We start from the raw sequence: 57,671 nt of genomic DNA, 5'->3' as shown, positions 1-57,671 counted from the left end.
CACGGCGTGACTGGCGGCGTCCGCGCTCAGGCCCTGGCGCACCATCAACAGGCGGGCCTGATGCAGACGCGTCGACTTGACGTACTGCATAGGCGATACCTGCGTGATAGCCTTGAAGTGGCTGTGGAAGCTCGGGACGCTCATGCCGGCTTCCTCAGCAAGCTGCGTCACGTCGAGCGACTGCGCATAGCCAGCGTGGATGAGACGCAGGGATCGGGCGATCCGGCCGAACTGCCCGCGCATCGCAAGGGCCTCCCTCATCGAGCGTCCCTGTGCTCCGGTCAGCACACGGAAGTACAGTTCGCGCAGCAGGCCGTGGCCCAATACCGCGGCTTCAAGCGGACGGTGCATCGCTTCGAGGAAGCGCAACACAGACGACTGCATTGCGTCGTCCATCGGCGTCGACATCATGCTCTGAGGCGCCTCTATTCGTTCCGTGACTCCTTCGCGATCGATCTGCGCCGCGAGTTCGGCGGCCATAGTGAAGTCGAGATGCAGGTACAGGGCAAGCAGCGGGCGCGCTGGCGTTGCGTCGGTTTCCATGGTGAATGGCACGGGCACGGACACAGCGAGGTAGTGATGCTCGTCGTAGAGATAGAGCTGATCACCGAAGTAACCTCGCTTGCGGCCCTGACACACGATCACAATGCCGGGGTCATATAGAACCGGCGTGCGCGACAACGCCCGGTTCGAACGCAGGACGCGGACGCTCGGCAGTGCCGTCAAGCTGTAGCCCTCATCGGGCGCCAACCCGCGCAAAAGGGTAACTATGCGGTTCTGGCTTTGACGGGAACGCTCAGGCTGCTCCGTGGAGGCAGGGGTTGCATTCATAGTTTTGTGCAAGAAAATTAGCGAAATCCGCATTCTCGGCCCTTGGCCGTAAGATTAGCATGCACCTTTCAGTTAACGTGACGGAGGGTGCTTCAATGCAATTCAGCAAAACGCTGCTTATCACTGGCGTCAGTAGCGGGTTCGGCCGAGCGCTCGCTCAAGAGGCGCTCGCGATCGGCCACAAGGTTGTCGGTACGGTGAGAAGTTTGCAGGCCAAGCGGGATTTCGAGTCCCTCTCAGTGCGCGGCGCGTTCGGAAGGGTTCTTGACGTGACGGATTTTGACGCCATCGACCACGTAGTGTCGGAAATCGAGACGAGCGTGGGTCCCATCGATGTGTTGGTCAACAATGCTGGCTACGGGCACGAAGGCATCATGGAAGAATCGCCTTTGTCGGAGATGCGTCGACAGTTCGATGTGAATGTCTTTGGCGCAGTCGCCATGATGAAGGCCGTATTGCCTTCTATGCGTACACGCCGACGCGGGCACATTCTGAACATTACGTCGATGGGCGGCTTTATCACGATGCCCGGAATCGCGTATTACTGCGGAAGCAAGTTCGCGCTTGAAGGCATTTCCGAGGCCCTTTCGAAAGAGGTCAAGAATTTTGGTATCGCCGTGACAGCTGTGGCGCCCGGCTCTTTCCGGACCGACTGGGCAGGCCGCTCAATGACGCGAACGCCCCGGTGCATCCCGGATTATGACGACGTCTTTGACCCCGTCCGCCAAGCTCGCGAGGAGAAAAGCGGCAAGCAATTGGGCGATCCTCGGAAAGCAGCACGCGCGATGCTTGCGGCGATCGCTGCAGACAGCCCGCCCGTTCATCTTTTACTCGGCAGCGATGCACTCGGCCTGGTGCGTGGCAAGTTGTCGGCGCTCGAAGACGAGATCCGGCGGTGGGAGACTGTCACGGTCTCGACGGATGGCTGAGTGGCAGAAGGCGGAAGGCATGTCGCCATGCGGCAACGGGACAAAAAACTGCGGGTGACCGTAATGCGGTAGTCCGCACGTCAATGCGCAGCGGACGCTCAAGGACCTCTTGCGACCGTCTGAAACGGTCGGAAGTGCTCCTTCGTCAAACTCAGCAACGGTCGCTCGTCGATGGCCTTCCCGAACGGCTGCTCCCAGCAGTGAACCGTCCTGTCAGCGCGGCGCGCCAACGTCGGCAAAGGCCGATACATGCGCATTCGATGGCGGGTAGCTTTGGGAACGCGCCGTTTAATGCAAATGAGGCGGACAGTTGGTTCATAGCAGGCACGTTGTGGGGCAGTTCGTCGTCACCGGCGCATTGCCAGGGGAAGATGGCTAGCGACACTCGCCATGGCGATCGCGGCGGTAAGCGTCATTGTGCCGGCGTAGAAAGCGCGTTCTGCCTCGACATCACGCCAACTGGCTCCGGCTTCGCCGCACCGGAAGACAACGGTGGCGTCCTTACTTCAACAATCCGAACACCGCCACGCCGTTGGTCGTTCCCACGTAGACGTGCCCGTGCGCGATCATCGGTGTAATGAACTTGTTTCCCGCGCCGAACGTGTCCCTCGTACCGGACTGATTGCTGTTATAGAGTTCCTGGCTGAGGTCGCTGGCGTTGAAGGCATACAAAGCGCCAATGGCACCGTTCCCGGCGGCCCAAACGATCGCATTCCCGGCACCGTTAGCTGAAATGCTCGGCGTCGTGCCCGGGTAAGGAAAGGTGCCAGGGCTGTGTGACGTGGGCGTCGTTGCCAACAGTGCTGAGGTCACCGGGAACGCCTTCAGATTGTCGCCAACGGAACCGAAATAGACCACGTTGTTGTAGTAGGCAGGCATGCCAAAGACGCCCCCTGACAGTTGTCCATCAATCTCCTGCCAGATCAGATTGGCGTTCGTGTTGAATTTGCCCATCGCATCGCGATTGACGACGTAGATTTTTGAATCCTTGCCCGCACCCACGGCAAGGTGCCGGGCGGTGCCGTTTGCATCGGTCATATCCGGCAGGACCAACGCACCTCCGGACCCGAGATCCGCGTCCGCCGACGACTGCGCGACGGTGTCGAACGTCGCGAAATAGTCGGCCACAGAGAGCGCGGGTGACGTCGACAATTTCAGGAAGGCGTTTCCATAGTCGCCGCCAGCCGGAAAGCCCTGCCCGTTCAGCGTTGTGTCGAAAGTGCCATTGGCGTCGAGCAGGTACAGGAACGCGCCATCGGATGCCATGCCCGCACCGCTCATCCAGACGGAGCCCTCGGTTCCGTTTGGCGTGAGGTTCAACGCGCCTGTCTGCGAAAGGGTATCCGCGCTGTAGGCCATCACCCAGCCGCCGTAGGTGCCCTGGTCGCAATGCGACGTCCACGCGAGGTAGACGTTGCCCTTCACCAGCGTCAGCGCCTGGCGCTCCGCATATTGCTGCGGGTCGAACACGGTGACCCCGTTACTGCTATTCGCGCCGGTTCCCGGATAGGTAGCTGCGATCTCAGTCGGACCGCCGAGCATCTCCGCACCCGTGCCTATATCTATCGCATGCAGGCGCTGATGAATGCTTCCGCTCGCGTCCTTGCTCATTGCGACCGCGTACAGAATGCCCGCTGTGCCGCGTGTGCGGTCGATGACTGGCGTCGAAGTGATGCCGATTTCCGGAGTGATTTGACCACAATGACGATCGTCGCTGGTCGTCTCGCCGGAGCCGAGAAGGGAGCGATGCCAAAGTTGTGCATTGGTGTCCGCGTCGAATGCGTACACGCTCGCGTGCTCGGTAACAACATATACGACGTTGTGTGTGGCGCCGCTAATGGAGACGTTGCCGACGTAAAGGGGTTGCGCGTCGACTTTGCCATCTACCGTGAGAAATGCAACCTTGCCAAATCCCGTCGCGTTGACGTTGGCGGGAGTCAGTCTTGTCTCTGCCAGGTACTGTCCTGTGCGCGCCAGATCGTTGTGATACGTCAGAACATCGCTTGCAGTGGGCGTTGCGCCAGAGCCCGTTCCAGCGGGGCCCGTTGTGCCGCCTGTATCACCATTCGCGGAATTGCTGCCGGAGCCGCCGCTTGTATTGCTGGTGGAAGAGGTACCGCCCGAACCGCCGCTGCACGCGGCGCAGAAAATAATGAGCAGGCTCGTCGAAACTAGCCGGCGCCAGGGTATCGCGTTTTGGTCCAGGTACTTTGTGCTGTTCATACACGTCTCCCAAGGCGGTCGCGAAGACTGCCAATGCCAATAGCCGCCGACCCTCTCCTGTAGTCTACCCTTCATTAATCACAGTGGAGCGGGACGCTGCGTCGGGCCGAAGGCCCACGCTGGACCTCGTCATGAGGCGCTGCGCATCGATGGAGAAAAGATCGTTCGCGACGAGGTGAGCGAAGTACGCAATCCGTATGCCCGAACGCTCGTCGGCACGGTGCCGAAGGCGACATTGAAGGGCAGGCTTGCCCCCGCAGATACTGAAGGTCGTGACAGGCCACCCGGTTGTGATCGCTGACGAACTGATCACGAATCCCGCGGTTGATTTAATTACGTTCACGGGCGGCGTGTCGATCGGCAAGTCCATCGCGGCGCGCATGGGGTATTGGCGAGCCGTGCTGGAGCTCGGCGGCAACGATCCGATCATCGTCATGGAAGACGCCGACCTCCACGAAGCAAGCTCGCTCGCTGTTTCGGGTTCCTACAAGAACTCGGCGCAGCGATGCACGGCGATCAAGCGTATGCTGGTTCACGAAGCCGTCGCGGATCGCTTCACCGATCTCGTCGTGGAGAAAACGCGTGCGTGGATATATGGCAATCCGGCCGATAGCACCGTCGACATGGGCACGCTCATCGACGAGGCGGCCGCGCAGTTCTGCGAGCGCCAGGTCAACGACGCTCTCGCGGGCCGCGCGCCTGCTCAGGGGCAACCAGCGCGAAGGTGCGCTGTATGCACCCACCGTCATCGATCGCATTACACCCGACATGCCACTCGTCAAATACGAGATCTTTGGACCCGTATCGCCTATCCTGCGTTTCAGGAACATCGACGAGGCGATCCGTATGTCGATCAGCACCGCCTACGCGCTGTCGTCTTCGGTCTGCACCAACCGTTTCGACTACATCACCCGCTTCATCACCGAACTGGAAGTGGGCAGCGTCAATGTGCGGGAGGCGCCGGGTTACCGGCTCGAACTCACGCCGTTTGACGGCGTGAAAGACTTCGGGCTCGGCTACAAGGAGGGCGTGCAGGAAGCAATGAAGAGCTTCACCAACACCAAGACCTACTCATTGCCCTAGTGACGCAAAGACGACACTGCCGCACTTCGTTGAATAAATCGCTTTTGCGCTTTTGCGCTTTTCCGCAACTGGAGGATGACATGCTTATAGGCATTCCAAAGGAAATAAAGAACCACGAATACCGCGTGGGATTGACTCCGTCGTCAGTCCGCGAAATGGTGGCACACGGTCACGCCGTGACGGTCGAAACCGGCGCAGGCAATGGCATCGGCGCGTCGGATGCCGTCTATGAAAAAGCCGGCGCGCAGATCGCGCTGCGCGCGGAAGATGTCTTTGCCAAGGCCGACATGATCATCAAGGTCAAGGAACCGCAAGCCGGCGAGCGAGCGATGCTGCGCGACGGTCAGATCCTTTTCGCCTATTTGCACCTTGCACCGGATCCCGACCAATGTGCCGACCTCCTGAAGAGCAAGGCCGTGTGCATTGCCTACGAGACTGTCACTCAATCCGGCGGCGGACTGCCGCTGCTTGCACCGATGTCCGAAGTCGCTGGGCGCATGTCCATTCAGGCGGGTGCGTACTGCCTCGAACGCGCGCATGGCGGCAAGGGTATTCTGCTCGGCGGTGTCGCTGGCGTGGCACCGGCGAAGATCGTGATCCTGGGCGCGGGTGTGGTCGGCTCCAATGCGGCGCAAATCGCGGTCGGGACGGGGGCACATGTTGTGGTTATCGACCGCAATCTGGACGCGCTGCGCCGCATGGATCGTTTGCTCGGCGCGCGCGTCACGACCGTGTTTTCGAACCAGGACAATGTCGAAAAACACGTGCTCGAAGCCGACCTCGTAGTCGGCGGCGTGTTGATTCCGGGCGCGGCGGCGCCTAAACTCGTGACCCGCGCGATGATCGATGCGATGCAACCGGGCTCCGCAATCGTGGACGTGGCCATCGACCAGGGCGGCTGCTGCGAGACGGCAAGGCCCACGACTCATGCAGAGCCGACCTACATGGTGGGCGACGTCGTGCACTACTGCGTCGCCAATATGCCGGGCGGCGTGCCGCGCACATCGACCTACGCGCTGAACAACGCGACCCTGCCTTTTGCGCTCCAGATCGCGAACAAAGGCTGGCGCCGCGCGTTGCAGGACGACCCGCACCTGCGCAATGGCCTTAACGTCGCTGCTGGAAAAGTGACTTGCCGCGAGGTGGCCGAAGCACTGGACTATACGTGGGACTCGTCTGACTCCGTCATTACCATGTGATCGCCGCCGAAGGACCGGACAACTCGCCCGCCCACCCCGCTCAGACATATCCCATCACATAACAACGATATCAACCAGGTGAAGAGAGGCAAAAGACATGGCGTATTCCAGGCTGAAACCACAGTTCTAGCGGTTGAAGTTGGGCGGCAATGGAGCAGTTAAACGCCCGCGCGTTTGCTGATCACCGCCGGTCGATGGACCGGATTTGGTTAGTATTTGATGCCAACGTCATAGTCACCGTACTCGCCGCACTGCATCCTCGAAACCGTGGACGCGATGCGCTTGTCGCGGTCCGTAAGTGTGAATAGCGTGGTCATTACGGCTGGCTGGTCAGTTACAGGTTCGCATGCTGCTTATCGCATGAGCGCCTTTGCTGCGATGTAAGCGTTGTGCGGTTTTGCAATGCACTGACGGAAGCTGCTTTAAAAGCCTCAAGCTCGCTGTCTTCCGGGCCGATATACCGGTGAGGCATGCGCCTGCGCTAGCAGATTACGCAAAGCGTAGCGGGCATGCGTCATAACGTTCAACTACACGAGGACCAAAATGCGCCTGTTGGTCGCCCTGATTCTGCCGTGGTTCCAGTTTTTCACGATTGGCCGTCCGTTTGCCGGAATCATTTGCCTGCTGCTTCAGATCACACTCATCGGCTGGATTCCTGCTGCGATCTGGTCTGTCTATGCGCTGAGCCAGTACAAAACCGATAAGAAGATCGAGCGCGCTCTGTCGGCGCGTGGCTGACAACCAGAACGCTGGCCACGCCGGCGCAAGGAAAAAGAGCATGGCGAATTTCAGCATCTGGCACTGGACTATCCTGATCCTTTTGCCAATCGTCTATCTGGTTCCCGCTGCACGCATTCTTCGAAAGGCAGGGTTCTCCGGCTGGCTATCCCTGTTACTACTGGTGCCGCTTCTCAATCTGATCATGTATTGGGTCTTCGCTTTTGTTCGCTGGCCCGTTGAGCGCACCGCGAAAGAGGGAACCGTATAGCCCAGGAAGGGTGCCAGGCGCGATTGCGCCCCGTACACTTGACCGGCAAACGGGTCGAAGCAAATCACTATGGCCTGGAAGAACAGTACGACCGCGGCCCTGACTTGGATCCCGCTAATGCGCGCGACCAGCATTCCCTGGCAACAGACTGCGTAGCCGCATTTCCCTGATCAGCTTGGCGCCCGCTGCCGTTAAATAGATGCGCTTGGCGTGTCGGTCGGACTCGTCTGCGCCGCGGCGGACGAGGCCCGCGGCCTCGAGCCGGTCTGCTCGTATAGCGCCTCCGGCCAGAGTTGCTTGATCAATTCATCACCGAGCAATGCGATAGAGAGTGCACCACTCACCGAATAATGTCTCGCATAAATGGCCGATTTCGTTGATGCCTTTACCGAAAGCGCGGAGACGGAAATCCACCCAGGCAACAGCGTTCCTGTATCCTACTTTCATGAAGAAGCTCATACTCTCGGTTGCTGGCGCTGTAACCTCTTTGTTCCCTTTGAGGCTTCGGCATGCCATGGTGAAATCTCTTCTCGAGGATAGCGCGCTCGTGAAGGAGTACGGCTACATTTACATCTCCAGCCTTTCGCGAAAACTCAATGTCGTACAGATTTCGGCAATGGGACAGTACGGCACGATGGTGAGTAGTTCAAACGATCTGAGCGTCCTGAAGACATACGCGCAGACCGGTCGTTGGGCGCCCGAACTGTCCGAAAGATTAAAGGCATTCTTCCCCGGTTCGGGCGGAACTTACCTCGACATCGGTGCGAACATTGGAATGACGACAATTCCGATTGCGCAGCACAATGACCGCGTGAAGTGTTATGCATTCGAACCGGAACCGGTCAACTATCGCAACCTGTTGCGTAATATTGCCGAAAACTGTCCGTCATGCAATATAGAGACGTACCAACTGGCGCTGCATGAACGCGAGGGAGTGCTGCCCTTCGAGATTGCTGACGGCAATCTGGGCGACCATCGCCTTCACGTTGAAACTAATCTTCCCGCAAAACAGAACGAGGCGAACCGGGAGATCATCGAAGTGCGCTGTGTCAGGCTGGACGATCTCCCCATCCAGTTGACCGGCCCTGTTTTTGCAAAGATCGACACGCAAGGTGCCGAGCCGTACGTCTTCGCCGGCGGCAGAAAAACGCTTGCAAAAGCCGATGCAATCCTCGTGGAATGGTCGCCGTATCACATGGCACGGTTAGGGGGCGATCCCAATGTCGTGCTGCGGTTTCTTGAGGACCACTTCAGTCACGGTCAGATTGAAGAAACCGACGCAAACGCGGGAAAACAAGGCGAAAGCGGACCAATGAAGGCGATCACAACACGGCTACAAAGTACCATTACCAAGTGGCGTGATAACCCGTTCAATTACGTCGATATCGTCGCAACGAAGATGCCACCGGTCGCCCAATGACGGGAGTTCGCGCCGCGCGCTACGTTCAGCGTGCTGGCGTTCCGGATTAAGAACCGATTGCCCGTTCACACCATCATTCGATTATCGGCTTCTCTACACCGTTCGCATGTCCCACGACGGTTTCGAGGAACTGCTCGTACCTCCGGCAACAGGCATTCCAGCCGAATTCGTCGACAGCCTTGCGATTGCTTGCATTGTTGACAGTTGTCTGCCACGACTCATTGACCGAACGCAGGATTGCGGGGAGTTCGCTGACATCGTCGAACAGAATGACATTGGGGAACTTCCTGGCTGCCCAGGCCATAAAAGGCGTCGAGCGCGCGATCATCACCGGAACAAGTCCAATGGCCTCGAAAAAGACGCCACTGACTAGCATTGAGTCAGCCGCGTGCGGGAGAATCAGCACATCGCTATCGGCAATATCTTGCGCAAACTCTGCGTCCGAAAGAAATTTGGCTTCGAGGCGCACGACATCGTGCAGCGATCTCTTATTGATGATTTCATTGAGCGTAGTAAGATAACTTTCGGTGCCGTGCCCAGCGATATTCAGTTTGCAATCGCTTGGCCAAACGTTGAGCACCGCATCGATCTGCTTATACGGACGAATAACACCGAGCATCCTATAGAGCGGCGCCGCGCTATGACGTGCGCTATCAGCTTTCATCACGATTCGCGGCTGGCCCGGCGCATCCCAGTAGAGGGGATGAGGCAAATACTGCGCGCGGTAAGGAGCCTGAAAATCCGGCGCGTGCACAACACGGCGATCCGCAAGGCGGCGCACGAACGCGATAATTCGTATCGATAGGCGCCTGTTGAATCCAACCGTATCGTGGACTGCCTGGTCATGCACGAAGTACACGACCTTGGCTCGCCCGATCAGCATCAACGAACAATAGAATGCGAAAACCAGAGAGCCGATCAAGCTCAACTGCGCACTGCCGTTCCGTCGCCTGAATGCCCGGTATTCAAGCCAATGAAACACGAGTATGTTCTCCGGCTTGAACAGGTCGACGAATCCGCCATTCAGAAGGCCCTTGATTGACAATGGCATAACATCATAACCAACCGATCTGTATAGCTCCTTTTGGAGCTCTATATAGCGGTTCGTCGGGTTAGTAAAAGGACACATCAGCACGCGTGGCCGCAGCCGCTTTCCTTCACCGTTTCCAGGCGAGCTACGAGTTTCATGAACAACTCGCGACATTCGAGAATCTCCGGTCCACCTACATCCCGAACAGACACAGCTCAAGCGCATGTGGCACATTCAAATGCGCGCCACTTCAAACGCTCAAATCAGATGCTGAGCCTTTAAGTTCTTAGTCTTAAGTTCAGCTTAGCATGCACAAAAGCGCTAGTGGGCGGTCCCATCACCATGAAACGCGCCAACCTGGACAAATGCCTTCGTCCGGGTGGCCGATAGTGTGGAGTGTGGGCCGGCGCGGAAGGTGCACCGGAAATTCTGACCTCGACTTTTGGGGTCGAAGTGACAAAAATACAGGGCGTCCAATCCCCAGATCATCAGAAGAAAGCGGGAATCTTTTGTCATACGACGCTAGATGTTGAAGGATCTTGCTTTCTGGCAGAAAAATACTATTTCCAGTTTTGGCCAGCTTCGGTTCCGGGTAAGATCTACTCCGTTCCCACTAGCTATCCGCAACATTTACGCGGCGCGGATTCGCCTCGCTGGGCAAACGTTTGCGAAAGGATGCCTTAGACCTCGGCGACACCCGCGGCGAAAGTCCAGTTGTCTCCCCTGCTGATCCAACCCTCAGACGCGCGAATTAGCCCGCCCATGGTATTGGCTCGCGCGCGTCCGTTGAATTGACGCATTCAATCGTGCGGCGTTTTATCCGTTGATAAACGCACGGGACAGCGCTCGTAAAAGCATTTATGTTTTTCGGGTGTTTAGGAATACGAAGAAAAATAACGATTTTTGTTTTCGATTCACTAGCTAAAAACAGCAAGCAAGATTTTCAAATTTTCTTCGGGTTTTTCTCGACGGTGGAATAAATCAATGTTAAAACGACGGCAATTTATTGGTGCCATGACGGCACTGGGTGGAAGTGTCCTTTTGAGCGCCTGCGGCGGCGGTGGTGCAGAAGACGGTGGGGGCACCTCTGGCGCAGGGGCACAGAATGCAAGTGCTACCGCAAAGAGCGCCTCTGCGAATGGCACGGCAATGCCGCCGGCAACCTCTTTGGTCGATGGCAAGGGCGCTACCTGGACCGTTTCGGGTGGCGTGGCTTATCGAAACGGAGCGAAAGCCGGGAATAACTACGACGTGATTCTCACACTGTGCTTCAACGGCAATATCTATGTCGAAAACACGAGCGGACAGTTCTACCAATGGAACGGGTCGACGTGGCAGGCTTCGAGCGATCCGCGCCTCGGCACGACTTCTCCGGACGGCACGACGATCCCATCCGCATCAAGCATTATCGACAAGACGGGCGCGGTGTGGACCCTGACCAATGGCGTCATCTCTAGAAATGGCGTTGCCGCGGGCAACAACTATAACGTGTCGCTCGTGCTCTGGTACGGCGGCAAGATCTATTGCCGCAACACCAGCGGACAGTTCTACGCGAATGCAGAGGTCGCCGCTCAATGGTTGCCGTGCACGGATCCACGCATTGCCGTCGCCGCCACCGCAGGTAGCTTCTTCGGTATCAACGGTCACTTCGACTACACGTACACGCCCGCACAGCTCGTCTCCATTTTGAAGGGCTTGGGTTGCACGAGTTACCGCGTCGGCTGCACGGCCGACGCGAATCAACTGAATGCCGTGGTCAAACTGGCGCAGGCGTTTCAGTCGTCTGGCATGACGCTGCTCGTGTTGCTCAACCTGGATTTCTACGATAACAGCGGCAAACTTCTCGCGGGCGAACCGGCCGCCTACAGCGCCGCATATGGGCCCGCGGCGACGATCGCCAATGCGCTGAAACCGTATGGCGTGACCCTCTATGAATGCGGAAACGAGCTGACGCGCGACAACGCGATCATCATTGATTCGACCAACGCAGGGACGAAGGCGCTAGATTTCAACAACGCGAACTGGCCCATCATGCGTGGCGCTATGCGCGGCATGATCGACGGGGTGAAGTCGGCTCAGCCTACCGCAAAATGCGGGATCAACTTCTGCGTCGCCGATGTCGGCGCGTCTGACGCCCTATGGGACGGCATGCAACCCGACGGCAGCGGTGGGCATCCCAAGGTGCGCTGGGATATCACGACCTGGCACAACTATGAGGTGTACGGCAACATTTTCAACATCGGGACGGACGGCGCGGGCCCGGGCATCGATCTGCCGACGTACTGCAAAGCCAGATACGGTGTGCCGTTCATCATCACAGAGTGGAACACGGGTCCGGAACAAACCCAGACGTATCGCGCAAATTACATTACGTCGCAATTGGGTTCAATGTATGCAGCGCGAAAGACGCACAACCTTCAGTCGGTCATGTATTACGTGCTTGATAGCGGCAACAACACGTTTGGCATTATGACTAACGGTACCGCGCTGAATCCGCCATACGGTGCGTTTACGAACTTCACCTCGACCCACGCGGACAATTGATTCCGGCGAACGCTCGCGTCTGACGTGCAGATCTGGCCTCCCGCTGTTTCGTGGTGAGGCCTTTTTTTCGTGTCATAGCGGCCTCCCCTGAGCGTAGAGTTTCCGGTTGGGAACTCGATCACACCATCTGCGAACTCACATTAGAGATGGCTAAAAAAGCGAGGCTTACGGTGTTCCGTAACGTCGTTTCCCTAAAGGAAGACGGTATGCCCTGGTCGAGCGCAAGAGCCGCTTCGTGATCCTGTGCCAGGACGCTCTCGATTACTTCATGGCGGCAAATGAAGAACCTGCCAGCCTTCTTGCGCGAGAGCCTGCAGTCAAAGTCTTTCAGCGTACTTATTGCGGGCTGGTGCTCGTTAAAAAGCCTGGGGCAACGCACCGCCCCCCTCCGATTTGCAAGAGAGCCGCCGCGATTAAATTCAGAAAATCCGAATTGTCCTGCGTCGTTGCACAATAACGAGCTACGCGTATGTTCAATCAACATTCCTCGTTACGGTGAGCTTTCTCCGGAACAAGCGCGCCACAACCTGGCGAATGGTCCGGTCCGGCACCCGATCGAGCAGCCGCCGGAGCGCGGTCTGCCGGACTTGCGGCAGCGGCGCTCGCAACAGGTCGCCGCGCTATTTGCCAAAATATGAACATCGTTTATCATGGCGAATGATCGGCCGCAGTCTGGCGACGATCTAACGCCAGTCCTATGCGGGCGCTCTGCCAGCTCACCGGTGTCCGGCTCGGCTTTAACCTTTAAGCCGAGCGTTGTGGCTGGTTACGAGGTGTGAGCCGCACTACAGGAGGAGCTCGCCGTGCCACGGGAAGCCATCACTGCCTGCCGCATCTGCGCCGGCAACTGTTCACTGCGCTTGACCATAGACGACGCCGGACGCGTCGTTGCTGCGCGCGGCGACCGCGACAATCCGCTCACGCGCGGCTACGCCTGCATCAAGGGCGCGTATCTGCATGAGGCGCATAACAGCGCCGAGCGGCTCCTGCACCCGCTGAAACGGCAGCGCGATGGCAGTTTCGTGCAAATGCCGCTTGACGTGGTGCTGGCCGAGATCGCGGCGCAACTCCAGGCACTGATCGAGCGCCATGGCGCTGAAGCGGTCGCAGCGTTCCGCGGCACCATGAACTACTCTAATCTCGCCGCCAATCATATGTTGCCCGCCTTCCTTGCGGCGCTGGGTTCGAGTTCGCTTTTCTCTACAATGACCATCGACCAGTCGGCCAAATGGGTGACATTTGAGCGACTGGGCGGCTGGGCTGCCGGCAAAGATCCCTACGCGCTCGCCGACGCGCTATTGTTCGTCGGCACCAATCCGCTGGTGTCGCTATCCACGTTCAACTTTGCATTGCAGAATCCCGTCAAGCAGCTCCACGAAGCGAAGGAGCGGGGCTTGAAGCTGGTGGTGATTGATCCACGAGAGACTGAGACCGCCCGTCATGCCGATGTGTTTCTGCAGGTGCTGCCAGGCGAGGACCCGACCGTCCTGGCTGGCCTGCTGCGCATCATTCTGTGTCGCGGCTGGCACGATGCTGAATTCTGCGCGCGCTACGTCAAGGACCTGCGACGACTGGCGCGCGCGGTGGAGCCGTTCACGCCCGAATACGTCGCCCGGCGCGCCGGCGTAAGCGTCGAAGGGCTCGAGGCTGCCGCTGCGGCCTTCGCGGAACCCATCCGGGAGGCCCGCGGCTTGCGCCGCAAGCGTGGCTCGGCCGCGTCGGGAACGGGGCCCAACATGGCGCCGCACTCCAATCTGGCCGAGCATCTGGTCGAATGCCTCAACGTCGTGTGTGGCCGCTTCGCTCGTCCCGGCGACCCTGTACCTAATCCCGGCGTGGTCGCCCCGCGTTACCAGCGCCGCGCCCAAGTGATTTCGCCACGCCGTTCCTGGGAATCCGGCTGGAAGAGCCGTGTCGGCGGCTATGGCATGCTGTTCGGCCAGAAGATGAGCGGCACGCTGGCGCAGGAAATCACTACGCCTGGCGCCGGCCAGATCCGCGCGCTGTTCGTCGACGGGGGCAATCCAGTCGATGCCGTGCCCGACCAGCGCCGCATCGCCGATGCGCTGCGCGAACTGCAACTGCTGGTATGCATCGAGCCATTCATGACCAACACTGCACGGCTCGCGCACTATGTGATCCCGCCGAAGCTTATGTTCGAGCGCGCCGACCTGCATTCGCGCGACTACGAGTCCTACATCATGTTCCAGCCTTATGCACAATACTCGGCCGCCGTGGCGACGCCGCCGCAGGGGTCCGAAGTCGTGGACGACTGGTTCGTGTTGTGGGATCTGGCGCGGCGCCTGGGCAAGACCATCCTGTTCGACGGCGTTCCGCTCGATATGCGCGCAGCTCCGACCACCGACGATCTGCTCGCGATTCTGGTTCGCGATGGTTCGATCTCATTTGACGAACTGAAGTTGCACCCACAAGGGAAAATCTACGAGATCGAGCCGATGGTCGTGCAGCCCGGCGAGCCAGCGAATACCGCGCGCTTCGACGTGATGCCGGACGACATCGAGCGCGAACTGGCGGACGTACTCAACGAAGCGGGGGCGCCTCCGGCGTTCACGCATCGCCTGGCGGTGCGGCGCGTGCGCGACGTGCAGAACACCATGTACCATCACCTGCCCGCGGTCCGCCGGCGCATGCCGTTCAATCCGGCCTTTGTGCATCCCGACGACCTGGCTGCGCAAGGACTGACCGAAGGCCAGTGCGTGGCCATTATTTCGCCGCACGGCCGCATTCGAGCTATCGTCAAAGCGGACGCCACACTGCGCCGAGGCGTCGTGTCAATCTCGCATGGCTGGGGACCGATGCCCGACGAGGAGCCCGAAACCTACGCCGGCGCCAATCCAAACCAGTTGCTCAGCACGACAGTTGGCCTTGATCCGATCAACGCCATGCCGGTAATGAGCGCCGTGCCTGTACGCATCGAAGCTGAAGACTGAAAGCAGAGAAACCCACCGTTCGGATTGAACGGTTCATTTTCGCGCACGGCGATGTCGCTACCCGACCGTCCTGCCGCGACCAGAATCTGGCGAACCAGAGGCACGCAATGACACGACTCACTAACACGTCTGGCGGTGCGCCCTTGCTTGATTCGCGACGCCGCATGACAGTGCTGTATCGATGAACGCCCTCACGCAAGGAGAATGCTCGCGCACGCGATACGAACCAATCGGTGCTCATCTCGTCGAAGCGTTCGACAAGCATTTCGCTCCCGCTTCGGCCGTCGCATTGCAATAGAACGAGCAAGCGTGCAGCCTCGCCACGCAATGACGGTCTCGCCGGGAACCGGTGTCTGGACAAGCTACGCGATATCTTTCGCACGGGAACGCCGGCTGCATGACGGCGCGTGCGGCGTTTGAAGGCAACGTCCACTTCAAGCCAGCCGGGGCGATCCCTTTACCGGAAGGCTCCGATCGCCCCGCCTGGACTCACATGCGCTCGAAAATGGCGGCAACGCCCTGTCCACCGCCAATGCATATTGTGGCAAGCGCATAGCGCCCATCCACGCGCTGCAATTCATGGATTGACTTGACGGCGACGAGCAAGCCCTTCAGTCGCGTGAAGTCATCAGGCGTGGCACCCAGGCGTACGTGCTCGTCGGTGTCGAAAACCGTCGCGCCGCCCTTTGCATTCAAGGTGACCGGCAGAATCTGCTCCTTGAAATAGCCCTGCGCGATAGGTGCGCAGCCCGACGATGCGATTCGAGTGCCAACGCGTCCTGCTGCTCCCGGGTGATACCGAACTGCCGCGCAACGTTCTCCGCAGTCACACGCAAGTAGCGGCGAAATCGATCCGTCAACGAGCCGAGCAATGTGTCGACGAACCTCGCGTCGCCCATATGCGCGCCAAAATGCGCCTGGGGCGGAATGTCGAGCACCACTTACAACCACGACTTCCCGTTTCATGTTCGCCCCGCCTTCGCTAATCCGATCCGATCTCGCTTTCAAGCAACAGAGGTTAAAAAAATTGCATCGATGTCACACGAGATTTGTCACCCGCGCGCGGAAGCGATTTCGTTCAAGCGTTCCGCCGGCAGCGACACGCTCAACCGCGTCGCGCTTCAGCCAGATGAAACCAACGGCCGAGCATGTACGCCGCAAAAGGCAGGATTGCCGCGCAAGGAAGCCAGCGCAACGCGACCTGAAGACCAACCGAGTCCGCAATCACGCCGGTAAGAAACGGACCGGCCGCGAGTCCCAATATGTTGTTGAACAGCGTCATCGTGGCGAACGCCGAGCTGTGGATAGAAGGCGCCGTTGCCCCCGCGACAATCGCGCTACATGTACCGAACGAACTGGCCAGAAAGAACACGGCAGGCGCGAGGAGCGCGAGTTGAAGATTGCCCTGCGGCAAGCGGAACGCGACCTCCAGCAAGGTGCCGAGAACGAGGCAATAGCAAATGGCCATGTTCCATCTTCTGACCGACGAATTGCCGCTAATGCGATCCGTTATGACGCCGCACAGGAGTTGGCCCAGGCCGCTTACGAGCACGAGGCCAGCCGCCACCAGGGCCGCTTTGCTGACCGGCATGCCCCAATAGCGATTCAGGTAGCTCGGCAGCCACACGAAAAGCGTGCCTTGAATGAAGATCTGCAGCGCACAGCCGATATACGCGCAAAACACGGAGCAAGACGGAAATAGCCCGGACAAAAGCGCGCGAGGCGTCAGTTTCACCTGACCGTACATCTGCATTCCGCCTGCGTTGTCAGGATTTGCACGAGCGAGTCGTTTTTCCGTGACCACGAGGCAGTAAATGATCACCAACGCAAAGCCAAAAATCGACATGATGCCCATCGACCAGCGCCAGCCGAAATGCGTTGCGACGATTCCGGAAAGTGAAACTCCGAGCACGGACCCAAACGCGGCGGCAGACGTGAAGCCGCCAGCGATGGTGGAGCGCAGATGCTTCGGAAAGACGCTGATGAGCATCGCAATTCCAACGCTGCCGTACGCTGCTTCACCAATGCCAACGAAAATGCGCGCGATGAACATCTCGTGGTAGTTGCTGGCGATGGCGCATCCAAGTGTGGCAAAACTCCATAACGCGACCATCACGGCGATGCTTTTCACCCGACCCCAACGGTCCGCAACGATGGAAAACGGGAGTGTCAGCACGCCGACCGCCAACGGCACCACACCGCTCAGCGAGCCGAGCTGCGTATCGGACATTTGCCACTGCACCTTCAGGATCGGAAACAAGGCATTGATCGCCTGCCGCGACATGTAGTCGGAGAGCAACAGGCAAAACATCAATGCAAACACTACCCACGCGTAGGCACGGGTACTACTTGTAGCCACGGTCGGTTCTGCCGGCATAGCGTTGCTCGTGTACAGGTTCAATTCTGTCTCCTCCAGTAATTCACACAATTCGATGGCTCGTGCCTGTCGCCGGCTACGCCGGACGCATTCGCTGTGTCGCCCTGCGCGTGTTCGACGTCTATGCCTTGTTCTGCGTCTTCGCTCACGTTGACTTGGTGAAGTTGCTTCGACTGGCGCGCCGATATCGCGCGCAACCCTCACTCTGGCTTCAGCATAGCACCGAGATTTATTTTTGACGACATTAATTATTAGTGGCGATGCACCCACGTCCATGCGGCACTCCCGCGACGCGTCGCATTGGCGTAAACCCCGTGGGGAATGCTCGTCCCTGTGTTGAACAGGATCGGCCCAGTGAAGGCTGCGAGAGTGAAAAATCGGCGACCGAAATTGCATCGGATGATCGATGATCGCAGTTGTGACCTGAACGACGATGCATCGGCCGATGCGAGTAGATTCAGCCGTTCGCGCGTTGCATGGTTTGGAAGCCGACAGCCGTTCCCTACTTTCCTCTGTCCGTTGCGCGGATCAATGGAGGACGTAGTCAGTTGAGGCTCTTAGATTTGAACGGCGAACCCAGCGTGAGAAAAAACCCGATGTCAAAGCGAAGTCGACGAAGAGGTCATAGCGTGCTGATGTGTGGAGCAGCTCGAGCCGTCGAACCTCGCGGGCATGTTAGCCGCACCATCGACATTAAAAAATTCGCAGCGGCACTTCGTGACATGGCCTCCCACATGATCGAGATTCAGTCATGCGGGGTGCTCAGAAAACGACTTACTCCACGGCTGCGGCTGCTGCTTTGGACTGAGCCGTCTTTAAAGCACGCGCGCGCCGACCATCTGCCGCTTTTGCAGCAAGTGCACGAATAGCCACGTCCCGCGCCTCGTCCAACCGCGAAGCTGCGAGAGAGAGCAGCAGTTCGTTGTCGCGTCTGACGGCGGCCTTATGCAGCGCGCGCCAGTCTTTCAACGATGCACGAATCGACTGCGGTGCAGCCACGAATCCGAGCCGGACATAGCGCAGCGTTCGCAATGAGACCGAGTGCAGGACATCGACCAGAAGCCGATTGCGGCACAAACTGACGATCGCGAAATTAAGAAGGAAGCTTTCCACGGCGTACGCATCCGCCGACTCTTCGGCCGCTTTAACCAATCTGGGTATATGCGCGCTGAACAACGCTTCGAGTTCGTCAGGGCACTCGCGCGCCACCTGCTCCAGCATCGTGACGTAAAGCACGCTGCGCACGCGAAAAATATCTCGAAGCTCGTGCTCGTCGGGCGCGGTAACGATCGCGCCTCGCCGTGCCTGAAACTCGACAAGGCGGTCACGCTCCAGAATGCGCATCGCTTCGCGCACTGGAGCACGACTGACGTGCAGTACCTCGCTGATATCCTTTTCAAGCAGACGCTGGCCCGCTTTCACCAGATCGAGCGTGATGACTCCAGCCAACCGAACGGCGATCTGCTCGGCAATCGGCGCGGAAGCGTATGCCCACTCGTGCCCTCGCAGCACCGCCCGCTCGACCGCCAGCATCAGCGAATTTCTGGGCGTTAGGAGCGTGGAGAGATCGGGAAGGTTCTGCGTTTTATTGCGAGCCATGACGTATTACGGAAAAAGTTTTTGTCGAATTTAACCCACTAACAGTATAGCCGTTGGAATTGTAATCTCGACGAGAATTGATCGCCACGTCATGTGGAAATCAATCCCGTTGCCGTCTGCTCTCGCATGGGCCGCGTTTCGCCCCGGTTTTTCGGGCTCACTCCTCCCGTAAAACCTCACCTTAACACTGGAGCGTTCGCGTCTTCGAACCGCTGAGTCGTGCGACGGCTTGTCAGGTGAGCTATACGCATGACTCGCAGCAGCCCGTCAATACGGCAAGTCACCTTCGATTCCCGCTCGCTCCATCTTGCGCGGCGCCGGCCAGTAATCCATAACGGCGTAATGCTGCGTCGATCGGTTGTCCCACACGGCAACACTATTCGGCTTCCACCGGAAACGAACCTGATATTCAGGGATCGATGCCTGACTCTGCAGATAGTTCAATAGCAGACTCGCTCCTGGTGTCTTGTCCAGGCCGTAACGCACATTCTCGACCGTGTGATAGTTGACGAAATGCGTGGTAAAGCTGCCGACATAAAGAATCTTTTCGCCTGTCTCCGGGTGCGTGCGCACGACGGGGTGTTCCACTTCCGGATTTTTCGTCGCAAGCTTTCTTCGCTCTTCCGCATCCATTGCCGCTCCGAACGAGTGCTCAATGCTGCTCTTCGCTCTCAGTCCTGCAATGCGCTTCTTGATATCGTCAGGCAGTTGCTTGTAGGCCTCGACCATATTGACCCAAATGGTATCGCCCCCGACCTCCGGTGACTCGACGCAGCGGAGCACCGCACCCATGGAAGGGTTCGTGCGCCAAAGGCCGTCCGTATGATAGTTGTTTTCGTACGGATTCTTCGCGTCCGATCGATAGATCTGCACGAGCCCCGGATGCTCTGGATCGCTTCCGGCTACCGGATGATCTTCCAGCTTGCCGAAGCGGCGCGCAAAGGCGACATGTTCCGCTCGGGAAATTGCCTGGTCCCGGAAGAACAGAACGCGATGCTTGAGCAAGAGTCCCTTGATGTCTGCGAACAACGACGAATCGCGCGATGCGTCTCCCAGACTCACACCGGACACTTCCGCACCAATGCAAGCAGTCAGTCTCTCTATTTTGATCATGATCGATATCTCCGACATTTGATAAGTATGCTGCAGTCCACCACGTTTCACGGCCAACCCAGTCGGCTCCTACTCTGCGAGCCGCAACGAGAGAACTGTCTTTCCGTCGATACAAGATAGCAGCCAATTCTATTTATGTCGACATTATAGTAGTTAACTGCAAGACATTTGCCTGCGCGACCGCTCATGTCGCCAGGTCCGCACAACTCCCGCGCAATCCCCGCGCGTAGCTCAATCCGGCTGCTGTACAACGTGCACGCCGGGAATCGTTGAGAACGCGGGATCGTCACGGTTTAGTGCGACGAGATGAAACGTTGCATTGAACATGTTGACGCCCGCGGTCAACTTGGACCAGAACCACAATTCGAAGTCGACCAGCGGGTCGAGACGCGCGCGGAGCGCTGTCATGCGGCGCATCTTGGCGATATGAGAGCCAACGTTCATACAGGCATCAATACGTGGACGAATCTCCGCCCCGACCATGCGCACAGGCCCTGGCACAACTGCCGGGCCCGAAGCGAATCGCGGATCAGAACGTGTGACGGATACCCATTTCGAGGCCGATCTGATTCGACCCGGCGAACCGCGCGGCAGGAACGGCCGTGCCTGCGGAGACGGAGTAGATGGCGCCTTTGCCATTGTTCTTCATGTACCCAAGCACGCCGTACACCGCCGTACGTTTGCTGAGATTATAGTTCGCCCTCACAACACTGAGCGTGCCGTTTGCATCGTCTTTGCTATTGCTGATATGCGAAACTTGAGCGTCGAAAACCCATGCTCCGTACAGCAGAGATGCGCCCAGATATTCGATATCCGTTTTCGCCGACCGGATGTCGCCATGAAGGATCCGGTGAATCCAGCCGGCGCCGAACCGCACCGGCCCGGTGGTCAAATGCGCATTCAACTGATAGCGGCGGTCCGTGTCTCCGGATTGTGTGAATGCGGCGCCCCGTGCGCCCGGAACGACCGCGATCGGCGCGGAACCTGCACCGCCTCGCAACTCTTCGTACGTCGCGGCAACCCCCCAGAAACTCGCATCGTATTTGAGCATCGCAGAAAGCCCACGGCAGGCGAGAAAATCGTTTCCTGTCTGACCGCCACAGTTCCCTGCGGCCGAGGCATCCCGGCCAAACGAATAGCTCGCCCCCACGGTCAACCCCGAAAATTTGCCAATATAGGACAGGGAGTTATCGAAGCGATCCGCCAGCAAGGCACTGTCGAGCGAACCGACGCCGCCAATTCCCGCTGCGCCCATAATGTTCGCGTCGATCATCCCCCACGTTTGCATGCTGTACTGGCGACCAAACGTCAGTTGTCCCCAAGTGCTGCTCAAACCGACGTAAGCCTGTCTCCCGAACAGACGATTGGCTTGCAGCGCCGTTCCGTTCGAAACCGCAAAGCCGTTTTCCAAGGTGAAGATTGCCTTTAGACCACCGCCCAGGTCTTCCGAACCTTTGAGCCCCCATCGTGAGGGCACGTCGCCGCCTCCGATGACTGGCAGTCGCGCAACTGATCCGCCAGTTGGCGTAGCGTGCGTGATGAACTCGACTCCGGTATCCACGATGCCGTACAGCGTAATGGAGCTCTGGGCAAATACCGGCCCGGACACAATGGATGATGTCAGTAACAACGCAAGTCCTGGTTTCCTCATATTGCCCCCTCTTGTCCTGAGTTACGCCTTATAGCCGCCGATGACCAGCACCGGTGCGGGGCCACTTGACGCTCCCGCTTCGTTCCCCCGACAGCAGCCATTCGTTGAATCGCGAGCGATGCCAGCGGCTGGCGACAACTCCATCATGACCTATGTTTTTTGTTGTCGACATTAATACTTATACTGAGAGAATCAGGACACACCGGGCAATCCTGGTGGAAACACTACTCTTTTTATGTCGACATTAATATCATGTGAAGCTACACTTGGAAGCATGATGGGCCTCGTCGCTATCGCGACAGAAGCAAAACCAGTTATCGGAGGAATTCCAATGCTATCGAGACCGCCGATTGCGGAATGGATCGCTTCCGCGTTCAGGCCACCGAGGAACCGCGTTCTCTACGAGGCGCTGTTCTACGGCTGCATGCCTGGAATTGTGATGCCGGCTCAACAACACGTCGCGTCGGGAAAGAGCCCACATGACGATGTGGATGCGGTACTGAGTAACGGGCCTGCCGCAACGCCAGACACAACCAGCGCCAGTGACCCGAGCTTGAGATCGATGTCATGAAAAGCAAGCGTTCAAGGCATCCAAAGCAAAGCAGAAAGCGGCGCACTGCGAAGTGATTCGCTGGCGGCCTCCACCAGCTTTCGCATCTGGCGCGACATTATCAAAACTCGCAATTCAACTGGGATATCCATCATCATGAACTTTCTCGACGGCCACCTGTATCCGGAGAACCAGCAGCCTCTGATCATCACTGCCGCTCCTTATGCGCCGGGCTGGATTCCTTCGGACTTCCCGGAAGACATCCCCGTCACAATGGCGGATCAGATTCAGAAGGCGGTGGATTGCTATGAAGCCGGTGCCACCGTACTGCATCTGCATGTGCGCGAGCCAGATGGCAAGGGCAGCAAGCGTCTGTCCATGTTCAATGAGCTGATCGCCGGGGTGCGCGCCCGCGTGCCGGATATGGTCATCCAGGTGGGCGGCTCCATCAGCTTCGCACCTGAATCCGATGGCGAGGCCGCCAAATGGCTGAGCGATGACACGCGGCATATGCTGGCCGAACTCGATCCGAAGCCCGATCAGGTGACGGTGACCGTCAACACGACACAAATGAACGTGACGGAGCATGCGGGCGTAGACGACTTCAAGGGAGTTTCGCGCGGATTCCCGAACCTCTATGCAACCTACAAGGACATGATCGTTCCTTCGAATCCCAGTTGGGCCGAAGAGCACATCCGACGCCTGACAGCGGCCGGAATCCAGAGTGAGTTTCAGTGCTACAACATCAATAGCTTTGAAACGATCGAGCGGATGATTCGCCGCGGCGTCTACAAAGGCCCACTGGTAATGAACTGGGTGGCTATCAGCGGCGGCATGGATCAGGCGAACATTTACAACCTGGCCAACTTCCTGCGCGCTGCGCCCGACGGCGCGGTGGTCACGGTGGAGAGCTCCGTGCTCAATGTGCTGCCAGTGAACATGATCGGCATCGCCCTGGGCCTGCATGTGCGATGCGGCATCGAGGACGTGCTGTGGAATCAGACCCGCACGGGCAAGATGAGCTCCGTCGAGCAGATCAAGCAGTTGGTGCGTATCGCCGGCGAATTTGGCCGACCCATCGCAACAGCGCAACAGGCGCGCGAAATCATGAAGATCGGGGTCTTCTATGAAACGGCGGAAGAGACGCTTCAGGCCAATGGATTCGCGCCCAATCGCAACGGTGGCAACCAGGGATTCCTGCGCAAGCCGAGCTGACACCTGTGGAGGAATTGATGTCACCCGGTGTATGAGTCGCCCGGCATCATCCGGATGACAGACTGGAGCCGAAGCTGAAACTCCCCTGCATTGAGTGGATTTTTCTGGCGAGGTTAAGGGTGCAATAAGGGTTAGCAGTTCGCAGACGAGCTGCGGCAGTCGATACGTATACGTAAGCGGAGACAACATGGCAAAAGTCGTTAAATTTTACGAAACCGGTGGCCCCGAGGTCCTTCGTTTCGAGGCCGCCGGCGTTGGCGAGCCGGGAGCGGGAGAGGTGCGCTTACGCCACGTGGCAGTGGGTCTTAACTTTGCAGACACCTACTTCCGCGGTGGCACCTACACGGTTCCCCTCCCGAGCGGCCTCGGCAACGAAGCTGCCGGTGTGGTCGAGGCCATCGGGGCAGGCGTGACCCATCTGGCGGTAGGCGACCGTGTGACCTACACGGGCTTCATCAACACGCTGGGCGCCTATAGCACTGAGCGGCTGATTGCCGCGGCGCTGCTGATCAAGCTGCCAGAGGCCATCAGTTGCGAAGCTGCAGCGGCGATGACCATGCGGGGCTTGTCCGCCGCCTACCTCGTGCGCCGGATCTATCCGTTCAAAGCGGGCGACGCCGTGCTGCTTCATGCTGCGGCGGGCGGTGTCGGCCTGATCGTTTCGCAGTGGGCCAAACTGCTAGGCCTCACGGTGATCGGCACGGTGTCGACCGACGCCAAGGCTGAGGTAGCACGCGCCCACGGTTGCGATCACACGATCAACTACAGTCATGAGGACGTCGCGAAGCGAGTGCGCGAGCTGACCGACGGAGTGGGCGTCTCGGTGGTTTTCGATAGCGTGGGCAAGGCCACGTTCATGTCCTCGCTCGACTCCCTCAAGCGTCGAGGCCTGATGGTCTGCGTCGGGACGGCTTCCGGCACGATCCCGCCTTTCGATCCGCAAATACTGGCACGCAAGGGGTCGCTTTACCTGACTCGTCCGGGTCTGGCCGACTACATTGCCGATCCTGCCGAAAAGGCGGAGCTGGTGGATGAGCTATTCGGCCACGTAGCCGCAGGCCGTATCCGCATCGAGATCAATCAACGATATGCCTTGGAGGACGCAGTGCAAGCGCATCGGGACCTTGAGGCCCGCAAGACCACGGGCTCGTCCATTTTCGTGATTTGACCGTCTCGGCTCCTGCGAAACGACAACCGTCACGCTGGCGTGGCTTGCAGGACGTGACCGACCCAGCGTTCGTATCAGATCGATCAGGACCCAACGCGGGGCAAAGCATTCGCGATACGTGTGGCTGCTTTGCCCATAAAGCACTGCGCCTTGGCACCGCAAAAGTATTTGCTTCTCAGAGCCAGTGGTGGTCGCATTGTGACGAACCTGCGCCACCTCGACGGCGCATGCGACCCGCCCATATTCAATTGATTTTTTTACGGAACCCTGCCCAATGGCATTTTCACCGCCACCGACCGTGCTAATCGTTCCCGGCTTACGAGACCACGTCGAGGATCACTGGCAAACGATTCTGGCACGCACGCTGCCCAATGCGCGCGTCGTGCCGCCGCCGGAACTCGACAAGCTCGGTTGCGCGGCGAGGATCGACGCGCTCGATCAGGCGCTTGCCGGCATCGCCGGTCCTGTGGTGCTTGTGTCGCACAGCGCCGGCGCAATCACAACGGTACATTGGGCGAAACATCACCGGCGGGAGATAAAGGGCGCGCTGCTGGCGGTGCCGCCGGATTTCGAATCGCCGCTGCCGGACGGCTATCCGACGATGGATGACTTACGTCAGCACGGTTGGCTTCCGGTCCCAAAGACACGGTTGCCGTTCCCTGGCATCGTGGCCGCCAGCACGAACGATCCTCTTGCGCGGATCGATCAGGTCGCCAGACTGTCGAATGCCTGGGGCACCCGGCTCGTTGACGTCGGAGCAGTCGGCCATCTCAACCCCGCTTCAGGGTACGGCGAGTGGCGACGCGCGCTGCAATTCATCGACGAGCTTAGTTAAGAAGTCGACGTGCTCGCGCGAAAGGTCCGCTCCGTGACCTGCGAACAAGATCTGCCGGATTTTGTCCGAATCGCTTGCGAGTGCGAGGGACTGGAAGCGAAGGTCCCCCCTCCTAATATGGGAAACAGCTGTTTTTGTGCTAACGCGGACCCCACGTTACCCGGTCCGATATCGAGTTCCTTGCGTGCGTGTAGCGCCAGCTCGGTCACCCCTGCGTCAGGCCGCAACTGGGGTATTTTTTGAATGCGGTGCTCATTACCTGCCGCTGTTCTCCGAGTGGAACAAGATCTCAATGCGTCTCTGCTTCACCCTGCGCTATCCGGCGAGCCGACTCGCGATCACAATGTCCTCCGTCACTGCAAGGAACCTCGCAACGTCGCGCGGCGCATGGCAATGCAACGGGGAGATGCGCACCGCACCGTCGAGGTTGAACGATTTCAACATTCGCCCCGAGTACAGGCTCGTCGCAATCCGCTCGTAGACGATCACGCCCCGCTCTTCATAGGCGCGCACGGCGGCGGTCGGGTCCAGGCAATCGAAGCCGAGGCCCGCAATCAGATCGCGGCGCGTCAGATCGTTGTGATCCCAGAATACACGTACGCCTTCGATCGCTCGCAGCCCGCGCTGTCCGTCAACGCCGTCGAGCAACAACGAGAGCAGCGCTCGCTCGTGTTCTTCGATGCGTTGCATGCCCTGCACGAAGAGCTCGCGCCGGTCTTCGGCGTCGCTGAACTGCGCGCCGATCCACGCGACATAATCGACGATCGCGCTCACCGCGGCAAAGTGCGCTGGCGCGGGACTGCCAAGTTCCCAGACGCCCTTCTCTTTGGCCGCGAGCCGATGATGCGGGAGCTCCGCGAGCCGTTCCGACAGCCACGCCACGCCTGCGCCGCGGCATCCGAAGAACTTGTACGGCGCGAAGTTGATGCCGTCGACGGGCGTCTTCTGCAGGTCGATGACCGCGTGCGGCGCATGCTGAACCGCATCGACGATGATGAAGATATCCGGCTTGCGAGCACGCGCACGTTCGACGATGGCCGCGATGTCCAGCTTCGCGCCCGAAATGTTTGATGCGTACATCACGCTCAATAGCGCCGTGTCGCCGTCGATCAGCGAGACGATTGCATCGACATCGACACCGCCGGTTTCGGCATTGCTTGGCGCGACGCGCAGCGCCTTGCCGGTGCGCTCGCAGTACAGCTTCATTGCGTCGAAGGACGACGGATGCTCGAGAATGGTCGTCACGGCATTTGTGCCCGGAACGTTCTCCATCACCGCGCGCACCATCTCGAACATCGCCGCCGATGCCGTGAGCGAGAGATACACGCTGCCATTGCGCGCGTTGAGGATGCGGCGAATGTCGTCTTCGCCGCGCGTCTGAATGTCCTGCAAAGCCGTCGCGCGTTCGTGGATGCGCTCGGAACAATCCGGCAACGCATCGACCTGCGCAAACGCTTCCAGTGCCGATTTCAGTCTGAACGATCCGCCGGCGTTATCGAAGAAGAGGCGCGCACGGCCGTCGATATCGTGATCGACGTAATGAAATCTGCGCTTGATCTCTTCTACGATCGACTCGGGAAACAACTGCCCGCCATTGCTATGCATCTCATTTACTCCTCGTTTCATGATTTCCATTTCTGTCTTCACCGGCTCTCATGCCTCCAGCGACGCGATATAAGCCTTGCCCTTCTCAACGTCGTACTGGCCTTCCCATTTGGCGATGACGAGCGGCGCGAGCGCGTTGCCCACCACGTTCAGCGCGGTGCGTCCCATATCCATGATCCGGTCGACGCCCGCGATGAACGCGAGCCCTTCGAGCGGCAGTCCCGCGCTCGCAAGCGTCGTCAGCAAGATGACGAACATGAAGCCGGGCACGCCCGCAGCGCCTTTGGACGTCACGACCATCGTCAGTACGAGTACGATCTGCTCTTGCAGGCCGAGATGTACGCCATAAAGTTGCGCGACGAACAACGTGCCGATGCCGAGATAAATCGACGCGCCATCGAGATTGAACGTGTAGCCCGTCGGCACGACGAACGTCGTGATGTTCTTAGGCACGCCGAAGTCCTCCATCTTCTTCATCAGTTGCGGCAACACCGTCGCCGAACTGCACGTCGAGAACGCAATGATCAGTTCGTCCTTGATGACGCGGAGCAGCGTGAAGATGTTGAAACCGAAGAGCCGCGCCGTGACGCCGAGCACGAACACCGCGAACAGGATGATCGCGAGGTAGGTCACCGCGACGAGTTTGATGAGCGGCAACAGCGAACCGAAGCCGAAGCTCGCGACAGTCACCGCGATCAGCGCACACACGCCGAACGGCGCGTAACGCATCACCATGCCGGTGACCTTGAACATCGCATCGCTGATGCCTTTGAAGGTGGCGAGCACAGGCTTGCGATACTCGGCAGGCACGGATTGCAGGCCGAGTCCGAACAGCACAGAGAAGAAGATCACCGGCAGGAGATCGCCGCGTCCCATCGCCATGACGATGTTGTCGGGAATGATGCTCAACAACAGCGCCATGAACCCGTGATGTCCCGGCGTCTGCTGTGACGTCTGCTGATAGCGCGAGATATCGGTGTGGCCGAGTTGGGATAGATCAGTGCCCAAACCGGGATGCAACACGTTGCCGAGCACGAGACCCAGCACGATTGCGATCGTCGTGATGACTTCGAAGTACACGAGTGTCTTCAATCCGATGCGCCCGAGCGAGCGCCCGTCGCCCACGCCCGCGATACCCATCACCATGCTCGTGAAGACGATCGGCACGACGACCATCTTGATCAGGCGGATAAAGATATCGCCGGCCGGTTGCAGAAAGCCGTTGATCGCGGATTCGCGAAACTCCGGGAAACGATTGAGCACCAGCCCTACCGCGATGCCGACGACGAGTCCGATAACGATTTGCCACGCGAGCCCGACGCGAGGCTTACGTTCCACGCGATCGGGTTGAGGTGTTTCCATGACGGATTCCATGCGATCTCCAGACACGTACTAGTTGATATGGATAAGCGAAGCCTCGGCCGGGACTCGTTAAGGGGAAAGTAAGCAGCCAAAATGAACAAAAAAAGCGATTTTTTTCTATGAGAAACTATCGTTTTTAGAGATATGAAGTCCTGCCATGCTGACGTTTAAGCAGATGGAAGCCTTGTACTGGATCGTTCAGCTCGGTTCGTTCGAGGCAGCCGCGACGCGATTGAACACCACTCAATCGGCGATATCCAAGCGCGTTCAGGAACTGGAACGCGCATTCGACGTCGCCGTGTTCGATCGCGCGAATCGCAGCGCGCGTCTTACAGAGAAAGGCACGGAGTTCTTCGAGTACGCGAGAGAACTGCTCGAACGGCGGGAACACATCGTCGAGCGCATGAGTTCGAAAGAAGCGCTGGTGCGACAGATTCGCATCGGCGTGACGGAACTCACGGCGCTGACGTGGCTGCCGCGTCTTATCGCAGCGATTCAGGCCGAATATCCGAAGGTCAAGGTCGAAGCAGAGGTGGATCTCAACGCGACCTTGCGCGAACGGCTGGCAGCGGCGACGGTAGACGTCATCATCGTGCCGCAGACGCACGAGGTCGAGCCGTACACGTCGACGCTGGTCGGTCAGGTCCAGAATGCCTGGATGTGCGCGGCCCGCCTCGCGCCGGGCAAGCGTGTCATTCCGCTCGCGGAAATCGCGAAGTTTCCGCTGATTTTGCAGGGCGCGCTATCGGGAACGGGTTACGTGTACAGCCGGTTTCTGGAGGAACAAGGCGTGGCCTTGCAGAGAGTGCTGGCAAGCAACAGCCTCATTGCGCAAATCGGGCTTACGCTGTCGGGGCTCGGCGTCAGTTATTTGCCCCAAGCAAGCCTTGCGCGCATGCTCAAGCGGCGCACGCTCGTCATCGTGCCGACGGTGCCCGCGCTGCCCCCTGTCAGATACGTTGCCATGCATCGCGCAGAGCAGTCGCATTCGCTCAGTGCTGCCGTGGCGCGACTTGCAGCCCAATCGTGCGACTTCTCCTCGAATCTGCTTGATCCGGGAAGTTAGGCAAGAGCGAAAGCGGTCGAAGTCGCCGAATCGCAGAACCGAAGGTACGTGGCGTGCGCAGCCCTCAAAAGAGCTTGAGCTAGAGCTGAAGCCATCGTTCGCCAGTCTGGCGGAGCGAGCCGCTTTCGTGCGCCCGCGATCGGGACTGGACTGGCCACTCGCTGACTCTGACCCGGTTGCACATATGGCACCCTCTTGCACTGCGATTGACCTCACGAATGGCCACTAGCAGACTTGTACCCAAGGATCCAGGCTGGTCGTGAAAGCGCCAGGTCACAACGCCAGCCGAGCGACGTTGCTAATGCTGCGGTGACGCTTCCACAAGGCTCTTAAGTCGCAAGACTGCCGTATCCGATTCAGATTGAATCCGCGCGCGAAGCACGGACCAGTTCAATATCGCGAACCACAACGACGGCGCGCGATAAGTGAACTCACGTTCAAAACGGGTTCCGCTCACGGTCGATATCAGCGAATAAGTGACGGTGCCGGCCGGTCTGCCGTCAATCTTTCCTGCTATCACCCACTTGCTCGGACGCACACGTGCCACGACTGTCCACACCACGCGGCCACGCCTGCCCGCCACCCTGAATTCCTCCGTTACCTGCTCGCCGACATCGAGCGAATGGTCCACCGAACCGCTGACCGCGAGCGATGACGGATGCCAGGTTGGCCAGTGAGCCGGCGTCGTGACATAGTCGAACACGACCGTGGGAGGGCGTTGTATAGACGCAACCGTAACGATGCGCGTGTCGAACCCCATTCGCTGCGGCAACGGGACAAAGAGCACCGCGATGGCGACGAGCACCGCCAATATTGCGGTGACGAACCGCGTACGGGTCTTCATAGCACCTTGTACTCCCGCTGTCACAGGCGAAGCTATCTTACGGCGGAGTGGAAGGGACGGCGATAGGCGGCACCCGGCCCGGAGAAGACCTTCAAACCGCCGAGTCTGGAGCGGCGGATGTGCGACGCATAGCAGCCCTTTAACTTGGCTCCCTCGCATCGACGGCCTGCAAAGGCCTGCGGCGAAGACCGCTACCAGGTTCGCACAATCTATAGCGGCTCTCGACTTATACCTGCGCAGGCGCCACGGGCGCACGCGCTGCGGCCGAATCATGAACGGCGAGCGTCGCGGCCAGCGTTCGGGCTCCGTCAACTGCGGAACATACGGGTGCCTCCTCCCGTGCGATCACTGCCGCGAAGTGGCGCAGTTGCTCGTGGTAAGGGTCGCTCGCTTGTGGCGTGCTGCGCTCGACGGTCAGTGGATCATGCCAGCCTTTACCGCTGCGGTATTCCCAAATGTCGAGTCGGGGCAAGGTAAGCGACGCCTCTGTACCCATGAGGAAGTGCGTGTTTTCGTCCTGGCGCGGGAAATGCGCGGCTTCGCCCGCCGCCAAATCCCAATCCCACGGGGCGACGGCCGTGTCGGACACGAGCAGTGTCCCGAGCGCACCGCTCTCGAAACGCAATAGCACCGCGGCAGTATCCTCCACTTCGAAACCACGCACATTCTTCGACGTCTGCGCCTGCACCTCGACGATCTCGCCGAGTAGGAAACGCATGGTGTCGATATCGTGAATCAAATTGATGAGCACGGGACCTCCGCCGGCCTGCCGCCGCCATGGCACGTCGAAGTATGCGTCCGGCTTATAGAAGGTGGCGAACGCGTTAGCCGCGACTGCGGTGCCCAACCGACCCGAACTCACGAATTCTCGCGCACGGCGCAGAATCGGATTGTGGCGGCGATGGTGGCCCACCAGCACCGGTACGCCCGCATCGCGCGCGGCGCGGTCGAGCCGCAGGGAATCTTCCACACGATCGGTGACCGGCTTCTCGATCAGTGCCGCGATGCCGCGCTCCACGCACGCCAGACCGACATCAAGGTGCGTCGCGTTCGGGGTTGCGACGATTACGCCCTCTGGCTCCGCGCTGTCGAGCATAGCGGCATAGTCAGCGAACCATTCCACCCGTTCATCATTCGCGAATTGCTCTGCAGCGGGTGAGGGATCCGCAATCGCCACAACCTCGACATCCGGATGCAATCGCGCGCGATCGACGTGCGTCCTCCCGATTGCGCCCGCGCCAATCACCGCCAGACGTTTCCTTCTCATTGCACTTCTCCTTGCTTCATGGGAATAGGTCAACTCCGAGGCGTCACAATGGTGGATCGGCCCCAGAATTTGGCATCGTCAAGTTGGAAGCGAATACCATCCGCTTCTACCTATGTTTCAAAAGGCACTTTAGTGCGGCCGCTCGGACTCGTTGCGAAGGTCCAAGGGCGACGGACCGACTCAGGACGCCCGGGAAAACTCCCTTAATATCATTCGTATAACTAAGCAAGCGCTAAAGAAAATCCGTTCAACGTGGCATGGATCATTGGCTAGCACTGTGCGGTGCATGCCTTGCTTAAGCCGGACACCGTTACTTCACCTAATTGCGCTGATTTGCCAGGGGACGAATTCCTTTTGTCCGTAACTGTGTTGCTCGCTGCGGGAACGTTTCCCCGACGCCACGTCGAGCAGCAATTGAAACAGCACCTTGCCAAGTTGCTCGATCGTGGTGCCTCCCTTCCAGCACTTTTCCGCAGTTGAGGTCGATATCATCGGCCTGTCGTTGCCAGAGTGCCGTGTTTGTCGCAAGCTTCACGGACGGCGCGGGCGCGCAGCCGTAAGCTGAACCGCGTCCCGTGATCAGTCCCGAGACGGTCACCGCTTCGTTGCTGATCACCGTGCCGGACAAAAGCTGTTCGAGCGCGATAACGACATCGTCGGCAGGATTGAGCCTTATGACACGAGCCGACATCGACGCGGTCGACGAGTGGGACGTGTCGGCGATTTTCGACGACATGGCAATACACCTACGTTTCTCAAGGTGAAGGCCGGTCGCGACTGGCCACGAGGATGTGCGCGAAGGGCCGTGAAGCGGTGATGCAGACGACGCTTAACCGTTTAGCCAGCGCTCCAGGGCGTTTTGCAGCGCGTGTACTCGAGTTGATAAAGCGTGGTGTCCGGCGTTGTTGCACCTGGCTGGGGCAATGCCGCCAGTCCCGAAAGGAAGCGGTCCACGGCTGAACTCACATAGTCCGTCCGGCACCCTTCGACTAACGCGATCCACGTGGGTACCTGCGTGCCTTCTGAACGCGCCTTCTTCTCCGCCGTTTCCACCTTGCTGATCGCTTCGTCGGCAAGGCATAGGTGCACGCCCGTGATACCCGGCAGATCCACGAGGGGCGGCAGCACGCGCTGACGCAAACCCTTCACGACTTCTGCCCGCGCATCCGAAGGCACGTCGAAGCGCACCGTCATGAGATAGGCACCCTGCCCAACGCCGTCCGAATAGGCGACGTGACAGATTGAGCGTGCGACGCTCCGGAAAGAGGCGACAACCTGCTTGGTCCACGGTGTCGGCGTATTCAGCCTGGAAAGGTAGTCTTGCGAGCCGAGCACCTCGACAGTGTCGGCCTCGTATAGATTGAAGTACTCGGGACCGGCATCCAGTGCTATGAAACGCCGACCGCGCCTGAAGCCAGGGATGCCGGCACGTTCGGGCATGTGCTCGCGGTTGTGCCACTCGTAGAATTCATCTTTCGCTTCCGGCAGCAGGTCATGCCAGATTGCGACAACGCCCGTTCCAGCAAGGCTCATATCTTCTCCCTATGCGCCGATCTGCCGGCCTAGTTGATGGCTGACCTCTTGCTGGATCGCGGATCCGTCATCCAAACTAGTAGGCAGCAGTTCGACGGGCAGCCGCTCGACGAGCGCGCCTGTTTGGCGCGCTGTCACAAGAAGGCCCGCTGCCCGTTTACGCGGACTGGCGATGGCTTCGGCGGCCTGTGTCGCGGCTGTCATCTTCAAGCCGCCTCACTGACGTTAGCCCCAACACGCTGACGCGGCCATACCGCGCCTAGCTTCGAAGCCGCCTCTTTCAACAACGCGTAGAAGTCGTCATAACGCCCGGGTTGAACACGCATTACGGGTCCCGCAATGCTCATCGTGCCGACCACCGTGCCGTCGGTTAGCGACTGCACGGGCACCGCTAAAGCGGCAACGCCGGGTTCAGCTTCTTCTACAACCAGCCCATAGCCGCGCTGTCTAGTCAGTTCCAGCTCGGGAAGCAACTGCTCGATGCTCGTGATCGCTTTAGGCCCGCACGCGCGGGCGGCAGCTTTTCCGAGCCCGCCACCCAATGCACATTCGACCGCCCGGTCGTTTGACATCGATGCCAGCCACACCTTCCCGTTGGCCGTCGCATGCAAGGTAATCGGGCTATCCATGGACGGCGAATACATGAGACCCGGTGCCGCGCCTTGGGAGGACGCCAGCCATGCAAGCGTTCCTTCGCTGACGACGGTTAGGCGAACCAGTTCCCGGCACTGCGCCGCTACCTCGTCGAGGATCGGCTGCACCAGGCCCGGCAAGCCAAGCCCATGCAAGTACCGCTGACCGAGCAGGGAAAGCTTCAGAGTCAGACGGTATTGGGATGTGTGTACGTCCTGCTCGGCCCAGCCCTGCTCGCACAACTGCGCAAGCACTCGGTGGGCAGGGCCTTTCTCCAGCTCGAGCTCGGCAGCGATGTCGGACATTCGCATCCAGCGCGCCTCACGTGCGAGCAACTCGATCGCTTGCAGCGAACGGTCAACTGCTCCCTTGACAACTCTCATAATCTGCGTAACATCCTTCCAAATGGAACGGTGTTACAACAATAGATCAGAGGCATCGGAAAGTCAATTACGACGGAGACAGGCATGAACGCTAAAGCACCGGCGACGCCCCATGGCAAGCGCCAATCGAAGATCGCCGCAGCCAGTGGTTGGATTGGCACAGCACTCGAGTACTACGATTTTTTCATCTACGCGACCGCGGCGTCGCTAATATTTCCGCAGCTTTTTTTCCCGTCGGGCAACCCAACCGTCGCCATCGTTGCATCGCTGGCGACCTTTGGTGTCGGCTACGTGGCCCGTCCGATTGGCGCGATGGTTCTTGGGCATTGGGGTGACCGCCATGGGCGTAAGGCGGTGATGATCTTCTGCATGATGCTGATGGGCATTTCGACGATAGGCGTGGGGCTTTTGCCCACGTACCAGCAGGCCGGCATCTGGGCTCCCGTGTTGCTCGTCGCCCTGCGGCTCATTCAGGGATTCGCGGTCGCCGGAGAGCTCTCCGGCGCCAGTTCGATGATTCTCGAACATGCGCCGTTCGGTCGGCGCGGCTACTTCGCGAGCTTTACCCTGCAAGGGTCGCAAGCCGGACAGCTCATGGCGGCAGCGGTCTTCCTGCCTCTCGCGCATTTCATGCCAAAGGGCCAGTTCACCGCATGGGGTTGGCGCATTCCGTTCCTGCTGAGCATCGTCGTGATCGTCACGGGTTACATAATTCGCCGTCAGGTCGACGAAACCCCGGCTTTCTCCGAGGAGCAGGCACGCGGCAAAATTCCTGCCTCGCCGGTCGCCGAGGTCCTGCGGCAGAGTTGGGGCGACGTTTTGCGCGTTGTCTGCATGGCACTTGCCGCGGTCACCGCGCTTTTGGCCACGGTCTTCGGCGCGACCTATGCCGTCCAGCCGGCGTACGGCATTGGCTTTCCTGCCGCCGTCTTTCTGTGGGTGCCGGTTCTCGGCAACCTGTGCTCGGTGATACTGATCCCGCTCGTCGGCAACCTCTCGGACAAGATCGGTCGCAGGCCCCCCGTTATCGTCGGCGTTGTGAGTTCCGGTATCTTCGCTTTCGGCTACCTGTACGCCATCAGCATCCACAGTATCTTGCTCTCACTGGTCTTCTCGGTGCTCATGTGGGGCGTCGCTTACCAGGGCTTCAACGGCGTCTTCCCGAGTCTTTTCCCCGAACTGTTCCGCACGCGCGTGCGTGTCACCGGCATGGCGATTGGACAGAACGTAGGGACGACTTTGTCTGCCTTGCTGCCGTCGCTTTTCGTCGCCGTCGCGCCTCCGGGGTCCACCAACATCCCGTTGAAGATTGGCTGTCTCACATTCGGCATTTGTCTGGTTGCCGCGTTTGCCGCCTTCTCCACCAGGGAGACGTACCGAATCCGCCTCGACGATCTCGGCGACCGCAACGCGATTCCTGTACCCAAGGCGGAATATGAACGCCTACGCAGAGAAGCGATGGCCGCGACCAGCAAGGATGCCGATGCACGGGAGCTTGCCAATGAATTCCGGTCTTAGCCGCCTGCGTCGCTGTGACTTCCCGCGACCACCGTGTGGCGCAAGTCGCGCTGGGACGATGTGCTCATCGGTTGCCCGCCTCAGCGATTTGAAGCACATGAAGCAATAGAGGAGAAGGCACATGCATAACGAAGGCACGCCGCGTTACGACGGCCCGCGACAACTCGCGCAGTCCCTAAGCACGTTTGCGCGGACTAGCGCGGCGGACACACCTTGGAACCAGGAGGGGCTGCGCGCCGACTCTGAATATCGCGATCTTGGGCTCGCCACCGTCACCAACGGTCGCATCGGGGCGAAGCATATTCGCGCTCTTAAGCCGTTCATCGAGCCCACCGGCTGGCACTGGCATGACATGACCGGACACTACCTGTATGTGCTGCGCGGATCGGTCACGTTCCGATTCGCCGGGGTTCAGGGAGACGTCACGCTTAGCGCCGGTGACGGTCTGGCTCAGCCCGCCGGCGTTCCGCACAACGTAATGTGGCGCTCGGATGACCTCGAAGTTATTGAGATCAACGAGCCCGCCGTCTTCGGGACGTGGGATCTGCCGGAGCCGCCGGAACCGTGGAGGTAACGCGCGTCCGGCTCAGCGTGATGGCCGGTATCCGCCAATGAGCGCATCTGCTTGCTGAGCCCGCTGCGATTTCGGCAAGGCAGGTAGTTCATAGCAAACGGATTTCGACGTTGTGGGCCGCCGCGGACATGCAGAAATTGACTTCGTTTCACACTTAACGTGAGGCCGCAATGCAAACACAAATCTCGGGCACAACGCGACTCTACGGGCTAATAGGCGACCCGCTGAGCGCGGCCAAGTCGCCACAATTGTTGAACCGGTTGTTTATCGAGCAGCGCGCCGACGCTGTTTGCGTGCCTTTCTGCGTCAAGGCGGACAACCTGCCTGCCTTCGTCACCGGTGCACGTGCGATGAGCAATCTGTCCGGTCTGCTGGTCACGATGCCGCACAAGCAACGGATGCTCGCACTTGTCGACGAGCTAGATTCGACGGCTCGCCAGGTCGGCGCAGTGAACGTCATCCGCTGTGAAGCAGATGGGCGCTGGGTCGGCGCGATATCAGATGGCGTCGGCTGCGTCCTTGGGATGCAGTGGGAAGGCAACCATCCGGCGAATAAGTCGGTGCTTCTCGTCGGCGCTGGAGGCGCAGGAAGCGCTATCGCATTTGCTATCGCATCCGCAGGCGCCAGCGAACTGACCATATCGGATGTCGATGGGCATCGGGCCGACGAACTAGCAGCATCTGTTGCTGCGGAAACGGGCTGCCCCACACGCTCCGGGCCACCCGATCCGCACGGGTTCGATGTCGTAATCAACGCCACGCCGCTTGGCATGAAAGAGAACGATCCGATGCCAGTTGATCCGGAGCGGCTCGCTCCCGGCGCCATCGTCGTCGACATCGTTAATGCGGCCGAGCCGACGCCGCTTCGTCGGGCCGCGCGCGCGCGCGGGTGCCGTACTCAGGACGGCGGTCCGATGCATCAAGGGCAGGCGCTGTACGCACTGCGTTTTCTTGGATTTGACTACCGCCCTGGTGGCCGCCCGGCGCCGGGCGACGGCATGCGATGAGCGCTGCGTAACGCAACAGCCACGCGATCGCCATGCTAAACATTAGCCGAAAAGCGCCACCAGCATAGTTCCTCGCTAGGTGACTTCGGATTGAACAAAGTCGGATAAATTTCAAAGGAGAATAGGTATGCGAGTCGCCTTGCTGGAGGCCAGCCATTGGCATATGCCGCTCTACCTCGATGCGCTTGAAGCACCAGGAATCGAGGTCGTTGCCGTGTCGGATGCAGAGCACGTGAAAGGTGAAGCGATCGCCGCACGTTTCGGAAGCAAGCTGTACTCGTCGGCCTGTGAGCTGCTGGAGCGCGAGGAGGTCGATTTCGCTTTTGTATTCGGTCGGCATTCTGAGATGCCGGCGCTCGCTGAGGCGGTGATCACGCGGAACATTCCGTTCGCGCTGGAAAAGCCGTGCGGCGTGAATATGGCGCAAGTCACTCGACTTCGCACACTGGCCGAGAAAGCCAATCTTTACTGCGCGGTACCGTTGATCTTCCGAATGAGCGAATTGCTCCGCTCACTCGAAGACGCCGAGGGGCGCATACCATCGGACTTCAACTACATGTCGTTCCGCTTCATTGTGGGCCCGCCCGGTCGATACGAAGCCGCAGGTTCCGGGTGGGCGCTCGATCCCGTGTACTCTGGCGGCGGATCGACAATCAATGTGGCTACGCACTTCATCGACCTGTTTCGGTTGCTCACTGGCAAGGAAATCGCCCGTGTCTCCGCCGTCATGAACTCAAGAACGCATCGAGGTGCCGTTGAAGACTATTCGCTGCTGACCATGCAAACCGAAGACGGCGTAATCGGCTCAGTAGAGACGGGATACAGTTTTCCCAGTACCCCCGACGAGCAGCGCGAATTTTCTTTCACCCTTGCTTCAGATCGTATGTACGCGAAGTCTGGCCCTGACAGAATCGAGTTTCGCGACAGAAATCATCTTTCCGCCGGCACGCGCAGCCGCCGCCTTCAGCTTGAGACAGACGTCTATTATCCGTTGTTCGTCAAGCGCGTCCTCGCCGAAAGCCAGACGGGCGCAAAGCCGATCGCATCGCTGCGGGATGCAGAGCTGATGATGCAAGTCATGGACGCCGCCTACGCATCGGCCCGACAGGGCGGAGTTTCCATTGAACTGGATCCCGCGTTCTAGTCACAAATCTGTAGTGCAAGAAGATCGCGAGACAGCGGACATGAATGCGCCGAAGGTGGCTTGTTGTCAATCGCCGCACCATGTGTAGCAGCTGCTCGCGACCTAAGAACCTATTGCATGAACGAATCGGCCGCGACCTCGGACCGTACAAGGCCTCCGTCTCTTGGGTCCCAACAGGCGAGTGCGTACGTCGGCTTCGGGGCCCACTTGCCGACGTTCGAATGACCGCAGTCGCTCGTGGGTAGATGGCTGCTTGTGGCCGATTGGGTGAGGTCGCCAATGGCCGCTTAGTGGCACTTCCGTTTGCAAAACCTCAATTTGGCCGACTGACCGGTTTGAAGAAAATTGTCTGACCGGAGTGGGTCTGCTACGGAAGTTTGGCACGGGACTTCACGATCGCGCCGCAGCAGCGCAGGAAACTGATGTATGAACCGGCGGGACGTATAGTCGCCACCGCTACAGGACAAAGAGGCCGGAGACGTCGTGCATGAACGATGCAACGCACCGGTTGACCTGTTCAGAAGCAGCCGGAATTGAACAGTTGCGTGAGGCAGTGCTGGTAGATATCTCCCGCTACTGGCGAGCGGAAATCGAGGCGCAGATTTTTGCAGAACAGCGTCGTTACGATTTTCGGCGTCACCGCAGGTTGCAACGTGGCCTCCAGACCCTGGGCGATATCCCGCGCCCTGGCCGACAGCATGACCCGCTGCATTACATCAGCCCCTCCGGCGCTTGTAGTCAGCCACAGCACGGTCGACTCCACGACGTGTTCGACGGATAACCATTCACCCGTCATCTGCCGTGCCAGAAGATGCGAGGCAAGCCGTACGCAAGGCAGTCCGGCACGTGTACGAAGGTCGAGGTTCAGCGGATTGTTCGTCGTGACATGCTATCCCAGGAAGATGGTCGCTATCATCGTCATGCGGCCAACCGGTGTTCATAGTATGGCCGGTCGCAGTCTTCGAGGATGGCATGTAGCGCGGCGAGATTGCTGGAATCAGGATTGAGCCACGCGTCGAGATTTTCCGGTTTGAGCGCAATGATGCAGCGGTCGTGACCCGCCGCGGCGACTTCGGGCGGCGGCTCATCCGTAATGGCCGCAAATGACAACAGGTCGGGCTCACCGGGCGCGGACCAGTGCGACCACAGGCATGCGACCAGCATGTCGTGAGGCGGCCGCGGACGAAACTCCAGCACAACGTTTTCATCTTCCTCGCCGTCGGCGAGCACCCTGCCCTCCATCTTCGCTTTGCTCACGTTTTCATAGAAAGCATTGACCACAAGTACGCCATGCGAGTAGCCGAAGAGCGGCCTCCAGAATGCTTCGAGACTGTCGCGGCGCGCGTTATATGCACCTGGAAACTTTGCATCATGCGTTGCCGGTTTGCCCGCAATGCGACACTGGTATCGCATCGGCTTGACTACGCGCTGGCCATTCTCCACTACCATCACGGGCGCGTAATGCCCCGGAAAGATGCGCGAGTCGCGCGGCTGCGGGTCGGTGCGACGGATGTCGTCGAGTCTCGCAAGCGTCCACGCGATTTTGTCGGTGGCAATGCGCCTGCTTTCAGTGGCCTTCTTCGTAACTCTGGTCTGCAGGGACCGCTCGGCTTCCGCGAGCCGCGTGCGGTGTCTGAACAGGTCCTGCTCCAGTCGCACGGTCTCGTCCGCATTGAACCGGTCGATATGCGCCCTGATTTCCCGTTCGGCGTCGGACTGCGGGTTGGCAAACGCATCCTCCATCGCCCTGGGCACTTTAGCCCTGCTGCCCTCGGCCCGCTCGAAGAAGAGGCGCGCGAACTCCCTGATGCTCATGGTGGCGCCGAACATCCGCACGAACTTGCGATAGTCCGCCTGAATCTGGGCCGAGTAGCACATCGGTTCCTCCGGTATCCGTCTCATGAATGGGTCGCTGATGCAGCCAGTTCTCCGTCAATCTACACCTTCCCTGCACGCACACGGTCAGCGTTGACGACCGCTCGAAGCGGAAACCGCTCAGCAGAAATTCCTGCTGGCAGCATGCAGGCCACCCAGCAGGTGCGACATATCGACGAGCCGCTGCGCGACCAGATGCCGGACCTCGCCCTGGCATTGCCATACGCCATAGACCGCCAGCAGCGACGCACTGAGCGCTTCCTTGCGCTGCTTTTCCAACAGGCCCGGCCAGATGATGACGTTCACGTTACCGGTCTCGTCTTCGAGGGTGACGAACACCACGCCTTTCGCGGTGCCGGGCCGCTGCCGCACGGTGACGAGGCCGCAGCCACGGGCAAGCTGACCGTCGCGATAGGTCCGCAACGTCGACGCTGGCATCAGGCGGCTGGCGAGCAGTTGCGGGCGCAACAGTTCGAGCGGATGGCGGCCTAGCGTGAGACCCACCGAGCGGTAGTCCGCCACGATGTCGTGCGCTTCCGAAGGAGCGCCCAGTTCCGGCGTTTCATCCTCCACGGCGGCGACGGCCAGCATGTCCTTCTCAGGCACGGCAGCGACGGACTGCCACAGCGCCTCGCGCCGGTTGCCGGCAAGCGAAGCCAGCGCATTGGCGTCAGCCAGGATATGCAGATCCCGGCGGTCGAGCGCTGCGCGGCGCGCCAGGCCCTTCACGCTCACGAAGGGCCGTACCGCGCGCGCATTTTCAATGCGCTCGGCTGTGCCCTCCTTCATGCCGCGCAGCAGCGAGAGACCGAGGCGCACCGCGGGCCGTCCAGCATCCCCAATACGCTCCAGGGACGAGTTCCACCCACTGATGGTCACATCGACCGGCAGCACCTTCACACCGTGCCGCTGCGCGTCCTGTACCAGCTGCGACGGCGAATAGAAGCCCATCGGCTGGCTGTTGAGCATCGCGGCGAGAAATGCCTCCGGCTCATGGCATTTGAGCCAGCTGCTCGCATACACGAGCAGCGCGAAACTCGCGGCATGACTCTCCGGAAAACCGTACTCACCGAAACCTTTTATCTGCTCGAAGATGGCCTCCGCGAACGCAAGGTCATAGCCCCGCTCCTGCATCCCGAGCACGATGCGGTCATAGTATTTTCCAAGCCCGCCCTTGCGCTTCCATGCGGCCATCGCGCGCCGCAACTGGTCAGCCTCGCCCGCCGTGAAGCCCGCGGCCAGAATCGCGACCTGCATCACCTGCTCCTGGAAAATCGGCACCCCCAGGGTGCGGCCAAGGGCCGTCTTCAGCGCATCGCTCGGATAGGTGACAGGCTCAAAGCCCTGGCGACGGCGCAGGTAAGGATGAACCGCTCCGCCCTGGATTGGGCCCGGCCGCACGATGGCCACTTCAATCACGAGGTCGTAGAAGGTGCGCGGCCGCATGCGTGGCAGCATCGACATCTGCGCACGCGATTCAATCTGGAAAACGCCCACCGTGTCGGCCGCCGAAATCATGTCGTACGTCGCCTCGTCTTCAGCGGGAATGTCCTGCATCTCGAAACGCTCGCCGCGCTGCTCCGACACGAGGTCGAGCGTGCGACGGATGGCCGACAGCATGCCGAGCGCCAGCACGTCAATCTTGAGCAGCCCGAGCGATTCAAGGTCGTCCTTGTCCCACTGGATGACGCTGCGGTCCGCCATCGCGGCGTTCTCGACCGGCACGAGCCGCGTGAGCTTGCCACGACTGATAACGAACCCGCCCGAGTGCTGCGACAGGTGCCGCGGAAAGCCATAGAGTTGTGCGGCAAGCGTGGCCCACGCGCGGATGAGCGGTGTGTCCGGATTCAGCCCGCACTCCTCGAAGCGCTTGAGCAGATCGGCGCTGTTATCGAACCAGTGATGAGACTTCGCCACCGCATCGACTATCTGCAGGTCCACGCCGAGCGCCTTGCCCGTTTCGCGCAACACACCACGCGCGCGATAGGTCGAGACGGCCGCGGCAATTGCCGCACGGTCGCGCCCGTACTTGCGATAGATGTACTGGATGACTTCTTCACGCCGCTGATGCTCGAAGTCCACGTCGATGTCAGGCGGCTCGCCGCGCTCCTTCGAGATGAAGCGCTCGAACAGCATGTTGCCGCGCGCGGGGTCTACCTCGGTGACACCGAGGCAGTAGCACACCGCCGAATTGGCCGCCGAGCCGCGCCCCTGACACAGGATGTGCTGACTGCGCGCAAAGCGGACCAGGTCGTAGACCGTCAGGAAATACGGCTCGTACTGCAGGTCGGCAATCAGTTCGAGTTCGTGCTCAATCTGCTCCTGCACATGGTGCGGAATGCCCGACGGAAAGCGCCGCTGGGCGCCGACGTACGTCTCCTGCCGCAGATAGGCGGTCGGCGTGAATCCGGGCGGCACCAGTTCGTCCGGATACTCGTAGCGCAGTTCATCGAGGGAGAACGTGCAACGGGCGGCAATGTCGACGGTGGCGGCGAGTGCCTCCGGTGGATACAGATTGGCCAGCCGCAGCCGCGAGCGCAGATGCTGCTCGGCATTCGGCGCAAGCTCGTAGCCGCATTCATGAACCGGCTTGCCGACGCGGATGGCGGTTATCGTGTCCTGCAGCGGTTTTCTCGAACGCACGTGCATCAGCACTTCGCCGAGTGCGACCACTGGCACGTCGCGGTTGCGCGCGACGAATTCGACCGCGCCGCGGTGAATGTCATCCAACGCCCGCTGATGCAATACGAGTCCGACCCATGCCCGCGCGGGAAATGTCTCGTCCAGCCATTCGACCTGGGCATCGAGCACATCCTCTTTTGCGGGGAAGTTCGGCACCAGAATCGCGAGGCAATCCGGTACGCCCAGCAGATGCCGGCATTCCTTCTCCGGTCGCGACAGGTCCTGCGGCGTGAGCCGGTATTCACCCTTCGGCGCGCGGGTGCGTGCGAGCGTGATGAGCTCCGACAGGTTGCCGTAGCCCTCGCGATTTTTTGCAAGGAGGATGATCCCGAAGGCCGGCGAGCCGTCCGCGTTCACGAGGCGAAAGTACGAGCCGACGATAAACGGCAGCTTCGCTTCTTTCGCCGCGACATGCGCGCGCACGACGCCAGCGAGCGAGCATTCGTCGGTAATCGCAAGCGCCGAGTAGCCGAGTTGCGCAGCGCGCTCAGCGAGTTCCTCGGCGTGCGACGCGCCACGCAGGAACGAGAAATTGGAGAGGCAGAATAGCTCGGCATATGCCGGCAGCATGCTGAAGGGGGTGTCCATGGCTGTCATCCGAAAAGGCCATGAAGGAACCACCGCGGGTCTTCTTCGGCGTCGCGGCTGCTCACCCGTTCGCGGTAAATCCAGTAGCAGCTCTGGTCCTCAGCCTGGGCCACGAAGTAGTCGCGTGTCACCAGTTCGCCATCGAACCAGCCCGCCTCGATGCGCTCGCCCGGCGACACCATGCGCAGCGGCGAGCCATAGAACGGACGATGCTGGCGCGTGAGCAGCCGCACCGGGTTGTCCAGCATCCATGTGGGCCGCGGCAGGCCTTCCGGGATGACTGCCAGCTTCATGGGTTGCGTGACCGGCACCCATGAGTTGGCGACTTCGGGACGATGGTCCGCGCTCGGCGCGGGCCGCAGCACATTCTCTTCACCGAGCCGTGCGACCAGCAGTTCGAGCAGCCGCGCGTGGTCTTCCTTCGAGCCGCCGGACTCAGGAAAAAGCGTATCCGACCCGGGCACAGCGGACTCGACCTTTGAGGCGTCCAGACGCAGTGCAATGACCGGCGCGGTGAGTTCGATGCGATGCAGGCGCTCCTTGAGCAGCCTGACCAGGTGTTCTTCGCGCCACGTTGGCTCGCCGAGAGCAATGTCGATGGTGCTCGCTTCGATGGCATCGCGCCCCCGCTCGTGCTCCAGCGACAGGCGTATTGCAGTGACCGCCAGCTGCTTTGCGCAGAGCCATCCGCACAGCTGGACGATAAGCCGATGCGCGCCGAACACCGCGCCGTCCGCATGTTCGAGCCGGTCCGGCATCTCGATGCGCGCCGAGAACGTGGGCGGCAGTTCGAGCCAGTCGAACAGTTCCGGCGCGGTGCCGAACGCGCGGTCGAGCGAGTCCAGCAGATGTTCGCCGCAGCGCCGCTGCAGTCCGGCGCGCGGCAACCGGCGGATGTCGGCGATGGTTTCGCAGCCGAGCCCCGCGAACCAGTCGGCGAACTCGCGCACCTCGGGGACCGCGACCATTGGTAGCCCGTCGAGCCGCTGTTCGAGCGTGGAGAGCTTCAGCACGCGCCGCGAGCAGTTCCCCTTCGCATAGCGGGCCAGCAGCCATGCGCCCTGCCCGGTCGGCGCGGCGCTCACGCGCGCGGTCAGGCCGAGCGTGGCCAGCAGCACTTTCGCCTCGCGGCACAGCGCAAGCAGTCCCCCAAAGAGGCGCAAGCTCGCGCCTATTTCCACGACGACCGTCGCTTCATCGAGCAGCGCGACGTCGGGCGAAAAGCGCATTAGCGCCGTGCCGACTTCGCGTTGCGCCGCCTGCTCCCGGGCAAAATCGCGCTCGTGCATCTCTGTCTCAGGCGAGAGCGTCAGCACGCCACCGCGTTTCATCCCGAGCCGCACGCCAGCTGTGCGCGCGACGCTGTCCGCGATGACGACCTTGTCCTTCTCGAGCACGACACTGCCGTGAGCGGGCTCAGACGACCACTTCGGTCTGAAGACCTCGAGCGGCAACTTCGGCAGGTGAACGGCGAGAAAGACGCGCATGTCGTGACAGCAGAACGGGAGTGGGTTGAAGGGCAATCGCCAGGGGCTCCGTGCGCGAGGGCCCTCGTCGTTTCACGATGTCGACGGCCAGACCGTCGGCAGACGGTCTGAGCGCCAGCCGCAACAGCGCCGGCGACGCGTCCTGAGCGCTCGCGAGCGGCCGCACCATGACGAACAGCGTCTCCGACGACTGCGCCGCCAGATGCAGGCGCCGCAACGACGAAGCCTGCGCATACTGCGCCCAGAAAATCAGCGCGCCGCAGCTTCCCGCCCGGAGAATCTGTTCCGCGGACCACAGCGCATCCGAGGTCTTCTGCGCCTTGACGCGCAGCACCTGGTCGAGCGAGAGGCCGATATAGCTGAGGCCGAGCCCGTCCGGTGTATGCGGCGGCTGCACGAAGGCAATGGGCCGGCTGCCGGCGGCGCTCAGTGCGGGCCGCAGCAGCCGCAGTTCGCCCACGCCCGGCTGCTGCACAAGCAGGTCCACCAGCGCACCCACTGGCCACCCGCCGCCCGGCAACTCGGCTGACAGCGCCGGGTAGCCCGTATCGACCACCCGGCCGCGGCCCCGCGCGAGCTGGGACGCCCGCCACAGGGACGGGTGTATCGCTTCGGGGGACGGCATGGCGGATGTCATTGCGGGAAAACCTGTATGGATGTACAGTATCCTACACGGATTTTCGTAGCAGCGAACGGGCACTTTTTTCGGGAGTAGATAGTGATGGATATGCGTGCGCGCAAGCCTGTCAGTCATCCCATGGCGGAAATCGCGGCATTCGTGGCGCAGATGAAATCGGCGTTCGGGGAGCAGGAAATCGATGAGGCCATTCGCCGCGGCAAGGCCGGCGAGGCGACGCCCTATGCGTGCGAGAACGGTCGCCTGGTGGGCACCGCCGCGCCCGTCCGAACTAACGTCTGGCACGTTGGCGGTGCCGCCACGGGAAAGCTGATGATCCTTCAGTGTGAGAATCACCAGAAGCTAACGGCATGGGGCATTCAGCCCATCCTCGTTCTCGACGTCTTCGAACACGCCTACTACCTGAAGTATCAGAACAGGCGCAACGACTACGTCAATCAGCTTTTTAGCATCGTCAATTGGGACAACGCGGCTTCGCGGCTTCAGACAGCGACGCGCGCGTAAAGACTGTCATGCGATGCAACCGGCCGTCGGCGATCACTCGTGTCCGGCTTTCCGCACTCCTGCTGCCCGCAGGCGCGGAACCCGGCGTGTCGGCGCTGCTTGCGGCTCGCGGTTTGCGCGGCATCTGCGACGGTTTTATCGCAGTGCTGCTGCCCGTCTATCTGCTTCGGCTCGGATTTGGACAACTGGCCGTCGGTTTGATCAGCACCACAACGCTCTTCGGTTCAGCTCTCGCGACGGTTCTCGTGGGACTCGTAGGCAATCGCTTCGCGCTGCGCGTGTTGCTGCTGTTTGCCGCGGCGCTCATGATGGCGACCGGTCTCGCGTTCGCAAGCCTTTCATCGCTCTGGCCGCTGCTGGTCGTCGCCTTCATCGGCACGCTGAATCCGAGTTCCGGCGACGTCAGCCTCTTTCTCCCACTCGAACATGCAAGGCTCGCGGAATCCGCGCATGGCGACGCGCGCACTTCGCTCTTCGCGCGCTATAGCCTGGTCGGCGCATTGTCCGCGGCAGTGGGTGCGCTCGCTGCCAGTCTACCTGACCGGTTCGCGGCTCATCTGGGCACATCAGAGCTTTGCGCTATGCGCATCATGTTCGTCGTTTATGCGCTGGCCGGGTTAGCCATCCTGCTTCTCTACTTGCATTTGCCCATGCGCGAGTCGCCGGGCCAAGTCGCGCGTGCGCCGCTCGGGCCATCACGCGCAATCGTGATTCGCCTGGCACTGCTTTTCAGTGTCGATGCGTTCGCAGGCGGCCTTCTCGTCAACTCGTTGCTCGCCTTGTGGCTGATCCAGCGGTTCGGGCTCGCGCTCGACACAGCAGGCCTGTTCTTTTTCTGGACAGGCATTCTGAGTGCCGGCTCGCAACTGGCCGCAGTTCCGCTTTCGCGAAAGATCGGCCTTCTCAACACGATGGTGTTCACACATATTCCATCGAGTCTGTGCCTGATCGCCGCCGCGTTCTCGACATCCCTGCCGCTTAGCTTAGCGCTTCTCCTCGCGCGCAGCGCATTGTCGCAGATGGACGTGCCAACGCGCAGCGCCTACGTCATGTCAGTGGTGACCCCCGAGGAGCGTCCTGCTGCCGCGAGTTTCACGGCAGTTCCACGAAGCCTTGCGTCAGCGCTCGCGCCTACGCTGTCGGGCGCATTGATGGGCCTCGGATGGCTGGCCGTCCCGCTTGTGGCGTGTGGCGTGCTCAAGATCGCCTACGATCTCTCATTGCTCGCCGCATTTCGTCACGTCAGACCGGAAGGAGGTCCGCCATGATGTGCACTGAAGCAGTCGGAGTGGGAGCATATGGCGGTACGCAATCCTGCTCGTGCTGTCGGCAGCGGCCGGCATCCTGGTATGCGGCCATTTCATCGGCTGCCGCCGGACAGGCAGCGGCTGACCTGCCGCTTAGCCACATCGCTGACATTCCGTTGCCGGGTCGCGCCGCGCGTCTGGACTACATGAGTTATGACGCGGACCGGCATCTGCTGTTCATCGCTCATCTTGATGACAGTGAAGTGATCGTCTTCGATACGCTGAACTCGCGAGTTGTGTCGCGCATCGGGCAATCTCGCTTCCGTACATGGCGTGCTGGCCGTGCCCGAACTGGGGCGCGTCTATGCGTCTGCCACGGGTACCAATGAGGTCGTCGCGATCGACGAGGCAAGCATGCACGTTGTGGCGCGTGTGCCGGGTGGCCTCTATCCCGACGGCATCGCGTATGAACCGGATTCCCGCAAACTCTATGTCTCGGACGAAACCGACGGCACGGTAACCGTGATCGATACGCGCGCCAACCGGCGAATAAACACGATCCAGCTGTGTGGCGAAGCGGGCAACACGCAATACGATCCTGCATCCCGTCATATTTTCGTGAACGTCCAGACTCGGCGAGAACTCGTTGAAATCGACCCATTGACCGATACCACTACGGCGTCAGGAAACGTACTAGAGAGTAAGTTGCCGAATCCATCTCGCGGCCTACGGCGCAACAACAAGCACTGTGCGCATGCCGGCGGCATAGTGGCCCGGCTTGTTGCATATGAGGACGTAGCGGCCCGATGTGAGCCTGAACGTCACACGCTTGCTCTTGCCTGGTGCAACATCCTCGACTTCTCCAATCTTTCTCAGCTTCTGCTCGAGCACGTGTGCGTTGCGGACCGGAAGTGCACTGTCAGCGATGTCAGTCTTCAGTACGACGAGTTCATGCATCATCTTGTTGTCGGCAGAATTGGTCACATCGAGCGTGACTCGGCCGCTCCTGACACGATGCGTATCGAGCTCGATTGAGTTCGACAGCAGCGTCACCTCGACCGTCCGCTGTGCCCGGCCCACGGTCGGCAATGTGCCGAGTGCAGCCGCAGCGGCGAAAACAGCAATTCGATAGGCGTCACGCATGGTTGTATCCTTCCGGATCAAGACAGTGCCCCTGCCGTGCATCAAGCGGCGGTCGTACAGAGACGCGATGAACGCTTCGCGTGAGAGGAACGTGTACTAAACGCCCGACGCGGCTGATTTATTCCCGTCATGGCCCGGAACAATTCGCCAGCCAGTAGGCGAGTTCGTCAGCGTCGGCGCGATCTTTCGTCGACGCAATAGCGCCATGATTGCATCCGTTCTATAAGGTAGCCGCTTTGCCATCCCAGGCCACAGTGCTGTCCCCAGTCACGTGCCGTGGCGTCGGAGTATCCGTCCCACGGGTCGGCTTTGAGCGTGCGCTGCCGTTCAACCGCGTGGGCCATCGTCCATTCGTCGCCGCGCGGCACATCCTTCAGCTCCTCCCACGATACCGGCATCGAGACGACCATGCCGCCGCGGGCGCGAACGGAAAACGCTGCGCCGGTGCTGGCGCCGCGGCTGTTGCTCAGGTAGCGATGAATATCCGGCCCACACGTCTTTTGATCCCAGGACGGCGTAGAAGCGATCCGGCAATCACCATCGATCGATGGAACCCTTGGGCTTTATGTTGCCTGTCGAAGCGGAGGAAACCGATCACCGGCAACCGAGCAACAGCGCCGTCGCATCGGCATCACGTCGAACCAGGCAGCGTTCACCGTCTCCGGGCGGTTCAATACTGGAGTACAGGAGTGCCCCAGAAATCTCCGTCGGTTGGACGTCAAAAGCCGGCCCTCGATGGCCCCACGCTCATCCCTAATCTGGCATCCAGACAAGCCCTGCTCCCAGCGGCAAACGGCCGCCCGATTCGAACTGTGCCCCGACGGCCCTAGGGTCGGCCAGTCACGCGCTGCACCATCGCGTAGAGCACCGACATCTGCAAGCCGCTCTTGAGCGCGTAGTTCGGGTCGTATTGATTTGAGTAGCCCCACCAGTCAAAGCACGCATTCGGATTCGTCGGCCCTGGCGCAGACGACGCGATCGTGTCGGGATACACGACCACGAGTTCGTTTGTGTCGGCCCATTCATTGATGCCGGCCTCGGTGACCCAGCGGTTTCCGATAAGTGATGCCTCCTGCAGGCAGCCGTGGAGGGCGAGCACGAATCCGCACTGCTTCCCTTGGGCGCAGGCTTTGGGAACAAAAACGCTCCCAGCCGAACTCATCGAAACGTTTGGCGAGGCCCCGAATTCAGTTTGGTCGAATGCAGACAGCGTACCCGACAGCTTTCCGTCGTTGCGCGGTTTCAATGGGCCCAGGAACATCGTCAGCCACGTCTTTACTGAATCGTAGACCGCGCCATTCGACGTGCAGCGCACCATGTAGGGGCTCCCGAGCGTGCCGCATGCAAGTTCGCCGTCGGGCGATTCCCAGCCGTGCTCGGCGGGAATCGCACTGTCGAAGTGAACATTGGCCCCATAACGCTGATATTCCGAGTTGAGGTCGGCCATCTCGAGCGGATTGACGACTTCGTCTTGCGTGCCGGACCAGAGGTAGACGGGTTGCCCACGCAGATTCGTCGCCGGGTCGATGGTGCCGAGGGACGATTGTGCGTCCAGATACGCCTCGGATTCCGTAAGCGTGCTGTTGTACGACGCCTGATTCGACGGAAGCGTCAAGCCGCCACAGTTTGCCAAAGCTGTCGCGGCTCCCCCGGCGCCGGCACACCAGTACACCCCGCCAGCGTAGACAGCGGCCCCTTTGAAAGTCGAAGAGTGGGCGACGTGCATCTGCACCGCCGCGAAACCGCCAGACGAAATACCCGCGACGAAGACCTTCGTGGGGTCGATCTGATAGCGCTGAAGTTTTACGATCGTGGACGTGCCCGATCTACCGTCCCCGGTCGGGCTTCCGGTGGCGGCTAACGCCGTCGCCTTTGCCAATGCACCGGCATCCGTGGTGGCCGAATCGCCACTACCCCCGCACCCGGCAAGGCCGATTGCTAACACAGCTGCCGACGCCAACCGTAGGCCTAACGCCATCGTCATCATTGTCGTCTCCTTGTCGGAGCGGAATAAATGAGTCGCACCGCTGCGCCCGTCGAAACTACCGGCCGTTCCAGCTTCCGCCTGAGACTCGCTCAAGGCAAGTCATCGAGAAAGCGCGGACAGACGATTGCCGCATGCGATGCGGGCGACCCTATCCAGCAAAATTCGCTCCTGCCGACCGTAGATCGCAAGCCTTATCAGCATGATGCTTGTCCAGACCGTTGAGGTGCCGAGATGGTCGACAACGTCAAATGGCCTTGGCGGCAATTGAAAATCGCGCTGTACGGTGTTCACGGGGAACTGCTGGGCAATGCAAAAAGCCTTCATCGCCTGGCAAAAGTGCTATCTCAACAACGTTGTGACCGAACCTGGCAAAGCGGGCCGCACGCGGGGTCAGCCACCGGCCCGACTAGAGCCCATATCGTAGGTCGATTCGAGCGGGTTCGTCGTCGCAGGCAATAGGACCACTGTCCCTGCGAGAGCAAACGAAACGGCAATTGGCAACGCCTACGCTAATCGCAGATCCCACAAGACATCGAGTACGTGTTGAGTGGCACGCTCAACGTGCCCTGCACGGTGTGCAATGCCTAGTCGACGCCACAACGCCGGGCGCAGCGGACGCATGACGACGCGCCTGTCGGGTAACGGCGTCGTGGCCTCATGGGGCAACAGCGCCGCGCCGTACCCTGCCGCTACCAGACTCTTGATCGCGTCGTTGTAGTTGAGCTGAATGCGGGGCGAAGGATGATGCCCCGCGGTCGCAAACCACTCCGCCGTCAGGCGCGAGAGACGCGTTGTCGCGTCATTCAGAATGAGCGGCTGAGCGGCGAGCCACTCAGGCGTCACACGGGCAGGGCACCGCCAATGCGCCGGCACGAAGGCCATCACGGGATCGCGGCGCCAAGGCTTTATCACGAGTCCAGCCACGGGGGGCTGAGGCAGCGCGACCAGCCCGACATCCAGCGTCCCATCCGCCAATCGGGACAGCGTTTCATGCGACGTGAGTACCGCAAGCTGAATTTCGATTGCGGGATTGTGCTGGCGCAGCACCTCGAGCGCTTGCGGCAACAGGTACGCGATCACGCCGGTCGACGCACCGAGCCGCACGCGCCCTTCGAGCCCCTGCACCTGGCGTTGAATATCGTCCAACGCCTGCTCCGCATCGGCCAGCAGTCGACGCGCGCGCTCCACCAGCACCTCTCCTATCGCCGACGGCCTTACCTGGCCGCGCTTGCGTGACAGGAGTGGCGCCCCAATGCGGTCTTCGAGTTCAGCGATATGGAGGCTGACCGTCGGAGGCGCCAGATTCAACGCGCGCGCGGCATCGGCAAATGAGCCACGCTCGGTAATCGCGATCAGAGTGCGCAAGCGGTCCAGGCTGATCTCTCGCATATCGGCGTCCGGATTCAGAAAAGCTGAATGTTGATGTTGTGAAATTCAACTTTTCCTATTCTAACGGTTCAGGGAACATGGCAGCTCGTTCTTCCGTTACCACCACTCGGAGTATTCCGCGTATGAGCACTCCCATTGTTTTCATCGATGGCGACCAAGGCACCACCGGACTGCAAATCCACGAACGGCTGCGCAATCGGACCGACATCACGCTGTTCACGCTTGCCGCCGCAGAACGCAAAGATGCGCGCCGTCGCGCAGAAGCCATCAACGCCTGCGACATCGCCATTCTCTGTTTGCCTGATGCCGCTGCACGCGAGGCAGTCGACGCCATCGTTAATCCTGCCGTCAGAGTCATCGACGCAAGTTCGGCCCACCGCACACAGCCGGGCTGGACATACGGCTTTCCGGAAATGGCGCCGGGACAAGCCGAGCGCATTGCGAGCGCCCGTCGGGTCACCAACCCCGGTTGCTATCCGACGGGGGCAATTGGCCTGCTGCGTCCCCTGTTGCAGGCTGGGCTCATACCAGGCAATTACCCCATCACCATTCATGCGGTGTCCGGCTACTCCGGACCCGGTCGTGCCGGCGTGGAGGAACACGAGGGGCAGGATGCCGTCAACGCGCCTTCATTCCAGGTATATGGTCTGGGACTCGCGCACAAGCACACCCCGGAGATTCAGACTCACGCCGGACTCGCGCAGCGGCCCATCTTCGTCCCTGCGTACGGTGCGTTTCGTCAGGGCATTGTGCTGACGGTGCCACTGGCTTTGCGGCTGCTCGCACCCGACGTGGACGGCGCCACGTTACATGCATGCCTCGCACGCCACTATGCGGACGCGGCCCACGTGCGCGTCTTGCCGCCGCATGAAGCGGGTGTCTTGACGCACCTGGATCCGCAAGCGCTGAACGGTACGAACGACATGCGCTTAGGCGTATTTCCTAACATGGAACACGGGCATGTCCTGCTGTCCGCCGTTTTCGACAATCTTGGCAAAGGCGCATCCGGCGCTGCGGTTCAGAACCTGGACCTGATGCTCACGCGGCACTAGTGGCCGATGGACTGAGCTAACGTTCGGCCGTACCTACATGCCAACGATTGTCGCCAATCTGGTCGTAACCTGCGAATGTCTGACAGTGGCCCGACTGACGCCCGATGCTGTGGACCGTCCCCCGCACAGAAAGCCCCCGGGCCGCCCGAGGTGATAGTTGCTTCCATGACGATTCTCCTTTCAGGTGAAGGGAGAATCAGTCTGCGCCAATCGCCGATGGGCGCTGCGCGAGCCACTGCGGACGATCGACGAAGCATCACATCATTGACAGGTTTCGGGGCGTAGCGGCAATCAGACCAGCACGCCACCGCCGTCCACAATTACGGTCTGTCCCGTAGCATAGCGATTGGTCATCAAATAGACGTACGTTTGCGCGAGGTCCTCCGCCTCGCCGACACGACCGACTGGCAGGGCCGCGCCACTCGAGGCGTAGAGCGCTTCGCGCTCGAATTCGGGCAGGTCATCCCATAGCGGCGTGCGCACCAAACCCGGACTCACGAGGTTGACGCGAACAGGCGCCAACTCCACCGCGAGTGCCCGTGTGAGACCTTCCATCGCGCTGCAGACGCTGGCCAGCGCCGCCCAACCCTTTTGTGGCCGCACGCTCGCAATACCGCTGGTCAACACCACGGAGCCACCGGCACGCAGATACGGCGCCGCATGTTTGACGGCGGCAATGGCGCCGAAGACTCGCACTTCGAAGATCTGACGGACCGTAGCGAAGTCCATGTCCGCGAGCGTCCCGGTTCGCAACGAATCCCCAGCGCTATAGACCAGATGGTCGAAAGCGCCGACTTGCCCGAACAGCGTGCGCACGGCGGACTCGTTACTCAGATCGACCGTATACCCCTTGACCCGGTCGCCGAGCCTCGCGACGGCTCCGGCGACTCGCTCACTGCGCGACGAAACAACGCTCACTGAGGCGCCGGCTGCCAGCGCGGCTTCGGCCGTGGCAAGGCCGATTCCCGAAGTGCCGCCCAGCAGAACGACGTGTTGATGCTGAAGGTTCCTGCTTGCAATAGTCATGGTGAAGTTCCCGCTGTGGATTGTGAATAAAGCCATGACCCTAGTATTATTCTTTAGTTTGATTTGATAAACACAGCATGTTTTCGAACACCTCTTAACATAACTTGCGAATGGATCGATTCAGCAGCATGGCGATATTTGCACGCGTGGTCGAACGCGGCAGCTTTACCGCCGCGGCCGAAGGCAGCGGTATGACGCCTACAATGGTCGGCAACCATATTCGCGAGCTGGAGCGACGCCTCGAAGGCCGGTTGCTGAATCGCACCACGCGGCGTCAAAGCCTGACCGAACTGGGCAAGCGCTATCACGCGCGATGCCTCGAAATTCTGGCGCTGGTGGATTTCGCCGAGCTGGACGCGCGAGAAATGCAGAGCAGCCCACGTGGCCGGTTGCGGGTGAGTTGCCCGGTTATCTATGGCACGCGTGTGCTCGTACCGGCGCTTGCCTCGTACCTCGACCGCTATCCTGCGGTTCAAATCGAGCTGTCCCTGAGCGACCGCTTCGTCGATCTGGCGGAAGAAGGTTTCGACGCCGCCATCCGCGCCGGTGTACTGCCGGACTCGGGCTTGATTGCGCGGCCGTTGACACATTCGCCGCGTATTGCCTGCGCATCGCCGGCCTACCTGGCGCGCCACGGGAAGCCGCAGGTGCCAACCGACCTGGCGCAGCACAACTGCCTGGCTTTTATGGTCGCAACCGGACCCGAACGTGTGTGGCGTTTCCTACGTCCCGACAGCAATGGCGTGGAGCGCATCACGGTGCGTGGCCGTCTCGATGTCAATGGCGGCCTCGCGCTTCGCGAAGCCGCGCTCGCGGGACTGGGGGTGATTTTTCAACCCCAGGTAATGCTGCAGGAAGATCTGGATGCGGGTCGGCTTGTTCGTCTTTTTCCCGACTGGCCAGCGCAGACCTGGCCCATCCATGTGGTCCACCTGCCCGACGCGCACATGCCACCGAAACTGGCGAGTTTTATTGCCTTCCTCCAGGAAACGTTGGGGCACGACAGCAAACCCGTTGACTCCCGCCGAACTGGCCTTTCTGATCAAGGTTTTTCGGGAGACGCGTCAGTGGTCGCAAGAGCAATTGCTAGTAGTAGCGCAACGCGATTTGATTAGAGCCAGTGGACGATTTTATACGTCGTCCGGCGGGTTCCCGCGCGGACCAGCCTTTCGAATGACGGCGTTGCGAGATAGGTGCGTGGCGGCAAATGGCCGACTTGTGCCCGACGGCCCGATCATAGGAAGCCCATGCCTTGCCGCGCTTGCGGGATGACAAGATGGTCATACGCGGTGGCGCGCAGCCGTTAGCACTCAGCGTAAGAGCAGCCTGTGGTCCGCACCGGCCTCACGGTTCCGATCCTATAAATCCAGCCAATTCCTCGGGTCTTCCCAGGGGGAATGCTTCCTTGAGGTGATCGAGAAAGGCGGAAACGCGAGGGCTCAACAAGCGCCGCGAAGGATAAAGCGCCCATAGTGCGACGTCAGGGCCATCCAGATCACCCCAATGCACAAGTCTGCCGGCTGCGATGTCATGGCTCACAAGCGAAAGTGGCAAGCTAGCGGCACCCACGCCGAGACGAACGGTATCGCGAACCATGATCAACGACGACAGGTAAGCAACCGGCGTGATCGATATGCACGATTTTCCCTTCGGGCCTGTGACATCCCACGAAGCAATCCGATCATGCTCCCCGCGAAGGACAGCTGGAACACTGGACTTGCCCGTCGGTCGCGCCAAGCCCGGCTTAGCCACGACGACCAGCCGGTCGCGCAGGAACACCCGGCCGATCAGGCTCTCGTCAGGATCGGGGTTGACGCGGATCACCAGGTCGTACCCTTCCTCGACCATATCGACGGGGCGATCTTCCGTCGTCACTTCCAGCCGGATCTCGGGATATTTCAACGCGAACGTGGCGACCAGCTTGCCCATGGCGATCTGGGAAAAGAGCGCCGGCGCGCTGATGCGTAGTCGACCGCGCGGTTGTTCGCTACCGGATGTGATGGCAGCGGCGCTCTCGGTAAGCTCGGCGAGGAGCGCACCCGTCCGCTCGTATAGGGCACGTCCTTCCTGCGTGAGTTTCAATCCGCGCGGTCCACGTTCAAACAGCCTGACACGAAGGCTGTGTTCGAGTTCGCTGACCCTGCGCGAGAGCGTAGCTTTCGGACGCTCCGCCGCACGAGCGGCCTCGCCGAAGCTCCCGTGACGGGCGACCAGGTTGAAATCAGCGAGAGCGAGAAGATCCATGCGTTCCACCAGTGAGATACCCCGCCTCGTTATAGCATCTTCCGGACCGGATATGGATCACTTACCTTGGAGGCGTCCCAACCAACTCAAGGAGTAACACCATGACTATTCTCGTTACCGGCGCCACCGGTCGTGTCGGCCGCCAGGTCGTCAATCAGCTTGCCACCCGTGGAGCCGACGTGCGCGCGCTCGTGCGCGATCCCTCGAAGGCCGACTTTCCCGCCGGAGTGGCTGTGGTACAGGGCGACATGCTCGATATCGACTCCCTGCGCAGAGCGCTCGCCGGCGTCCGCACACTGTTCCTGCTTAACGCCGTGGCAGGCGACGAATTCACCCAGGCGCTCATCACGCTCAACGTTGCTCGTGAGTCCGGCGTCGAGCGCGTGGTCTACCTGTCGGTCATGCACGCCGAGCGCTTCGTGAACGTGCCGCATTTTGCAGTGAAGTCCGGCGCCGAGCGGATGATCGAACAGATGGGCTTCAGCGCCACTATCCTGCGTCCGGCGTACTTCATGGATAACGAGCTGATGGTCAGGGACGTTCTCGTCAATCATGGCGTCTACCCGATGCCCATTGGCAGCAAGGGAGTCGCGATGGTCCACACCGGCGACATTGCGGAGGTCGCGGCGATTGAACTGCTGCGTCGGGATCAGGCGCCCGGCAAACTGCCTGTCGAAGTCATCAACCTCGTTGGTCCTGACACGTTGACGGGTACGGAGCTGGCCTCCATCTGGTCGGAGCTTCTTGGCCGTGCGGTTGCCTACGGCGGGGACGATCCCGCCCAATTCGAGCAGAATCTGGCGAACTTCCTGCCAAAGTGGATGGCGTATGAAATGCGCCTGATGGCCGAGCGCTACGTCAGCGACGGCATGGTACCGGAGGCCGGCGATGTCCAGCGACTCGTCAGCATTCTGGGCCGCCCGCTGCACTCGTACCGCGATTTCGCCGCCGGGCTCGCTGGCTGACCTTCGCCCCCGTCCGTGGCCTCAGGATTACCCACATCTGCGCGGGGATAGCGCTTGTAAACAGCTTGAGGCGGTGTTAACTTGAGGCACCGCCACAGGAACTACACGTAATTGCCTTCGACCGACAATCAGGATGACCAGGACGACTGGGCCGACATCGAATTCGGCGCGGCAAATCTGGGCGATGCCCGTCTGACGAGCCG

Annotated in this window: 49 protein-coding genes and 4 pseudogenes (1 of these 53 running past the window's edge); 23 read left to right on the top strand and 30 right to left on the bottom strand. The window is 60.3% G+C overall.

Annotated features, from left to right (window positions below; all coding sequences use genetic code 11):
• Positions 1-831, bottom strand: the 5' portion of a protein-coding gene (locus C0Z16_RS31545) for an AraC family transcriptional regulator (RefSeq protein WP_102635956.1). Its footprint begins 138 nt before the window's first position; only the first 831 of its 969 coding nucleotides appear in the window; it begins with the start codon at positions 829-831; its stop codon lies off the left edge, out of view.
• Positions 832-926: 95 nt separating this feature from the next.
• Between C0Z16_RS31545 and C0Z16_RS31540 the strand changes: the two genes are divergently transcribed.
• The gene (locus C0Z16_RS31540) at positions 927-1,760 is read left to right on the top strand and encodes an oxidoreductase (protein WP_102635955.1); all 834 of its coding nucleotides are present in this window, start codon (positions 927-929) and stop codon (positions 1,758-1,760) included.
• Positions 1,761-2,261: 501 nt separating this feature from the next.
• Here C0Z16_RS31540 and C0Z16_RS31535 read toward each other — a convergent pair.
• Positions 2,262-3,983, bottom strand: a complete 1,722-nt coding sequence (locus C0Z16_RS31535) for a pyrrolo-quinoline quinone (RefSeq protein WP_102635954.1) — start codon at positions 3,981-3,983, stop codon at positions 2,262-2,264.
• Between the two features lie 242 nt (positions 3,984-4,225).
• On the opposite strand from C0Z16_RS31535, the pseudogene C0Z16_RS31530 reads away from it, so the two are divergent.
• From C0Z16_RS31530 to C0Z16_RS31505, 5 genes and pseudogenes are all read left to right on the top strand, one after another.
• Positions 4,226-5,066 (top strand): annotated as a pseudogene (locus tag C0Z16_RS31530) (aldehyde dehydrogenase family protein); the annotation flags it as partial.
• 80 nt (positions 5,067-5,146) lie between these two features.
• A complete protein-coding gene (gene ald / locus C0Z16_RS31525) occupies positions 5,147-6,265 on the top strand; it encodes an alanine dehydrogenase (RefSeq protein ID WP_102635953.1) in 1,119 nt (372 codons plus the stop codon).
• 543 nt (positions 6,266-6,808) lie between these two features.
• On the top strand, positions 6,809-7,003 hold the full coding sequence (locus C0Z16_RS31520) for a YqaE/Pmp3 family membrane protein (protein ID WP_102635952.1): 195 nt from the start codon (positions 6,809-6,811) through the stop codon (positions 7,001-7,003).
• A 40-nt stretch (positions 7,004-7,043) separates the two neighbouring features.
• Positions 7,044-7,253, top strand: coding sequence for a Sec-independent protein translocase family protein (locus tag C0Z16_RS31515; RefSeq protein WP_102635951.1), 210 nt, complete (start codon positions 7,044-7,046; stop codon positions 7,251-7,253).
• 445 nt (positions 7,254-7,698) lie between these two features.
• Entirely contained in the window at positions 7,699-8,673 is a 975-nt protein-coding gene (locus tag C0Z16_RS31505) for an FkbM family methyltransferase (RefSeq protein WP_244201427.1), read from the top strand.
• A 73-nt stretch (positions 8,674-8,746) separates the two neighbouring features.
• Here C0Z16_RS31505 and C0Z16_RS31500 read toward each other — a convergent pair whose 3' ends face one another.
• On the bottom strand, positions 8,747-9,877 hold the full coding sequence (locus C0Z16_RS31500) for a glycosyltransferase family protein (protein WP_102635949.1): 1,131 nt from the start codon (positions 9,875-9,877) through the stop codon (positions 8,747-8,749).
• Positions 9,878-10,687: 810 nt separating this feature from the next.
• Here C0Z16_RS31500 and C0Z16_RS31495 point away from each other — a divergent pair.
• The 3 genes from C0Z16_RS31495 (at position 10,688) to C0Z16_RS31485 (ending at position 15,198) form a co-directional block, all read left to right on the top strand.
• On the top strand, positions 10,688-12,247 hold the full coding sequence (locus C0Z16_RS31495; protein WP_102635948.1) for a hypothetical protein: 1,560 nt from the start codon (positions 10,688-10,690) through the stop codon (positions 12,245-12,247).
• A 278-nt stretch (positions 12,248-12,525) separates the two neighbouring features.
• The gene (locus tag C0Z16_RS37565) at positions 12,526-12,885 is read left to right on the top strand and encodes a hypothetical protein (RefSeq protein ID WP_146014384.1); all 360 of its coding nucleotides are present in this window, start codon (positions 12,526-12,528) and stop codon (positions 12,883-12,885) included.
• Positions 12,886-13,050: 165 nt separating this feature from the next.
• Positions 13,051-15,198, top strand: a complete 2,148-nt coding sequence (locus C0Z16_RS31485; protein WP_102635946.1) for a molybdopterin-containing oxidoreductase family protein — start codon at positions 13,051-13,053, stop codon at positions 15,196-15,198.
• Between the two features lie 489 nt (positions 15,199-15,687).
• On the opposite strand, the pseudogene C0Z16_RS31480 reads toward C0Z16_RS31485, so the two are convergent.
• The 7 genes and pseudogenes from C0Z16_RS31480 to C0Z16_RS39405 form a co-directional block, all read right to left on the bottom strand.
• A pseudogene (locus C0Z16_RS31480) lies at positions 15,688-16,121 on the bottom strand (thiolase family protein); the annotation flags it as partial.
• 182 nt (positions 16,122-16,303) lie between these two features.
• Complete coding sequence (locus C0Z16_RS31475) at positions 16,304-17,599, bottom strand: MFS transporter (RefSeq protein WP_244201426.1); 1,296 nt, start codon at positions 17,597-17,599, stop codon at positions 16,304-16,306.
• A 750-nt stretch (positions 17,600-18,349) separates the two neighbouring features.
• Positions 18,350-19,174 (bottom strand): GntR family transcriptional regulator, encoded by an 825-nt coding sequence (locus C0Z16_RS31470; RefSeq protein WP_102635945.1) that lies wholly within the window; start codon positions 19,172-19,174, stop codon positions 18,350-18,352.
• Between the two features lie 267 nt (positions 19,175-19,441).
• Entirely contained in the window at positions 19,442-20,284 is an 843-nt protein-coding gene (locus C0Z16_RS31465) for a TauD/TfdA dioxygenase family protein (protein WP_102635957.1), read from the bottom strand.
• 234 nt (positions 20,285-20,518) lie between these two features.
• Positions 20,519-20,695: a hypothetical protein gene (locus C0Z16_RS37915; RefSeq protein WP_158244554.1), complete on the bottom strand. Its 177-nt coding sequence runs from the start codon at positions 20,693-20,695 to the stop codon at positions 20,519-20,521.
• A 121-nt stretch (positions 20,696-20,816) separates the two neighbouring features.
• The gene (locus C0Z16_RS31455) at positions 20,817-21,938 is read right to left on the bottom strand and encodes a porin (protein WP_102635943.1); all 1,122 of its coding nucleotides are present in this window, start codon (positions 21,936-21,938) and stop codon (positions 20,817-20,819) included.
• A 582-nt stretch (positions 21,939-22,520) separates the two neighbouring features.
• Entirely contained in the window at positions 22,521-22,646 is a 126-nt protein-coding gene (locus C0Z16_RS39405) for a hypothetical protein (protein ID WP_279635089.1), read from the bottom strand.
• Here C0Z16_RS39405 and C0Z16_RS31450 point away from each other — a divergent pair.
• The 3 genes from C0Z16_RS31450 to C0Z16_RS31440 all read left to right on the top strand — a co-directional run bounded on the left by C0Z16_RS31450 (position 22,645) and on the right by C0Z16_RS31440 (position 25,706).
• Positions 22,645-23,703 (top strand): BKACE family enzyme, encoded by a 1,059-nt coding sequence (locus C0Z16_RS31450; RefSeq protein ID WP_102635942.1) that lies wholly within the window; start codon positions 22,645-22,647, stop codon positions 23,701-23,703. The two genes, C0Z16_RS39405 and C0Z16_RS31450, sit on opposite strands and share 2 nt — an antisense overlap.
• 187 nt (positions 23,704-23,890) lie before the next feature.
• A complete protein-coding gene (locus C0Z16_RS31445; RefSeq protein WP_102635941.1) occupies positions 23,891-24,871 on the top strand; it encodes a quinone oxidoreductase family protein in 981 nt (326 codons plus the stop codon).
• A 274-nt stretch (positions 24,872-25,145) separates the two neighbouring features.
• Complete coding sequence (locus tag C0Z16_RS31440; protein ID WP_102635940.1) at positions 25,146-25,706, top strand: RBBP9/YdeN family alpha/beta hydrolase; 561 nt, start codon at positions 25,146-25,148, stop codon at positions 25,704-25,706.
• 315 nt (positions 25,707-26,021) lie between these two features.
• On the opposite strand, the gene C0Z16_RS31435 is transcribed toward C0Z16_RS31440, so the two are convergent.
• Entirely contained in the window at positions 26,022-27,311 is a 1,290-nt protein-coding gene (locus C0Z16_RS31435; protein ID WP_102635939.1) for an aminotransferase class V-fold PLP-dependent enzyme, read from the bottom strand.
• A gap of 48 nt (positions 27,312-27,359) precedes the next feature.
• The gene (gene gltP / locus C0Z16_RS31430) at positions 27,360-28,685 is read right to left on the bottom strand and encodes a glutamate/aspartate:proton symporter GltP (protein ID WP_102635938.1); all 1,326 of its coding nucleotides are present in this window, start codon (positions 28,683-28,685) and stop codon (positions 27,360-27,362) included.
• Between the two features lie 145 nt (positions 28,686-28,830).
• On the opposite strand from gltP, the gene C0Z16_RS31425 reads away from it, so the two are divergent.
• Positions 28,831-29,739: a LysR family transcriptional regulator gene (locus C0Z16_RS31425; RefSeq protein WP_102635937.1), complete on the top strand. Its 909-nt coding sequence runs from the start codon at positions 28,831-28,833 to the stop codon at positions 29,737-29,739.
• Positions 29,740-30,037: 298 nt separating this feature from the next.
• Here the strand turns inward: C0Z16_RS31425 and C0Z16_RS31420 are convergent, their stop codons facing one another.
• The 6 genes and pseudogenes from C0Z16_RS31420 to C0Z16_RS31395 all read right to left on the bottom strand — a co-directional run bounded on the left by C0Z16_RS31420 (position 30,038) and on the right by C0Z16_RS31395 (position 34,399).
• Positions 30,038-30,583 (bottom strand): SRPBCC family protein, encoded by a 546-nt coding sequence (locus tag C0Z16_RS31420; protein WP_102635936.1) that lies wholly within the window; start codon positions 30,581-30,583, stop codon positions 30,038-30,040.
• A 226-nt stretch (positions 30,584-30,809) separates the two neighbouring features.
• Entirely contained in the window at positions 30,810-31,850 is a 1,041-nt protein-coding gene (locus C0Z16_RS31415) for a Gfo/Idh/MocA family protein (protein ID WP_102635935.1), read from the bottom strand.
• A gap of 315 nt (positions 31,851-32,165) precedes the next feature.
• Positions 32,166-32,427 (bottom strand): annotated as a pseudogene (locus C0Z16_RS31410) (altronate dehydratase); the annotation flags it as partial.
• Positions 32,428-32,687: 260 nt separating this feature from the next.
• A complete protein-coding gene (locus tag C0Z16_RS31405) occupies positions 32,688-33,383 on the bottom strand; it encodes a hypothetical protein (protein ID WP_102635934.1) in 696 nt (231 codons plus the stop codon).
• Between the two features lie 9 nt (positions 33,384-33,392).
• Positions 33,393-33,587, bottom strand: coding sequence for a hypothetical protein (locus C0Z16_RS31400; RefSeq protein ID WP_244201424.1), 195 nt, complete (start codon positions 33,585-33,587; stop codon positions 33,393-33,395).
• A 2-nt stretch (positions 33,588-33,589) separates the two neighbouring features.
• On the bottom strand, positions 33,590-34,399 hold the full coding sequence (locus C0Z16_RS31395; protein ID WP_102635933.1) for an IclR family transcriptional regulator: 810 nt from the start codon (positions 34,397-34,399) through the stop codon (positions 33,590-33,592).
• Positions 34,400-34,483: 84 nt separating this feature from the next.
• On the opposite strand from C0Z16_RS31395, the gene C0Z16_RS31390 reads away from it, so the two are divergent.
• The 4 genes from C0Z16_RS31390 (at position 34,484) to C0Z16_RS31375 (ending at position 38,642) form a co-directional block, all read left to right on the top strand.
• Positions 34,484-35,917, top strand: a complete 1,434-nt coding sequence (locus C0Z16_RS31390; protein WP_102635932.1) for an MFS transporter — start codon at positions 34,484-34,486, stop codon at positions 35,915-35,917.
• A 121-nt stretch (positions 35,918-36,038) separates the two neighbouring features.
• Positions 36,039-36,491, top strand: coding sequence for a cupin domain-containing protein (locus C0Z16_RS31385; protein ID WP_102635931.1), 453 nt, complete (start codon positions 36,039-36,041; stop codon positions 36,489-36,491).
• Positions 36,492-36,661: 170 nt separating this feature from the next.
• Positions 36,662-37,498 carry a shikimate dehydrogenase family protein gene (locus tag C0Z16_RS31380; RefSeq protein WP_102635930.1) on the top strand — a complete coding sequence of 279 codons (837 nt, stop codon included), beginning with the start codon at positions 36,662-36,664 and terminating at the stop codon, positions 37,496-37,498.
• 127 nt (positions 37,499-37,625) lie between these two features.
• The gene (locus tag C0Z16_RS31375) at positions 37,626-38,642 is read left to right on the top strand and encodes a Gfo/Idh/MocA family protein (protein WP_102635929.1); all 1,017 of its coding nucleotides are present in this window, start codon (positions 37,626-37,628) and stop codon (positions 38,640-38,642) included.
• 517 nt (positions 38,643-39,159) lie between these two features.
• On the opposite strand, the gene C0Z16_RS31370 is transcribed toward C0Z16_RS31375, so the two are convergent.
• The 5 genes from C0Z16_RS31370 to imuA all read right to left on the bottom strand — a co-directional run bounded on the left by C0Z16_RS31370 (position 39,160) and on the right by imuA (position 45,911).
• Positions 39,160-39,393, bottom strand: a complete 234-nt coding sequence (locus tag C0Z16_RS31370) for a hypothetical protein (RefSeq protein WP_146014383.1) — start codon at positions 39,391-39,393, stop codon at positions 39,160-39,162.
• Between the two features lie 167 nt (positions 39,394-39,560).
• A complete protein-coding gene (locus C0Z16_RS31365; RefSeq protein WP_102635927.1) occupies positions 39,561-40,520 on the bottom strand; it encodes an SOS response-associated peptidase family protein in 960 nt (319 codons plus the stop codon).
• A 117-nt stretch (positions 40,521-40,637) separates the two neighbouring features.
• Positions 40,638-43,787: an error-prone DNA polymerase gene (locus tag C0Z16_RS31360; RefSeq protein WP_102635926.1), complete on the bottom strand. Its 3,150-nt coding sequence runs from the start codon at positions 43,785-43,787 to the stop codon at positions 40,638-40,640.
• Positions 43,788-43,792: 5 nt separating this feature from the next.
• Positions 43,793-45,274: a Y-family DNA polymerase gene (locus tag C0Z16_RS31355; protein WP_175130770.1), complete on the bottom strand. Its 1,482-nt coding sequence runs from the start codon at positions 45,272-45,274 to the stop codon at positions 43,793-43,795.
• Positions 45,204-45,911, bottom strand: coding sequence for a translesion DNA synthesis-associated protein ImuA (gene imuA, locus C0Z16_RS31350; protein WP_102635924.1), 708 nt, complete (start codon positions 45,909-45,911; stop codon positions 45,204-45,206). Before imuA ends, C0Z16_RS31355 begins: the two co-directional genes overlap by 71 nt.
• A gap of 84 nt (positions 45,912-45,995) precedes the next feature.
• On the opposite strand from imuA, the gene C0Z16_RS39660 reads away from it, so the two are divergent.
• The 3 genes and pseudogenes from C0Z16_RS39660 to C0Z16_RS31330 form a co-directional block, all read left to right on the top strand.
• Positions 45,996-46,415, top strand: a complete 420-nt coding sequence (locus C0Z16_RS39660; protein ID WP_407070711.1) for a Fe-Mn family superoxide dismutase — start codon at positions 45,996-45,998, stop codon at positions 46,413-46,415.
• Between the two features lie 8 nt (positions 46,416-46,423).
• Positions 46,424-47,683 carry an MFS transporter gene (locus C0Z16_RS31335; RefSeq protein WP_102635923.1) on the top strand — a complete coding sequence of 420 codons (1,260 nt, stop codon included), beginning with the start codon at positions 46,424-46,426 and terminating at the stop codon, positions 47,681-47,683.
• Between the two features lie 73 nt (positions 47,684-47,756).
• Positions 47,757-48,343 (top strand): annotated as a pseudogene (locus tag C0Z16_RS31330) (YncE family protein); the annotation flags it as partial.
• A gap of 45 nt (positions 48,344-48,388) precedes the next feature.
• On the opposite strand, the gene C0Z16_RS39655 reads toward C0Z16_RS31330, so the two are convergent.
• The 5 genes from C0Z16_RS39655 to C0Z16_RS31305 form a co-directional block, all read right to left on the bottom strand.
• Positions 48,389-48,619, bottom strand: a complete 231-nt coding sequence (locus tag C0Z16_RS39655; protein WP_407070712.1) for a plastocyanin/azurin family copper-binding protein — start codon at positions 48,617-48,619, stop codon at positions 48,389-48,391.
• 353 nt (positions 48,620-48,972) lie between these two features.
• Positions 48,973-49,275 carry a non-homologous end-joining DNA ligase LigD gene (gene ligD, locus C0Z16_RS39500; protein WP_341867645.1) on the bottom strand — a complete coding sequence of 101 codons (303 nt, stop codon included), beginning with the start codon at positions 49,273-49,275 and terminating at the stop codon, positions 48,973-48,975.
• A 356-nt stretch (positions 49,276-49,631) separates the two neighbouring features.
• Positions 49,632-50,684, bottom strand: a complete 1,053-nt coding sequence (locus C0Z16_RS31315) for an extracellular catalytic domain type 2 short-chain-length polyhydroxyalkanoate depolymerase (RefSeq protein WP_244201423.1) — start codon at positions 50,682-50,684, stop codon at positions 49,632-49,634.
• A 207-nt stretch (positions 50,685-50,891) separates the two neighbouring features.
• Complete coding sequence (locus C0Z16_RS31310; RefSeq protein WP_146014382.1) at positions 50,892-51,083, bottom strand: hypothetical protein; 192 nt, start codon at positions 51,081-51,083, stop codon at positions 50,892-50,894.
• A gap of 213 nt (positions 51,084-51,296) precedes the next feature.
• A complete protein-coding gene (locus C0Z16_RS31305; RefSeq protein WP_102635919.1) occupies positions 51,297-52,181 on the bottom strand; it encodes a LysR family transcriptional regulator in 885 nt (294 codons plus the stop codon).
• A gap of 122 nt (positions 52,182-52,303) precedes the next feature.
• Here C0Z16_RS31305 and argC point away from each other — a divergent pair, with 122 nt between their 5' ends.
• Positions 52,304-53,233 carry an N-acetyl-gamma-glutamyl-phosphate reductase gene (gene argC / locus C0Z16_RS31300; protein ID WP_102635918.1) on the top strand — a complete coding sequence of 310 codons (930 nt, stop codon included), beginning with the start codon at positions 52,304-52,306 and terminating at the stop codon, positions 53,231-53,233.
• A gap of 291 nt (positions 53,234-53,524) precedes the next feature.
• Here the strand turns inward: argC and C0Z16_RS31295 are convergent, their stop codons facing one another.
• Positions 53,525-54,259, bottom strand: a complete 735-nt coding sequence (locus C0Z16_RS31295; protein WP_102635917.1) for an SDR family oxidoreductase — start codon at positions 54,257-54,259, stop codon at positions 53,525-53,527.
• Positions 54,260-54,369: 110 nt separating this feature from the next.
• Between C0Z16_RS31295 and C0Z16_RS31290 the strand changes: the two genes are divergently transcribed.
• On the top strand, positions 54,370-55,374 hold the full coding sequence (locus tag C0Z16_RS31290; RefSeq protein ID WP_244201422.1) for a LysR family transcriptional regulator: 1,005 nt from the start codon (positions 54,370-54,372) through the stop codon (positions 55,372-55,374).
• A gap of 229 nt (positions 55,375-55,603) precedes the next feature.
• On the opposite strand, the gene C0Z16_RS31280 is transcribed toward C0Z16_RS31290, so the two are convergent.
• Complete coding sequence (locus tag C0Z16_RS31280; RefSeq protein ID WP_102635916.1) at positions 55,604-56,503, bottom strand: LysR family transcriptional regulator; 900 nt, start codon at positions 56,501-56,503, stop codon at positions 55,604-55,606.
• A 101-nt stretch (positions 56,504-56,604) separates the two neighbouring features.
• On the opposite strand from C0Z16_RS31280, the gene C0Z16_RS31275 reads away from it, so the two are divergent.
• Complete coding sequence (locus C0Z16_RS31275) at positions 56,605-57,468, top strand: SDR family oxidoreductase (RefSeq protein WP_102635915.1); 864 nt, start codon at positions 56,605-56,607, stop codon at positions 57,466-57,468.
• Positions 57,469-57,671: the final 203 nt, after the last annotated feature.

It is taken from the genome of Paraburkholderia rhynchosiae (assembly GCF_002879865.1).
In the GTDB taxonomy this organism is placed as follows: domain Bacteria; phylum Pseudomonadota; class Gammaproteobacteria; order Burkholderiales; family Burkholderiaceae; genus Paraburkholderia; species Paraburkholderia rhynchosiae.
The sequence above is the reverse complement of the archived record's forward strand: the minus strand, read 5'-3'. Positions and strand labels throughout refer to the sequence as shown.

Bases quoted from the DNA above. Each gene is read 5' to 3' on its own strand.
- C0Z16_RS31505 (WP_244201427.1), top strand. From the start codon at position 7,699: ATGAAGAAGCTCATACTCTCGGTTGCTGGCGCTGTAACCTCTTTGTTC.
- C0Z16_RS31440 (WP_102635940.1), top strand. From the start codon at position 25,146: ATGGCATTTTCACCGCCACCGACCGTGCTAATCGTTCCCGGCTTACGA.
- C0Z16_RS31435 (WP_102635939.1), bottom strand. From the start codon at position 27,311: ATGCATAGCAATGGCGGGCAGTTGTTTCCCGAGTCGATCGTAGAAGAG.
- C0Z16_RS31445 (WP_102635941.1), top strand. From the start codon at position 23,891: ATGGCAAAAGTCGTTAAATTTTACGAAACCGGTGGCCCCGAGGTCCTT.
- C0Z16_RS31450 (WP_102635942.1), top strand. From the start codon at position 22,645: ATGAACTTTCTCGACGGCCACCTGTATCCGGAGAACCAGCAGCCTCTG.
- C0Z16_RS31515 (WP_102635951.1), top strand. From the start codon at position 7,044: ATGGCGAATTTCAGCATCTGGCACTGGACTATCCTGATCCTTTTGCCA.
- C0Z16_RS31390 (WP_102635932.1), top strand. From the start codon at position 34,484: ATGAACGCTAAAGCACCGGCGACGCCCCATGGCAAGCGCCAATCGAAG.
- ald (WP_102635953.1), top strand. From the start codon at position 5,147: ATGCTTATAGGCATTCCAAAGGAAATAAAGAACCACGAATACCGCGTG.
- C0Z16_RS37565 (WP_146014384.1), top strand. From the start codon at position 12,526: ATGAAGAACCTGCCAGCCTTCTTGCGCGAGAGCCTGCAGTCAAAGTCT.
- argC (WP_102635918.1), top strand. From the start codon at position 52,304: ATGAGCACTCCCATTGTTTTCATCGATGGCGACCAAGGCACCACCGGA.
- C0Z16_RS31365 (WP_102635927.1), bottom strand. From the start codon at position 40,520: ATGTGCTACTCGGCCCAGATTCAGGCGGACTATCGCAAGTTCGTGCGG.
- C0Z16_RS31500 (WP_102635949.1), bottom strand. From the start codon at position 9,877: ATGTCGCGAGTTGTTCATGAAACTCGTAGCTCGCCTGGAAACGGTGAA.
- C0Z16_RS31520 (WP_102635952.1), top strand. From the start codon at position 6,809: ATGCGCCTGTTGGTCGCCCTGATTCTGCCGTGGTTCCAGTTTTTCACG.
- C0Z16_RS39655 (WP_407070712.1), bottom strand. From the start codon at position 48,619: ATGCATGAACTCGTCGTACTGAAGACTGACATCGCTGACAGTGCACTT.
- C0Z16_RS31425 (WP_102635937.1), top strand. From the start codon at position 28,831: ATGCTGACGTTTAAGCAGATGGAAGCCTTGTACTGGATCGTTCAGCTC.
- C0Z16_RS31375 (WP_102635929.1), top strand. From the start codon at position 37,626: ATGCGAGTCGCCTTGCTGGAGGCCAGCCATTGGCATATGCCGCTCTAC.
- C0Z16_RS31540 (WP_102635955.1), top strand. From the start codon at position 927: ATGCAATTCAGCAAAACGCTGCTTATCACTGGCGTCAGTAGCGGGTTC.
- C0Z16_RS31400 (WP_244201424.1), bottom strand. From the start codon at position 33,587: ATGACAGCCGCGACACAGGCCGCCGAAGCCATCGCCAGTCCGCGTAAA.
- C0Z16_RS31295 (WP_102635917.1), bottom strand. From the start codon at position 54,259: ATGACTATTGCAAGCAGGAACCTTCAGCATCAACACGTCGTTCTGCTG.
- C0Z16_RS31495 (WP_102635948.1), top strand. From the start codon at position 10,688: ATGTTAAAACGACGGCAATTTATTGGTGCCATGACGGCACTGGGTGGA.
- C0Z16_RS37915 (WP_158244554.1), bottom strand. From the start codon at position 20,695: ATGACAGCGCTCCGCGCGCGTCTCGACCCGCTGGTCGACTTCGAATTG.
- C0Z16_RS31360 (WP_102635926.1), bottom strand. From the start codon at position 43,787: ATGGACACCCCCTTCAGCATGCTGCCGGCATATGCCGAGCTATTCTGC.
- gltP (WP_102635938.1), bottom strand. From the start codon at position 28,685: ATGGAATCCGTCATGGAAACACCTCAACCCGATCGCGTGGAACGTAAG.
- C0Z16_RS31355 (WP_175130770.1), bottom strand. From the start codon at position 45,274: ATGCGCGTCTTTCTCGCCGTTCACCTGCCGAAGTTGCCGCTCGAGGTC.
- C0Z16_RS39405 (WP_279635089.1), bottom strand. From the start codon at position 22,646: ATGATGATGGATATCCCAGTTGAATTGCGAGTTTTGATAATGTCGCGC.
- C0Z16_RS31280 (WP_102635916.1), bottom strand. From the start codon at position 56,503: ATGGATCTTCTCGCTCTCGCTGATTTCAACCTGGTCGCCCGTCACGGG.
- C0Z16_RS31405 (WP_102635934.1), bottom strand. From the start codon at position 33,383: ATGAGCCTTGCTGGAACGGGCGTTGTCGCAATCTGGCATGACCTGCTG.
- C0Z16_RS31385 (WP_102635931.1), top strand. From the start codon at position 36,039: ATGCATAACGAAGGCACGCCGCGTTACGACGGCCCGCGACAACTCGCG.
- C0Z16_RS31275 (WP_102635915.1), top strand. From the start codon at position 56,605: ATGACTATTCTCGTTACCGGCGCCACCGGTCGTGTCGGCCGCCAGGTC.
- C0Z16_RS31415 (WP_102635935.1), bottom strand. From the start codon at position 31,850: ATGAGAAGGAAACGTCTGGCGGTGATTGGCGCGGGCGCAATCGGGAGG.
- C0Z16_RS31290 (WP_244201422.1), top strand. From the start codon at position 54,370: ATGGATCGATTCAGCAGCATGGCGATATTTGCACGCGTGGTCGAACGC.
- imuA (WP_102635924.1), bottom strand. From the start codon at position 45,911: ATGACATCCGCCATGCCGTCCCCCGAAGCGATACACCCGTCCCTGTGG.
- C0Z16_RS31380 (WP_102635930.1), top strand. From the start codon at position 36,662: ATGCAAACACAAATCTCGGGCACAACGCGACTCTACGGGCTAATAGGC.
- C0Z16_RS39660 (WP_407070711.1), top strand. From the start codon at position 45,996: ATGGATATGCGTGCGCGCAAGCCTGTCAGTCATCCCATGGCGGAAATC.
- C0Z16_RS31470 (WP_102635945.1), bottom strand. From the start codon at position 19,174: ATGGCTCGCAATAAAACGCAGAACCTTCCCGATCTCTCCACGCTCCTA.
- C0Z16_RS31420 (WP_102635936.1), bottom strand. From the start codon at position 30,583: ATGAAGACCCGTACGCGGTTCGTCACCGCAATATTGGCGGTGCTCGTC.
- C0Z16_RS31335 (WP_102635923.1), top strand. From the start codon at position 46,424: ATGCGATGCAACCGGCCGTCGGCGATCACTCGTGTCCGGCTTTCCGCA.
- C0Z16_RS31535 (WP_102635954.1), bottom strand. From the start codon at position 3,983: ATGAACAGCACAAAGTACCTGGACCAAAACGCGATACCCTGGCGCCGG.
- C0Z16_RS31305 (WP_102635919.1), bottom strand. From the start codon at position 52,181: ATGCGAGAGATCAGCCTGGACCGCTTGCGCACTCTGATCGCGATTACC.
- C0Z16_RS31395 (WP_102635933.1), bottom strand. From the start codon at position 34,399: ATGAGAGTTGTCAAGGGAGCAGTTGACCGTTCGCTGCAAGCGATCGAG.
- C0Z16_RS31455 (WP_102635943.1), bottom strand. From the start codon at position 21,938: ATGAGGAAACCAGGACTTGCGTTGTTACTGACATCATCCATTGTGTCC.